Origin of the sequence: Rhodococcus ruber NBRC 15591 (assembly GCF_001894945.1) — a bacterium.
Lineage (GTDB): Bacteria > Actinomycetota > Actinomycetes > Mycobacteriales > Mycobacteriaceae > Rhodococcus > Rhodococcus ruber.
In genome coordinates this window covers 113,660-171,330 of sequence record NZ_BCXE01000001.1, presented here as the reverse complement: position 1 = coordinate 171,330, position 57,671 = coordinate 113,660, and the positions used below count along the sequence as shown (strand labels likewise).

Genomic DNA, 57,671 nt, shown 5'->3' with positions numbered 1-57,671 from the left:
GGCGAGCGGCACCACCCCCACGGCGTCGGCCCACGCCTGCCCGCCGCCGAGGTCGGCGACGAGGTCGGCGGCGGCCGCGGCCGAGCGGGTGTCGTTCCACAGCAGCGCCGGGCGCACCACCGTCCCGGTCTCGTCGAGGGTCACCAGCCCGTGCTGCTGACCGCCGACCGACACCGCGGCGACGTCGTCGAGCCCGCCCGCGGCGGCGACGGCGCGGTCGAGGGCGTCCGCCCAGGCGCGCGGGTCGACCTCGGTGCCGTCGGGATGCGGGGCACGGCCCTCCCGCACGACGTGACCGGTGCGCGCGTCGCAGACGAGCACCTTGCAGGACTGGGTGGACGAGTCGATCCCGGCGACGAGCGTCACCTCTGCTCCTTCGGGTCGGCGTCCCGCTCCCCGCGGGTCGGCAGGTCCGCACCCAGGCGCGCGACGGTGAGCGCCGCGGTGCGCGCGGCGACGTCGAGGGCCGCGCGCAGCGCGTCCGGTTCGATTCCGTGCAGGCCCTCGCGGTCGCCGAGCAGTTCCTGCGTCCACAGGGCGTCGAGCAGACCGGCCATGAATGCGTCGCCGGCGCCGACGGTGTCGACGACCTCGACGGGGTGCGCGGCGACGTCGACGGCGCCGGACCGCGCGACGGCGACGGCACCGCCCGCGCCGAGGGTCACCGCGACGAGCGCCGGGCCGAGGGCGAGCCACTCCTGCGCGACGTCGCGGGGGTCGCGGTCGGGGGCGAACCAGCGCAGGTCCTCGTCGCTGGCCTTGACGACGTCGGCGCCCGCGACGAAGCGGGTGATGCGGTCGCGGGTGCGCGGGTCGTCGCCGACGAGGGCGGGCCGGACATTGGGGTCGTAGCTGATGGTCGCGGTGGGCACGTACCGGTCGAGCAGCGCGGCGACGGCCTCGCAGCCGGGTTCGAGCAGGGCCGCGATCGACCCGGTGTGCACGTGCCCCGCGCCGGGCTCCGGGCGTGGATCGGGCAGTTGCCACTCGAGGTCGAACTCGTAGGTGGCGGCGCCGTTCTCGTCCAGGGTGGCGGTCGCCGTGGGGGTGCGCGGCGCGGTACTGCTGCCGGCGGCGAGCCGCACCGAGGAGTCGGCGAGGTGGCGAACGATGCGGCGGCCCCGGTCGTCGTCGCCGATGTGGGTGACGAATTCGACGTCGCGGCCCAGGCGGCCGAGGCCGACGGCGACGTTGAGCGGGCTGCCGCCGACGTGTTCGACGAGCCGGGCCGGGCCGCGCCGGACGATGTCGACGAGGGCCTCGCCGAGGACGAGGACGTGCCCGTTCACGATCCGACCCTGCTGCGGAGGGCCTCGAGCGTGGCGCGGGCGCCGTTGCGGTGCAGGGAGTCGAGCGCCCACCGGTAGGCGTCCACGAACCGCGGCTCGTCGGCGAGATCACCGAAGACGGAGCGGTTCTCGAGGAAGGCGGTCGGATTCCCGCGCTGGCTGCGGGCGAGGGGTCCGAGGGTGCCGGCGAGCCGGTCGACGACCTCGATGCGTTCGCCGGCCTCGTCGGTGCCCTCGGCGTAGCGGGCCCAGCTGGCCACGACGGCGGCGGCCAGGCGCACCGACCCGCCCGTCGCGAGGTTCTCCCGCACGACGGGCAGCAGCCATTTCGGGATGCGGTCGGAGGATTCGGCGCACAGCCGGGCGACGGTGTCGCGGATCTCGGGGTTGGCGAAGCGCTCGATCAAGGTGCGCTTGTACTGCGCGAGATCGATGCCGGGCACCGGACGCAAGGTGGGGGTGGCCTCGGCGTCCATGTACTCGAGCAGGAACTCCGCGAACAACGGGTCCTGCGCGGCCTCGTGCACGTAGCGGTAGCCGCACAGGTGCGCGAAGTAGGCCAGTGCCTGGTGACTCGCGTTGAGCAGGCGCAGTTTCATCAGTTCGTACGGGGCGACGTCGTCGACGAGTTGCACCCCCGCCTCGTCGAATGCCGGCCGGCCGCAGGAGAAGTCGTCCTCGAGCACCCAGGAGGTGAACGGCTCGGCGACGACGGGCCAGCGATCGCGGACGCCGAAGCGGGCGTCGAGTTCGGGGGCGATGTCGTCGGTCGTGACCGGGGTGATGCGGTCGACCATCGAGTTGGGGAACCGGGTGTGCTCGCGCATCCAGTCGGCGAGACCGGGGTCGACGAGCGCGGCGAAGGACGTGAAGGCCCGCCGCGCGACGGTGCCGTTGCCCTCGATGTTGTCGCAGGACATGATCGTCGGCGACGGCAGCCCGCGTTCGCGCCGGCGCGCGAGGGCGGCGGTGACGAGCCCGAAGACGGTGGCGGGCACGTCGGGGTGCTCGACGTCGCGGCGGACGGCGGGGTCGTCGACGTCGAACTCGCCGGTGTCGTGGCGGATGTTGTAGCCGCCCTCGGTGACGGTGAGCGAGACGATGCGCGTGGTGGGCGCCGCGATCAGCTCGATCACCGCCTCGGGATCCTCGGGTGCGTAACGGTAGTCGACGATCGAACCGATCACCCGCGGTTCCCATGTGCCGTCGGGGTGGCGCAGGATCAGGGTGTAGAGGCCGTCCTGGGCGGCGAGGGCGTGGCGCATGCGGCGGTCGCCGGGCATGACGCCGACACCGCAGATGCCCCAGTTGCGGGCGCCCGCGCCTTCGAGCAACCGGTCGACGTACATCGCCTGATGGGCACGATGGAATCCGCCGACCCCGAAATGCACGATGCCGACGCCGATGTCGCGGCGCGGGTACGTCGGGCCGGGGACGGGCAGGGCGGTCAGGGCGTTCTCCCCCAGGTCCATGTCGGGGCTCCTTACGTGTCGTCGCCGGGGTGGACCCGCACGACGGTCTTGATGTTGCCGGGTGTCCGGTCGGATTCGAGTGCTTCGGCCGCCCGCTCGAGCGGGAACCGGGCGGTGACCATCGCGTCGAGGTCGACGCGGCCGGTGGCGGCGAGGGCGACGGCCGTCGGCCAGGTGTGGGCGTACCGGAAGACGCCGGTGAGGACCAGCTCGCGGTTCTGGATCAGCTGGACCGGCAGGTTCATCGTCTCGGCGCCGGAGCCGACGAGGACGACGGCGCCGGCGGGCCGCACGGCCCGCATCGCGGTGGCGACCGCGGCGGGGGCGCCGGAGGCGTCGATGTAGGCGTCGACGTGCAGGTCGGTGACGTCGTCGGTGCGCGGGTCGAGGGCGGTGGTCGCCCCGAACTTCCGGGCCAGCGCGCGACGGTCCGCGTCGAGGTCGGTGACGACGATGTCGGTGGCGCCGAAGGCGCGGGCGACCTGCGCGGTGACGATGCCGATGGGGCCGGCGCCGGTGACGAGCACCCGGGATCCGGCGGTGACGCCCGCCTTGCGGACGGCGGCGATGCCCACGGACAGCGGTTCGCAGAGGGCGGCCGCGTCGTCGGAGACGGCGTCGGGGACGGGATGGGCGAATTCCGCCCCGATGGTGACGTAGTCGCAGAAGGCGCCGTCGACGGGTGGGGTGGCGTAGAACCGCATGTGCGGGCAGAGGTTGTAGCGACCGCGCCGGGTTTCCTCGGTGGTCGGGTCGGGTCGCTGCGGCTCGATCGACACGCGCTGCCCGATCCGTTCGGCGGGGACGCCGGCACCGACCGCGGCGATCGTGCCGGAGGCCTCGTGGCCGAGGACGAGCGGGGCCTCGACGACGAATTCACCGATGCGGCCCTCGCGGTAGTAGTGCGTGTCCGATCCGCACACGCCGACCGTGGTGACCCGGACGAGCACGTCGCCGGGTGCGGGTTCGGGGACCGGGCGCTCGCGCATCTCGATCCGTCCGGGTTCGACCAGGACGGCGGCGCGCATGCGCTCCGGGATCGACGGGGGTGTTGTGTGGGTCACAGTGCCGATGCTAGCGTACTGAGCAGATGAACGCACCCATGAGCATTTGCTCACGCTCCACCGACTTCGCCGGTTCCCCGGCCCGAGTCCCTCCGACCCAGGAGATGACGTGACCGTCCCCCACGCGACGAACCCGCCCGCGGCCACCGCGGCACCGGAGGATCTGCGCCTGGCGTTGCGCGCCGCGACGCTGTACTACCTCGACGGCCTCACCCAGGCCGAGGTCGCGACGCGCCTGGGCGTCTCCCGCCCGACGGCGGGACGGCTCGTCGCCCGGGCCCGGGCCCAGGGCCTGGTGCGCATCGAGGTGAATGTGCCGGCCAACCTGCGCGACGACCTGCACGCCGACGAGGAACGCGCGCTCGAGGAGCGTTTCGGCCTGCTCGAGGCCGTCGTCGTCGGCGACGGGGTGGACGCAGCCGGCCCGCTCGACGAGGCCGCCAGCTTCGCGGGCGTCGGACGGGCCGCCGCCGCCCTGATCAGCCGGCGGATCCGCGCGACCGACACCCTCGGGTTCACGTGGGGGCCGGAGACCGTGGCCGTCGCGCAGGCCCTCCCGCCGGGCGGGGCCGCATGCGCGACGATCGTCCAGCTCGACGGCGCCGTCACCACCTCCGACTACCAGACCGGCGCCGAGTACGTGCTCGGGCGCTGCGCGGAACAGTTGCAGGCCAAGATGGTCCGGCTCCCGGTCCCCCTGTACGCCGACCCCGCGACGGTCGCGTCCCTGCGGGCCGACTCCATGATCTCCCGCGCCCTGGACGTCGGCCGCCGCGCCGACATGATGATGTTCGGTGTGGGGGCGGTGTCCACGTCGACCACCTTGTTCGAGGGCAGCTATCTCGACACCGCCATGCTCGACACCCTCACCGACCTCGGCGCGGTCGGGGAGATCGCGGGACGGTTCTTCCACGCCGACGGCACGGCCGTGGGCGGGGATCTCGACCGTCGCGCCGTGTCGGTCTCGCTCGACGACATCCGCGCCTGCCCGGCCGCGGTCCTCGTCACCGGCGGGGCCGCCAAACACCAGGCCGCGCTGGGAGCGCTGCGCGGCGGCCTGGTCACCATGCTCGTATGCGACATTGAGTGCGCACGTTGGCTACTCGACCGATGACACCACCGGAGAGACCGGAGAAGAGGCGACGATCGGTGAACAGATCCAGAAGAACCACCCGCATGCTGGCGGCCGGGGCCGGGGCGCTCAGCCTCACGCTCAGCGGCTGCGCCGGCGCCGGCTCGCTCGGCGCCTCCGACCAGACCGTCACCATCGCGATGGTGTCGAACTCCCAGATGCAGGACGCCCAGCAACTCGCCGCCCAGTTCGAGGCCGAGAACCCGGACATCGACCTGCGGTTCGTCACCCTCTCGGAGAACCAGGCCCGCGCGAAGATCACGGCCTCCACCGCGATGGGCGGCGGCGAGTTCGACGTGGTGATGATCAGCAACTACGAGACACCGCAGTGGGCGGCGAACGGGTGGCTGACCAACCTCTCCGAGTACGCCCGGCAGACGGAGGGCTACGACGAGGACGACTTCATTCCCACCCTGCGCGACTCGCTGTCCTACGAGGGCGACATGTACTCGGTGCCGTTCTACGGCGAGTCGTCGTTCCTGATGTACCGCAAGGACCTGTTCGAGCAGGCCGGGATCGTCCTGTCCCCCACCCCCACCTGGGACGAGGTTGCCGCCGCCGCCCGGCTCGACACCCCCGACACCGCCGGGATCTGCCTGCGCGGCAAGCCCGGCTGGGGTGAGGTGCTCGCCCCGCTGAACACCGTGATCAACACCTTCGGCGGCCGCTGGTACGACGAGGACTGGAACGCGCAGCTCACCAGCCCCGAGGTCGTCGAGGCGGTGCAGTTCTACGTCGACCTGGTCCGCGAGCACGGCCAGCCCGGCGCCGCCACGAGCGGTTTCAGCGAATGCGCCACGCAGCTTGCGCAGGGCCGGGTCGCGATGTGGTACGACTCCACCTCGGCGGTCTCCACCCTCGAGGACCCGGCGTCGAGCAACGTCGTCGGAAAGATCGGGTACGCCCCGGCACCGATCCGGGTCAAGGACGATGCGGGCTGGCTCTACAGCTGGTCGCTCGGCATCCCCGTCGACAGCGACAACGCGGACTCCGCGTGGCGGTTCGTCTCGTGGATGACGAGCAAGGAGTACCTGCGCACCGTCGGGGAGACCCTCGGCTGGGAGCGGGTACCGCCGGGCAGCCGGCTGTCGACCTACGAGATCCCCGAATACCGCGAGGCCGCAGCCGCATACGGGCCGCTCACCCTCGAGTCCATCGAGAGCGCGACGCCGGACGCCCCGACGGTCGAGCCGGTGCCCTACACCGGTGTCCAGTTCCTGGCCATCCCCGAGTTCCAGGACCTCGGAACCCGGGTGAGCCAGCAGATCAGCGCCGCGATCGCGGGCCAGAAGACCGTCACCGAGGCACTGGAACAGGCGCAGGAGTACGCCGACGTGGTCGGCGCCACCTACCGAGAGGATCAGCGATGACAACCCTGGCGGTCGGCGCCTCCACCGCCGACGACTCGGAGCGCATCCGCCGGGTGCGCGACGCCAAGAGCGACGCGGTCTCCCGCGCGGAGGGCTGGCGCCGACGCGGGCCCCTGCTGCCTGCCCTGATCTTCATGATCGTGGTGACCCAGATCCCGTTCGTGTTCACCCTCTACTACTCGACGCAGTCGTGGAACCTGGTGCGCCCGGGCTCACGCAGCTTCGTCGGCCTGCAGAACTACGCGGACGTCTTCCGCGACAGTCAGTTCCGCGAGGTGGCGGTCAACACCGTGGTCCTCATCGTCGGCACGGTGCTGATCTCCGTCGTGCTGGGCCTGCTCCTCGCGCTGCTGCTCGACCGGGTCTTCCTCGGCCGCGGCATCGTTCGCACCCTGCTCATCACCCCGTTTCTCGTCACCCCCGTCGCCGGCGCACTGATCTGGAAGACCGCGATGTTCGACCCGGTGTTCGGCATCGTCAACTTCGTGCTCTCCCCGTTCGGCGTGGGGCAGATCGACTGGGTCAGCCGCTACCCGCTCGCCGCGGTGATGGCGAACCTGGTGTGGCAGTGGACCCCGTTCATGATGCTGCTCATCCTGGCCGGTCTGCAGTCGATGCCGCGGGACATCCTCGAGGCCGGGCGGGTCGACGGGGCGGGCGCCTTCGCCCTGTTCCGCGAGCTGACGCTGCCGCACCTGCGGCGGTTCATCGAACTCGGCGCCGTGCTCGGCGCGATCCACCTGGTCAACACGTTCGACGCCATCTACATGATGACCCAGGGCGGACCGGGCACCGCGAGTTCCAACCTGCCCTTCTACATCTATCAGCGCGCGTTCCTCGGCTTCGACATCGGCCAGGCCGCCGCCATGGGCGTGGTGGTCGTCGTCGCCACCATCGTCGTGGCCACCGTCGCGCTGCGGCTGATCTTCACATCGTTCACCGGCAAGGAGGAGGCCGCCTGATGAGCACCACCGCCCCCACCGCACAACAGGTTCCCACACCGGAGACCGTCCCGGTTGGAACCCGGAAACGCAAGCACCGCAAGGCCAATCCGTGGGGCGTCGTCGCCTGGATCGCCGCCCTGGGGTTCTTCTTCCCCGTGTTCTGGATGGTGCTCACCGCCTTCAAGCAGGAGGCCGACGCCTATTCCGATCCGCCGAAGTTCTCCTTCACGCCCACCCTCGACCAGTTCCGCGCCGTGTTCGACACCGGAGTCGGTGTCAGCCTGCTCAACTCGGCGTTCGCCACGGGCGTGTCGACGATCCTCGTCCTGCTGCTCGGCGTGCCCGCCGCGTTCGCCCTGTCGCTGCGGCCGGTGCGCAAGACCAAGGACGCCCTGTTCTTCTTCATCAGCACGAAGATGCTGCCGATCGTCGCCGCGATCATCCCGCTGTACGTGATCGTCGCGAACATCGGTCTGCTCGACAACATCTGGGCACTGATCATCCTCTACACCGCGATGAACCTGCCGATCGCGGTGTGGATGATGCGCTCGTTCTTCCTCGAGGTGCCGGGCGAGCTGCTCGAGGCCGCGAGCATGGACGGCGCGAACCTGTGGACGTCGGTGCGGGAGGTGATCCTGCCGCTCGTCTCGCCCGGCATCGCCGCCACCGCCCTGATCTGCGTCATCTTCTCCTGGAACGAGTTCTTCTTCGCCGTGAACCTCACGGCGGTGCAGGCGCAGACCATTCCCGTGTTCCTCGTCGGCTTCATCACCGGCGAGGGCCTGTACTGGGCCCGCCTGTCCGCGGCCGCCACGATGGCGGCGCTGCCCGTCGTCCTGGCCGGCTGGCTCGCCCAGAACAAGCTCGTGCGCGGCCTGTCGTTCGGCGCGATCAAGTAACTCCCCCACTCACTTTCCGAAGGAACCGTCATGGCCGAGATCACCTACCGCAACGCGTCGTGCCTCTACGAGAACTCCGACACCCTCGCCGTCGACTCCCTGAACCTGGACATCCAGGACGGAGAATTCGTCGTCCTGGTCGGGCCGTCCGGCTCCGGCAAGAGCACCGCCCTGCGGATGCTCGCCGGGCTCGAGGACATCGACGAGGGCTCGATCAGCATCGGCGGCCGCGACATGGTCGGCGTGCCGTCGAAGGATCGTGACATCGCGATGGTCTTCCAGAACTACGCCCTCTACCCGAACAAGACCGTCGCCGAGAACATGGGCTTCGCGCTGAAGATGCGCGGCGTCGGCGCCGACGAGCGGCGCCGCAAGGTCGAACAGGCGGCGAAGCTGCTCGACCTCACCGACTACCTGGACCGCAAACCCGCCAAGCTCTCCGGCGGGCAGCGGCAGCGCGTCGCGATGGGCCGCGCGATCGTCCGCGAACCGCAGGTGTTCTGCATGGACGAACCGCTGTCCAACCTCGACGCCAAGCTGCGCGTGCAGACCCGCACCCAGATCGCCGCGCTGCAGCGGCGTCTCGGCACCACCACCGTGTACGTCACGCACGATCAGGTCGAGGCGATGACCATGGGCGACCGGGTGGCGGTGCTGCGCGGCGGCAAGCTCCAGCAGTTCTCCTCCCCCACCGAGCTGTACGACCGGCCCGCCAACGCATTCGTCGCCGGGTTCATCGGCTCGCCCGCAATGAACCTGCTCGACGCCCGGATCGTCGACGGCGGCGTGCAGATCGGCAGCACCGTCGTCGATGTCGAACGCGACCGCATCGCCTCGCTGCACCGCGCCGGACTCGAGACCGTCACCGTCGGGATCCGGCCCGAACAGCTCGAGATCACGGACGGCGACGGCGTCGAGACCATCGTCGAACTCGTCGAGGAACTCGGCAGCGAGTCGTACGTGTACACCCGCGTCGCGCGCAGCGACACCCCCCTCGTCGCACGCTCGCTCACCCGCACCCCGGCCCGGCTGGCGGACACGATCCGGCTGCGCAAGCGGGAGGGCACGGTGCACCTGTTCCATCCGGCGACCGGTGAACGCGTCGGCGACTGACCCTCCGGCTGTACACCCGCGCCGGAACCGGCGGTACACCCGCGCCGGAACCGGCGATGGTCGGTACGGTCGGGGCGTGCTCTTCTCGACGATCGTTGCCACCTCGCAGGCCGTCGGTGCCACCCGGTCGCGGCGGGCCAAGGTGGAGGAACTGCGCGCCCTCCTCGCCGTCCTCGACCCCGGGGAGGTCGAGCCCGTGGTGTCGTGGCTGGCGGGTGAACCACGTCAGGGCCGGATCGGCGTGGGATGGCGCACCCTCGCCGGATCCCGCATCGACCCGTCCGACGAGCCGTCGCTGACCGTCGCCGACGTCGACCGGGCCTTCACCGAGCTCGCCGGCCTGTCCGGGACCGGCTCGACGGGGCGGCGGCGCGAACTGCTCGCCGGTCTGCTCGGCGCGGCCACCGCCGAGGAGCAGGATTTCCTGGTGCGGCTGCTGACCGGGGACCTGCGGCAGGGCGCGCTCGACGGAATGATGACCGACGCGGTGGCCGCCGCGGCCGGGCTGCCGGCCGAGACGGTGCGCCGGGCGTTCATGCTCTCCGGCCGGTTGCCCGCAACCGCGGCGGCCGGGCTCGGCGGCGGCGCGGACGCGCTCGCCGCCTTCCGGCTGGAGGTGGGCCGGCCGATCCGGCCCATGCTCGCCGCCCCGGCCCAGTCCCTCGCCGGTGCCCACAGCGAGTTCGGCGGCGAGGTCAGCGTCGAGTACAAGCTCGACGGCGCCCGCATCCAGGTGCACCGCCGGGGCGGGACGGTGCGGGTGTTCACCCGCACGCTGCGGGAGATCACCCGCAGCGTCCCCGAACTCGTGGAGCTGGTCGCGACGCTGCCCTGCACGTCGGTCGTGCTCGACGGCGAGACCCTGGCACTCGACCCTGCGGGCCGGCCCCGGCCGTTCCAGGAGACGATGAGCCGGTTCGGTGCCGAGTCCGCGCACGAGCTGATGCTGCACCCGTACTTCTTCGACTGCCTGCACCTCGACGGCACCGACCTGCTCGACGCGCCGCTCACCGAGCGTCTCGACGCTCTGCGGCGGGTCGCGCCGAACCATCGGATCCCGGGCGTGCTGCGGCCGGACGCGGCCACCGCGGACGCCCAGTTCGACGCCGCCCTCGCCGCCGGGCACGAGGGCGTCGTCGTCAAGGACCTCACCGCGCCCTACGCGGCGGGCCGGCGCGGCCGCGCCTGGCAGAAGGTCAAACCGGAGCACACCCTGGACCTGGTGGTACTCGGCGCCGAGTGGGGTTACGGCCGTCGCACCGGCTACCTGTCCAATCTCCATCTGGGCGCGCGGGATCCGGACGGCGGCGAGCCGATCATGGTCGGCAAGACGTTCAAGGGACTGACCGACGCCCTGCTGCAATGGCAGACCGAGGAGTTCCCTCGACACGAACGCAGCCGCGACGCGCACACCGTGTACCTGCGTCCGGAGCTGGTCGTGGAGATCGAACTCGACGGCGTACAGGTCAGCCCCCGCTACCCCGGCGGGGTGGCGCTGCGCTTCGCCCGTGTGCTGCGCTACCGCCCCGACAAGACCGCCGCCGAGGCGGATACCGTCGACGCGGTGCGCGCACTGTTACCGGTGACGGATTCCTTTCCGCAGCAACCACTTCCGTCCCATCACGAACGTTCGTGACCGGTCACGCCCGACCCTGGGCGAGTGCGTCGACCGCGGCCGCGTACATGGTGGACTTGATGGCACCGAGGGTGCCGGGGTCCTTCCCCGCGAGCAGGGTGACGAGTTCGACGGCGGCGTCGAGGACGCCGTCCGCGCCCGCCGTGCGGTCGACCAGACCGGCGGCCTCGGCCTCGAGACCGCCGTAGCGGCGACCGGTGGTCATCGCCGTGACCGCGGTCTGCGGGGTCAGCTTGGCCTGGATCAGCGCGGCCATGCCCGGCGTGAACGGGATGTGGATGTCGACCTCGGGGAAGCAGTAGTAGCCCCGGTCCGCGCGCATCACCCGGTAGTCGTGCGCGATCGCGAGCATGGCACCCGCCCCGAACGCGTGCCCGACCACGGCGGCGACCGTCGGCAGCGGGAAGGTGAGGATGCGGCCGAAGAGCGCCTGCACCCGGCCGACGTACCACTGCGCCCGATCACCGTGAGCTGTCAGCCATTCCAAGTCCAGGCCGTTGGAGTAGAACTTCCCCGTCGCCGTGGTGACGAGTGCGTGCGCGTTCTGCTGCACTTCGTCGAGGAGCCGGTCGACGGTGTCGAGCCAGTCGGGAGAGAACCGGTTCTCGTCGTCGCCGAGGTCGAGGACGGCGATCTTGTCCCGGTAGGTCAGAGTGACGGTCATCGCGAGCCTTTCGTGCGGCCGCCGCGCCCGGATGGCGCGGGCGGAGGATCGAGGGCGAGCACCGCGCGGACCGCGGCCTCGAGACGGTGGCGCATGGCCGCGTCGGGGACACGCCCGCGCCGGAGCAACAGACCTGTCGGCAGACCGACGACACAGTCCTCGACGACCGCGACCGCGCGCGCGTCGCCGCGGCCCCACAACGCCCGGGACAGGCGGACGAGCAGCGCAACCACAATCGAATCGAGCCGCCCCAGCTCCGCGGCGACGTCCGCCGGCGGGTCGGACCCGAGCAACTCCTCGCGCCGGACGGCGAGCAGGAGGCGCGAGGACTCGGGGAACAGGGCGGCGAACGCCGCGGGGGCATCGGCGGCGGCGACGACGGCGTCGATCCCCCGGTCCGGCGTCGACGCGGAGCCGAGAACCTCGTCGACCGCCGCGCGCTGCAGGTCGAGGAAGCGGTGGGCCGCGCGCAACCAGGCCCGGCCGACCAGCCCACCGCGGGAGCCGAAGGCGTGATACAGAGCCCCGTTCGACATCCCCGTGGCCGCGGCGACCGCACGCAGCGTCACCGCGCTCGCACCACCGGCCACCACCAGATTCTCGGTGGCGTCGAGAACCTCGTCGAGGTCGTGGATGCGGGGCCGGGGCACAGCGGGACCATAACAGAACGCATGCTCTATTACCAGCGGGTAACCGAACGGGGGCGCCCGGCCGGACACGGGACACCGTGCGCCTTCCGGACCGCGGTCCCGGTGAGCGGAACCCGCGCTGCCGTCCCCGCTTCGGACCGGGAGAATCCGCGTCCGACACCACCGAGGAGGCAAGCATGGAGACCGCCGGCCGTTTCGAGAACAAGGTCGCCTTCGTCACCGGCGCGGCGCGCGGTCAGGGCCGCGCCGAGGCCGTGCAGTTCGCCCGCGAGGGCGCCGACATCATCGCGGTCGACGCGTGCACCGACTTCGCCTCGACCGCCTACCCGGGCGCCACGGAGGAGGATCTCGCGGAGACGGTGCGGTTGGTCGAGAAGACGGGCCGTCGCATCGTCGCCACGACCGCGGACGTGCGGGACTTCGACGCGCTGTCGCGGGCGCTGGCCGACGGCGTCGAGCAGCTCGGCCGCCTCGACGTGGTGGTCGCGAACGCCGGCATCTGCTCGGGCGCGCTGTCGTGGGAGATCACCCTCGAGCAGTGGCGGGAGACCGTCGACGTCAACCTCACCGGCGTGTTCCACACCGCGAAGGCCGCCGTGCCCTACCTGATCGAGCAGGGCGAGGGCGGGGCGGTCGTCTTCACCAGCTCCGTCTCGGGGCTCAAGGGCACCCCCTTCACCGGCCACTACGTCGCGACCAAGCACGGCATCACCGGCCTGGCGAAGACGATGGCGAACGAACTGGGCGAGCACCGGATCCGGGTCAACACCGTCCACCCGGCCGGCGTGGAGACCGGCATGAAGGTCAGCGACCTGCACCCGCTCATCGCGAAGTACGCGACCACCCTGGGCCCGATCTACATGAACTCGCTGCCCTACGAGATCCTGCAGCCCGAGGACGTCGCGGCCGTCGTCGCGTGGGTGTGCTCCGACGAGGCGAAGTACATCACCGGCGCGCAGATCCCCGTCGACCTGGGGAACCTGATCCGCTGAGCGCCCCCACCCTGTGTGGCCGAATGTCACACCGCTTCGATCTGATCGAACGCATGTCACATTCGGCCACCCCCGTCCCCCGGCGGATACCCTCCGGAGGGTGACCTGGTCCCTGGAGTTGGTTCCCACCGCCGTCGGGGTGACCCTGCTCGTCGGGACGACGACCGCGGTGCTGTGGGGCTACCGCGCCCCGCATCACTTCGCGCCGGCGGTCGCGGTGCTGCGGGGCGCCGTGCAACTCGCCCTGATCAGTGTGGTGCTGTCCGGGGTGATCACGAGTCCCGTCTGGGTGGGGGCCGCGCTGCTGGTCATGTTCACCGTCGCCGCTGCCACCGCATCCCGCCGGATCGGCTGGAGCCCGGGGCACGTGGCCCTCGTATCCGGTGCGATGGCGCTCGGGATCGCCGTGACGCTCACGATCGTCTTCGTCACCGGCGCCATCGAGTTCTCCCCGCGGTACGTCCTGGCCATCGGCGGCATCGTCGTCGGCAACGCGATGACCATCGCGACCCTCGCGGGGCGGCGCTTCACGGAACTGACCGGGGACAACTGGGACACGGTCGAGGGCTGGCTCGCGCTCGGTGCGACGCCGCGGCAGTCCACCCGCGAGCTCACGCGACTGGCCGTCCACTCGGCGCTGATCCCGTCGACCGACCAGACCAAGACCACCGGGCTGGTGACGCTGCCGGGTGCCTTCGTCGGCGCGATCTTCGGAGGTGTGTCCCCGCTCGAGGCCGGACGCTTCCAGATCGTGGTGCTCGCCGCGATCATGGCCGCCGGAACGATCACCGCCGTCGTCCTCGTCTCCGGTCTGGCACCGGTCCGTACCCGGCCCGGCCTGCCGGACTGACCTCCCACTGCGCACCCCGGAACCGGAGGCCGGTGGGCGTAGGATCGCAGGCAACCACTCGGTGCACGTTCGGTCGCCGCAGGGAGCGAGGATGGGCACGTCGACGGTGCTCGACCACGCGCGGGCAGCGTTCCACGCGCGGGACTGGACGCGGGCGTTCGACGCGTTCCGCACCGCCGACGCGCACGAGCCCCTCACCGCCGACGACCTCGACCTGTTCGCACGGTCGGCGTATCTGGTCGGCCGGGACGACGACTGCGCGACGCTGTGCGAGCGTGCGTTCTCGGCGCATCTCGACGCCGACGACCCCGAGCGGGCCGGACTCAGTGCGTTCTGGCTCTGCTTCCTGCTGATGAACCGTGGGGAGGTGGCGCGCGCCGGCGGCTGGCTCGCCCGGGCCCAGCACCTGACCGAGCCCGGGCGCCCGGACTGCGCGACACGCGGCCTCCTGATGCTGCCGGCGGCGGTGCAGGACATGCATGCGAACCGGCCGGCCGACGCCCTGCCCTCGTTCACCGCCGCCCAGGCGATCGGCCGAGCCTGCGGCGACGCCGACCTCGTCGCGCTGAGCACCCTCGGCATCGGGCAGTGCCGCATCCTGCTCGGCGACGTCGCCGGCGGTCTCGGCACCCTGGACGAGGTGATGGTCGGCGTGAGCCTCGACGAGGTCTCGCCGGTCGTGGCCGGACTGGTGTACTGCGCGGTCATCGAGGCCTGCCAGGGCACGTTCGAGCTGCAGCGGGCCAGGGAATGGACGCGGGCACTCGGCCGCTGGTGCGACGCCCAGCCCGGCCTCGTTCCCTTCCGGGGACAGTGCCTCGTACACCGCGCGGAGATCCTGCAACTCGAGGGCGCCTGGACGGAGGCCATGGACCTGGCCCGGCTCGCGTTCCGGCGGCTGTCGGACCCACCGGGTCAACCGGCCGTCGGCATGGCCCTGTACGAACAGGGCGAACTGCACCGGTTGCGCGGCGAGTTCGACGAGGCCGAGGACGCCTACCGCCGCGCCGGGCGGCTCGGCCGCGAGATCCAGCCGGGCATGGCGCTGCTGCGTCTGCGCCAGGGCGACACCGACGCGGCGCTCGCCGGGATCCGGCGGGCGCTCGGCGAATCGCTTCCGCTCTATCGTCCGCGGCTGCTGGCGGGCCACGCGGAGATCGCGCTCGCCGTCGGCGACGTCGCGGCCGCGCGCCGCAGCGCCGACGAACTCGCGGCGCTGGCCGGAGAACAGGACGCTCCGGCGTTGAGCGCGATCGCCGAGCAGGTCACCGGCGCCGTCCTGCTCGCCGAGGGCGCACCGCGCGCTGCCCTCGACCGGCTGCGCCGCTCGTGCGGGCTCTGGCGCGGCTTCGAGGCGCCCTACGAGTGCGCGCGGGTGCGGGTGCTGCAGGGCCGGTGCTGTGACGCGCTCGGCGACGCCGAGACGGCGCGGCTCGAGTACGAGGCCGCGGCGGCGACGTTCCGGGACCTGCACGCCGAGCCGGACCTGCGGGACCTCGCGCGGAGGCCGGGGCGCCCGGCCGCGCGGGGCCGGCTGACCACCCGCGAGATCGAGGTGCTGCGGGCCGTCGCCACGGGGAAGACCAACCGCGCCGTGGCCCGTGAACTCGTGTTGAGCGAGAAGACCGTGGCGCGGCACCTGAGCAACATCTTCACCAAGCTCGACGTGTCGTCCCGGGCGGCCGCGACGGCATACGCGTACGAGCACCACCTGCTCTGAGCTGCACAGAACTACCCATCCGGGTCCGCGGACGGCTGCGTACTTCGCCCGACGCGGCCGATGCCGGCGGCGCCTAACGTCATCCGTCCAGTCCCCTCGAGCCCGGGAGTTCCGATGACCACCGACAGTGCACCCCGACGGATCGACACCGTCGTGATCGGCGCAGGCCAGGCGGGGCTGTCCGCCGGCTACCACCTCGCCCGGCACGGGCGCCCCTTCCTGATCGTCGACGCGAACCGGCGGATCGGCGACAACTGGCGCAGCCACTGGGATTCGCTGCGCCTGTACAGCCCCGCCGGATACGACGGCCTGCCCGGCATGCCGTTCCCCGGCGATCCGCACCGGTTCCCGACGAAGGACGACGTCGCCGACTACCTCGAGGCGTACGCCGCGCGGTTCGAGCTGCCCGTTCGCGGCGGCACCCGCGTGCGACGGCTGTCGCGCGACGGCGATCGCTTCGTCCTCGACTGCGGCGAGATGCGGATCGAGGCCGGCAACGTCGTCGTCGCCACCGGCACGTTCGGCCGCACCCCCAGCATCCCGGACTTCGCGGCCGAGCTGGACCCGCGGATCGTGCAGCTGCACTCGAGCGAGTACCGCAATCCGGCGCAGCTGACCGACGGCCCGGTGCTCGTGGTGGGCGCGTCCCACTCCGGCGGCGACCTCGCCTACGAGGTGGCGACGTCCCATCCGACGATCCTGTGCGGCCGCGACACCGGACAGCTCCCGGTGCGGCTCGAGAGCCGCCGGATGCGGGTGCTCTTCCCGATCGTGTGGTTCGCGTGGGGCCACGTGCTCTCCGTACGCACCCCGCTCGGCCGGAAGGTACGTGAACTCGAACGCCGCCACGGCGCACCGCTGTTGCGGGTCAAGCGGGAGGACCTCGCCGCGCTCGGCGTCGAACGGATCACCGAACGGGTCACCGGGGTCGTCGACGGCCGCCCGGTCCTCGCCGGCGGTCGCGTCCTCGACGTGACGAACGTGTTGTGGTGCACCGGCTTCCGTCAGGCCTACGACTGGATCGAGCTGCCGGTGCTCGGCCCGGACGGCTGGCCGCTCGAGGAGCACGGGGTGGTGACCACCATTCCCGGCCTGTACTTCACCGGCCTGTGCTTCCAGTCGTCGTTCCGCTCGATGCTCGTCGGCGGGGCCGGCGCGGACGCCGGGCACGTCGTCCGGCACCTCGTCGAGCACCGCGCGCCGGTCGGCCCGATGTCACATCGCGTCGATCCGATCGACGCGATGTGACATTCGGCCACCCGCGCGGGAGTCAGGCGCGCGGCTGCCGGCGCAGTCCGCTGGCTCGCAACACCCGCCGCCCGACCCCGGCGCGGACCGCCTCCTCGGTGCCGATCAGGCGCACGTGACCGCGCGCCCGGGTGATCGCGGTGTACAGCAATTCGCGGGTCAGCAACGAGGATTCGGGAGGGGGCAGGATCACCGAGACCGTGCCGTACTGGCTGCCCTGGCTGCGGTGGATCGTCATGGCGTACACCGTCTGCACGGCCGAGAGCCGACTGGGGTGGAGCCGGAACGGCTCCTTGCCGCGCGCGAACGCCGCGACGGGTTCGCCGTCCGCATCGACGACCACGACGCCGGTGTCACCGTTGTAGATGCGGGTCTCGTGGTCGTTGGCGGTGACCAGCAGCGGCTGCCCCGGGTACCAGCGCTCGGTGTCGAGCCGCCGGCCGGTGTCGGCGGCGATCCACTCCATCGCCCGCCGCGCCCACCACTGCACACCGTAGGGCCCCTCGCGGTGTGCGCACAGCAGGCGGTGCGTCTCGAACTTCTCGAGGGCGGTCACGTCGTCGCCCGCGACGGCGGCGGCGGTGACGGTCGCGGCGGTGGAGACGACGTCGCGGCGCAGGGCCCCGAGGTCGTCCGGCGCGTGGAAGGACACCTCGGGGCCACCGCCGTCGAGGATCCGCATCACCGCGTCGGCGTCGCCCTCCCGCACGGCGACGGCGAGGTGCGCGATGTCGCCGCCGAACCGCCGGCCGCGGCTGAGCCGGATCACGCCGCCGCGCAACCGGTTCCGCTCACCCACGGAGAGCGACGCCTCGGCGGGGTCGTCGCCGGCATCGAGGTCGGCTGCGACGACGCGCCCGAGGACGGGGTTGCCCGCCGCGGTCACGGGACGGGCGACGAGGTCGGCCAGGACGGCGCCGGCGTCGACCGACGTCAGCTGGTCCGGGTCGCCCACCAGGATCAGCCGGGTGCCGGAGCGGACGGCCTCGAGCAGCCGGCACATCATGGTCAGCGACACCATCGACGTCTCGTCGACGACCACGACGTCGTAGGGCAGGTGGTTGCCGGCGTGGTAGCGGTACCGGGTGCGGCCGCGCTGCCAGCCGAGCATGCGGTGCAGGGTCATCGCGGTCAGGTCGGCGCGCAGGCCCAACGGCCCGGCCTGCTCGCGGACGGATTCCTGCAGCCGGGCCGCGGCCTTGCCGGTGGGCGCGGCCAGTCCGATCCGCAGGGCGGGACCGTGCAGCGCGGTCAGCAGCGCGAGTATCCGGGCGACGGTGTGGGTCTTGCCGGTGCCCGGCCCGCCCGCGATCACCGTGGTCCACCCGGTGGCGGCCAGCGCCGCGGCGATGCGCTGCCGGTCCGGTGCGGCGGACGGACGACCGGGGTCGTGCTGGTCGCGGAACAACTCGCGCAGTCCCCGCTCGAGCGCCGGCTCGTCGACGACGGGATGACCGAGCCCGCGGGCGTCGAGGATCCGCCGGACCGCCTCCTCCTGACGGAAGTAGCGGTCGAGGTACAGCAGCGGACCGTCGGCAGTCTCGACCAGGCGCAGCGGACGCAGCGGGCCGCGGTCGCCGCCGACGACGAGCGGGCTGCGCCGCAAGCCGGCGACGACGGCGTCGTCCTCCGGCCACGGCAGCGCCGCGAGATCCACCTCGGCGGACTCGTCGACGGTGATCTCGCGCAGCCGGGTCAGGTCCAGGCACACCGAACCGGCGCGCACGGCGCGCACGGCCAGCGCAGTGGCGAGGTGCACCTCCTCGGCGGTCTCCCCCGCCAGCTGGGCGAGCCGCAGCGCGACGTGCACGTCGGCGGCCGCGAGCACCCCGGCCTCGTTGAAGACCCGCAGGGCACCCTTGCCGCGCTGGGCCACCTGGGCGTTGGTCACGGAATCTCCTTGCCTGCCAACAGATCGGACAGTGCGGCGACGAGGGCGGGCGGCGGCGTCCAGTCGAACACACCGCAGCCCGCCGGGGTCTCCGGACCGACCATGCCGCGCACGAACAGGTACTGCACGCCGCCGAGATGCACCGCCGGGTCGTAGCCGGGCAGCCGCCACCGCAGGTACCGGTGCAGGGCGGCGGCGTACAGCAGCGCCTGCATCGGATAGTGGGCGCGCAGCATCTCCTGCGCCATCCGGTCCCGGGTGTAGTGGGCGGTGGTGAGCTCCTCCGGCCCGAGGCGGTTCGTCTTGTAGTCGACGATCACGAACCGCGGCTCGGTGCCGCGGATCCGCAGCACCGAATCGATGCTGCCGGTGAGATAGCCGCGCAGCGGGGTGGGCTCGAGGGTGCCGACGAGATCGGCGTACGAGGCGAACGGGTCGTCGGCGGGCAGGTGCGCACGCAGCAACCGGGCGACACCGTCGAGGGTGACGGTGGTGGCGACTGGATCGTCCCCGCCGGCGAGGGGCAGCTCGAAGTCGAGTTCGGCGAGGCGGTCGGCCGGGGCGATGTCGGCGAGTGTGCCCGCGTCCCCACCGAGCGGGGTCCGCAGGACCGGCAGCAGTGCCGTCGCCAGCTCCTCGGGGTCGACGTCGGAGAACTGTTCGGCGACGGTGTCGCGGCAACAGCGCAGCAGTTCCGCGCCGAGGTCGGCGGCGGCGGTGTCGACGACCTCGAGCACCGCGTGCACGAGGGTGCCGAACACCGCCCCACCGGGCAGGGCGTTCATCGGGGACTCGATGCCCTCGCCCGCGTCGGCCGGCAGCAGCGGCGGCTCCTCCGGTTCGTCGATGTTCACCGGCTGCTCGGTCTCCGCCCGCACCTGGTGGGGTTCGTCGTGGGCGGCGGCGGTGAGGGCGGTGTACGAGGTGCGCCGCCAGGCGTCGTCGAGCTCGCGGTCGAAACGCGCCGCCTCGAGGTCCACGACGGCCTCACGCGGGCGCACCCACGTCACGGTGGGGATCGGCGCCGAGCCGACGGCCTCGACGGACACCGAGCCGGCGGCTCGGTCGGCCCACGCGGCGAGCTGCTGCGCCACGATCGGATCCTCGGGCACGCGGGCCTTGGGGGCGACGTCGGACGTGCCGGGTGCCCGGCCGAACAACAGACGGTGCAGCGGGGCGCCGGGGGTGCTGTATCCGGGAGCCCACCACAGCACCAGGTGACAGCGGGCGCGGGTCAGCGCGACGTACAGCAGCCGCAGTTCCTCACCGGCAACCTCGTCGTCGTGGCGCCGGCGACGTTCCCCGTATCCGGGGCTGCCCTCGCCGCCGACGTCGAGGATCCGGCGTCCGGAGTCGTCGTGGAGCAGGAGCCGGTCCGGTTTCGACCGCACGCCCGACTCCCACGCGAACGGCACGTAGACCACGGGGAATTCGAGGCCCTTGCTGGCGTGGACGGTCAGCACCTGCACCGCGGCGGCGTCGCTGTCGAGCCGGCGGCTGCGGTCGGCGCGGGCCGTGCCCGCCTCGGCGATCCGTTCGGTCAGCCAGCGGGTCAGCGCCGTGACACCGAGCGCGCCGGCCGCCGCGGTCTCGTCGAGCAGTTGCGCGAGGTGGCGCAGATCGGTCAGTTCCCGTTCGCCGCCCGGCCAGCCCAGCAGTCGCGGCTCGAGGGCGCAGGACGCGGCGAGGCGCTCGAAGAGCGCGGCGAAGCCGGACCGCTCGAACACGAGGTCCAGCTCGCGCAGCAGGGTGCCGACCGCGGCCACGAGCTCGTCGCCGCGGGTGTCGACGTCCCCGGCGGTGTGCCCCATCAGGGAGGTCAGGGCGGCCAGACGCACCCGGTCGGGGCGGTGCGGCTGCTCGAGTGCCTGCAGCACCCGCAGCCATTCCCGCGCGGCGGGGGTCGCGAAGACGCTGGTTCCGCCCGCGAGCACGGCCGGGATCCCGGCGCGGGTGAGGGCTCCGTGCACGAGGGCGACCTGCGCGTTGGTCCGGACCAGAACCGCGACGTCGCCGGGTTCGACGGGTCGCCGGCCGGCGCCGAGGTCGACGGTGACCTCGCCGCCGAGCAGTGCCGCGATGTCCGCCGCGACGTCGCGTGCCACCCGGGCCTGCAACGCCGGTGCCTTCGGGAAACCGGAGGCCCCGCACGGACCGGCCCCGGCACGCGGCAGGTGCCGCAGCCGCAGCGGCACCGCCCCGGCGATCCGGGACGGCGGCTGCGCGGCCTCGACCCGATGCGCCACGATTCGCGGATCCCCCAGGGCCGCACCGCCGTACAGGTGGTCGAGGGCCGCGAGCAGGTTCCCGTCGCTGCGCCAGTTGCGGACGAGTTCCTGGTGCTCGTCGGCGAACTCCATCGCGCCGAGATAGCTGAGCACCTCGGCGCCGCGGAACGCGTAGATGGCCTGTTTCGGGTCGCCGACGAGGACGAGGGTCGTGCGCCGGTGGAACGCGCTGCGCAGGATCTCCCACTGCAGCGGGTCCGTGTCCTGGAACTCGTCGACGAGCACGACCCGGAATCGGGAGCCGATGCGGCGGCACGCGGCCTCGCCGTGCCCGGGATCGGTCAGCACCGCGTGCAGCAGCGAGAGCTGGTCGTCGTAGTCCCGCAGACCCGCGAGGCGTTTGCGGCGGTCGACCTCGGCCCGCACGGCCCGGGCGAACTCGACGCGTTCACCCGCGGGCGTGCCGTCCGCGCCCTCGGGGGCGAGCGTGGCCTGCGGGTCGAAGATCGCGGCACGCGCGGCCTCCGCCGCCTCCGCGTGTGAGATCGGTGCCGCATCCGCGCGGCCGTACCGACGCAGGTACAGGTCCGCGACGACCTCGGCGGTCAGGTCGTCGACGTCCTCGACGAGCACCGCGGCGGAGTCGCATTCCCCGGCGGTGCCGAGTTCGTCGAGCATGCGCTGGCAGAACCCGTGCGTGGTGGCGATGGTGGCGGCATCGAAGTCGGACAGCGCCCGCAGCAGCCGGCGCCGGTGCGTGGCCACGTCGCCGTCGGCGAGGTGCCGGATCAGCTCGTCGGGATGGCGGCGGGCGGCGTCCGGATCGGCCAGCGCCCGCGCGGCGGCGGCGAACCGGTCCCGGGTGCGTTCGCGCAGCTCCTGCGTCGCGGCGCGGCTGAACGTCACCAGCAGCAGCTCCGACAACTCCGCTGTGCCCTCGGCGACGAACCGGGTGGCCAGGCCGACGAGGGCGTAGGTCTTGCCGGTTCCCGCGCTGGCCTCGAGCACGGTGGTGCCCGTGGGGAGCGTCCCCAGCAGGTCGAACTCGGACACGGTTCGGGTCACGGCCGCCCCTGGATCTCGTTGGACAGCAACGGCTCCCACAGGCGGCGCGCGAGGGCGCCGAATCGGGTGGGCTCGCCGTGCCACGTCTGCTCGTCGTCGCGGGCGGCGACGGAGGTCAGGTCCCGCAGCGTCACGTCGGGGCCGTACAGGTAGGTGAGGTGACGGTCGGTGCGTTCGCCGTAGGTGGATCCGAACTCCTGGGCGGCGGCGTCGAGTCCCATCTCGACGGAGTCGCCGCGGTGGCGGCGCTCGGCGTACTCCGCGGCGGCGGCGGTGGCGGTCGGCAGCGGCTCGTGCAACCCGCGGTCGCGCAGGTCCACGAGGCGGGCGAGTTGCTCCACGGGGTCGGCCGGGGCGTTGATCGTGGACCGCCAGGCCGGGGTGCTGCGGAACCGCCCCCGGCCGGTGGTGACGGCCTGCCACTGCCCCGGCCGGTCCGACGCGGCGACGGCGAGCAGGTGCACCCAGGCGGTGAGGCGGTGTTTCGGCGCCAGCCGGGAGAAGGTGCTGCGGGCGACGACGGCGCCGTGGACCCCGCCGACCGTCCCGGTCAGGCGCCGGCCGTCCCCGAGGTCGACGTTCACGTCGACGGTGTCGGCCGGTCCCGTGTAGATCGGCCGGCACACCGCCACCAAGGTGCCCACGGTGGCGGCGACGTCGTCGAGCGCGAGTTCACCGAGCCGGTACGGCGGCAGGGTACCGCGCCGCCATTCGGCGGCCCGGAAGTCCGCGGGGTCCGTGCCGGCGAGCAGCGCCTCGAGCATGCGGTCGCCGAGGTCCCACCGGGCGAGCGGGTCGAGGCCGACATCGAGGGCGTCGGCGATGTCCTCGTCGCGATCGGGCACCCGCACCCCGAGGCGCTGCCGCAGGAACGCCTGGGTGGGGTGGGTGACGAACGCGACGAGGTCGGCCAGGTCGACGTCGGTGCGCGCGGCAGGCGCGAGCGGCCGCTGCAGCAGTCCGGGACGCTGTTTCGCCGGGTGCTGCGCGGCGCGCGCCCCCGCGAGTGCGGCCCGGTCGAAGCTCAGCGGGCGGTCGGGCCGGAAGTTGCGCGGATCGAACGGCTGCAACGGATGCCGGGTGAGGAGCTCGGCCATGCCGTCGGGACCGACCATCGTCTCGACCACGTCGCGCAGTTCGCTCAGCGGGATCGCCGGGGGGCGGCGGGCACCGGTGACCGGGTCCGCACCGGTGTAGAACAGCAGCAGCGTCTCCCCCGCCGACATGACGGCGTCGAGCAGCAACTGCCGGTCCTCGCTGCGCGGATCACGTTCCCCCAGGCAGGGATTCACTGCCAGCACGTCGTCGCCGTCGATGTGGGCGGAGCGGGGGAAGCTCTCGTCGTCGAGGCCGAGCAGGACCACGACGCGGTGCGGCACCGACCGCATCGGCACCATCGTGCACACGGTCAGCTCGCCGGTCCGGAAGTTCGCGCGCGTCGGGCGTGCCGCGAGCCGGGCTGTCAGCATGGCCCGCACGTCGGCCAGCCGCAGCGGCGCCGGCCCGGCGTGCTCGACGGCGGCGGCGAGTTCCCGGTGAGCCTGGGTGAGCTGCCAGGCGTCGGCGGGATCGACATCGGTCAGCAGATCCAGTGCGCGGGTGAGGGCGTCGGCCCACTGCGCGGCCGGCTGGGGACCGCGCAGGCCGTGCAGTGCCACCGTGAGCCGGTCGATGTACTCGGCGAACCGTCCCGTCAGGTCGATGTCGTTGCTCTCGACGTCGTCGAGCGGGAGCGTGAGTCCGAGCCACTCGCTCTGCGACTCGTCGGCGGCCGTGCCGAGGAGGATCCGGTCCAGGGCCGTGCCGAACGTGTTCTGCGGGAAGTCCCCGAGGCCGAAGGCGTTCCGCTGCCCTTTGCCGATGCCCCAGCGGGCCCCGGCAGCGGCGGTCCATTCCTGCAGCCGTTCGAGGTCGTCGTCGACGAAGCCGAACCGCCGGCGCACCGGCGCGGCCCCGGCGAGGTCGAGGACCTCGCTGGCGGTCACCCGTGCGTCGGCGAGCCCCACGAGCGTCGCGACGACCGCCAGCACCGGGTTGGTGCGGCGCAGGCCGCGGTCGGCGAGACGCACCCGTAGCCGGTGTCCCGGGTGCCCGGAGGTGTCGTGCCGGGCGGCACCCTGGCCGAATGCGGCCTGCACGAGCGGCGCGTAAGTCTCCACATCCGGGCACATGACGACCACGTCGCGGGGTTCGAGACTCGGATCGTCCGCGAACAGGTGCAGCAGGCACTCGCGCAGCACCTCCACCTGCCGCGCCGGACCGTGACAGGCGTGGATGCGGATCGTGCCGTCGGCGGCGGCGGAGCGGGCCGGGGGCCGGTCGGCCCGGAGGTCGTCCTGCAGGCGCCCCAGGAGCGTGTCGGGGCCGGTCCCGCCGGGGTGGTGCACGTCGGCGACTCCGGGACCGGCGAGGTGCGCGCGTAGTTCGCGCACGTCCCGGGCCAGGCTCGCCAGGAGGGGGTGCTGCACCGCGAGGGCACTGCGGTCGTCGGCGCGACGACGAACCGGCGCCGCGGCCGCCTGCCCTTCCCACATCGCCGGACTCGGATGCGGAATCCACAGGTGCACATCACGGTTCGCGGCAACCGCGGACAGCACCGCGCACTGGGCGACGGTGAGCCGGGTGGGGCCGAACAGCGACAGCCGAGCCGGCCAGTCCACGAGCTCCGGGTCGGTGCGCAACCGCGTGCAGGCGGCGGTGAGCCGCTCGGCGGGACTGTCGTCGCCGAGGCGCTCGCGCAGCCGCCGCCACAGCCGGGCCTGCCACACGAGGTGTTCGGCGAGGTCGTGGCCGGTGCCGTCGGTGTCGCGCCCGGCGGCCCAGTCGACGAGCATCTCCGGGCGCTGCGACGCGTAGCTGCGGAACAGGTCGGCCAGGTGGGCGGCGGTGGCGTAGCGTCGACCGGCGCGGTGATCGACGCCGTCGCGGCCGAGGTGCCGGGCGAGGACGGTGCACCACGGTTCGTCGAGGCAGTCGTCGACGACGTCGAGCAGCGTCCACCGCATCCGGTCGGGGTGCCAGGGGTCGTCCGCCGCCGTCCGGCCGGTGGCAGCGGCCAGCGCCTCGTCCACCAGCCGTGCCGGCGACGGGTGGTCGATGTTGGCGGCGACACCGTCACCGCAGGTGCCGCCGAGCACCGTCGACAGCCGCTGCGTCAGCCACCGCTCGACCCCCTTGGCGGGGACGGCGACGATCTCGCGGGCGAACGGGTCGGCGAGGGGCACGACGAGCAACTCGGCGAGAGCGGCGGCCAGGGTGTCGGCGCGCTCGGCGCGGTGCAGCGTCAGCACGCGGGTCCCCTCGTCGCTCGGTGTGTTCCGGTCCTGCACCGGCTTATCACATCCCGGCGACAGCGCTCGCCGCGGCGGCCGCGCGACGCGCGCTGCCGGACCGGTCGGGGCAGGTCAGCGCGACAGCCACGCCGCGATCGCGATCCGATCGTGCTCGACGATCTGCTGGACCATCCCGTGCACCATCGACTCGATCCGGCCGCCGAGGAGCGGGACCCGGACGACGACCTGCCCCTGCACGTCGACGTACGTCCCACCGGTGCGGCTCGTCCGCAGCCGGGATCGTCCTTCGAGGGCGACCGGCAGGCCGGTGGCGCCTCCGGACAGCAGCCCGTCGGCGACGTCGTCGACCAGCGGACCCCATTCGTCGGTGCGCTCGACGATCAGCGGCCCGCGCAGCACGCCGCGCACGATCGACGGCAGATCCGAGGGTTCGGACCGGTCCGTGACGGTCACCCGCACACTGCCCGGACCGTGCGGTTCCTCGACGATCGCGGTGGCACTCGCCCGGTCCGCCACCCGGTCGAGCCAGTACCGCTCGTCGAGCAGCACCGCGTGCACGTCGCGGACGTGGTGGTCCAGCTCGGTGGTGAAGGCGAAGGACTTCGGCATGAACTGCACAGTATCGGCCGGTCGGGACCGTTGACAGGGCTCCGCAGCCCTGCAACACTGAACCTGATGGTTCAGTATTCGAGTCTCGATGCCACGTTCGCGGCGCTGTCGGACCCGACCCGGCGCGGGATCCTCCAGGATCTGCGCGCCGGACCGGCCTCGATCAGCGACCTGGCCGCCCGGTACCGGATGACACCGACCGGGATCACGAAACACGTCCGGCTCCTCGAGGAGGCAGGTCTCGTCGTCACCGAGAAGAAGGGCCGCGTGCGCCACTGCCGGCTCGGCATCAACCGACTCGAGCACGAAGCGGACTGGATCCGCGACCACCAGCAGATGATCGAGGGCCGCATGGACCGCCTTGCGGAGTTCCTCGACCGAACGAAAGGAACGCCATGACAACCACGAATCCCTCTGCCCCGCTTACGGTCACGACTCCCCACGAGCGGGAGATCCGGGTCGAGCGCGTCTTCGACGCCGACCGCGACCGCGTCTGGGCCGCCTACACCGACCCCGAGCTGCTCGCCCGGTGGTGGGGCCGGGGCAACCGCCTCGACGTCGAACGCTTCGAGTTCGAACGGGGTGGACACTGGCGGTTCGTCGAGCACAGCGACGGTGAAGCCCACGGATTCGAAGGGCGATTCCGGGAGATCACCCCCAAGGACCGCATCGTCCAGTCCTTCGAATGGGACGGCATGCCGGCGTACGTCGCCATCGACACCGCGACGTTCGAAGACCTCGGCGACGGCCGCACCCGCGTGGTCACCGTCTCGCAGTTCCACACCTCCGAGGAACGCGACGGCATGCTGAACTCCGGCATGGCCGAGGGTCTCGGCCAGAGCTACGCGGCACTGGACGCACTGCTCGCCCGGACGTGACCGCGCCCGGCACCCGCAGTGCGGGTGCCACGGCCTGCGGGCATCACCGGCCGGGGGCGGTGTCGCCCTCCTCGTCGACCTCGTCGCTCCCCGTCTCGACGATGTCGGCGAACGCCGTGCCCGACACCGTCCCCCCGGTTCCGGGCAGCGTCACCGTGGGGCGCGCCCCCGGCTCGTACCGGCGCTGCATCTCCTCCGCCTGCTCCGATGCCCGGCGCTTCGTGTCCTCGTCGATGTTCTCCAGTGGGTCCTCGGACCTGGGCTGAGTACTCAACTGCTCCGCTCCGTTCCCCTCGCAGTGCGCATCTGTCCGCCGGTCACCCGGCACCCCTCACCATCCTCCGCATCGGCACCCGGCACCACCCCCGACGACGAATCGGCCGAGCCGGACCGCGCAGACCCCGCGCGCCAGTAGGCTCGTGCGCATGGCTGTAACGCCGAGCCGAACTCCGATGTAGGTGGCGCCATGGCAGAACTCGTCCTGGGTCCGGTCCTGCGGCACGTCGGTCGCCGCGACGCCACCGTGTGGGTGGAGACGTCGGACCCGTGCACCGTCGAGATCCTCGGCCACCGGGAACACACCTGGACCGTTGCCGGTCACCACTACGCACTGGTGGTGATCGACGACCTCGAGTCCGGCTCGACCACTCCGTACGAGGTCCGCCTCGACGGACATCCGGTCTGGCCGCCCCCCGACTTCCCGGCGTCCGTCGTCCGCACCCTCGGCACCGGCCGCCCCCTCGAACTGATCTTCGGTTCGTGCCGGTTCGCCACCACGGCCGCCACCGAGAACGACGACAAGCTCGGCGCCGACGCGCTCGACGCGTACGCGCAGCGCATGACGACCCGGGCACCGGACCGCTGGCCCGACGCGCTGCTGCTCCTCGGCGACCAGGTCTACGCCGACGAACTGTCCGCCCAGACCCTCGAGCGGGTCCGCGAGCGCCACGACCTCGACGAGCCTCCCGGCCCGCAGGTCCGCAACTACGAGGAGTACACCTGGCTCTACGCCGAGTCGTGGTCCGACCCCCACGTGCGCTGGCTGCTGTCCACCGTCCCCACCTCGATGATCTTCGACGACCACGACGTGCACGACGACTGGAACACCTCGCAGTCCTGGCGCGACGAGGTCGAAGCCACCTCGTGGTGGGAGGAACGCATCGTCGGCGCCCTCGCGTCGTACTGGGTGTACCAGCACCTCGGCAACCTCGATCCCGCCGAGCTCGCGGGCAACGAGCTGTACCAGCGCGTCCGCAAGTGCGACGGGGATGCTGAGCCGCTGCTGCGGGAATTCGCGTCGGCCGCGGACGAGGAGGCCGACGGCGCGAAGGGCACCCTGTGGTCCTTCCGGCGCGACCTCGGGAACGTCCGGTTGCTGGTGATCGACTCGCGCTGCGGCCGGATCCTGGCCGGCGGGCGTCGCGAGATGGTCTCGGACCCGGAGTTCTCCTGGATCGAGCGGCAGACGGAGGGCGACTACGACCACCTGCTCGTCGGGACGTCGCTGCCCTGGCTGCTGCCGCGGGCGCTGCACGACCTCGAGTCCTGGGACGAGCGGCTCGCCGCCGGGGTGCGCGGAAAACGGGTCGCCGGCTGGGCGGAGATCGTCCGCCGCGGCGCGGACCTCGAGCACTGGGCGGCGTTCCGCGACTCGTTCGACCGGCTCGCCCGGCTCTTCGCGGAGATCGGCCGGGGCCGCTGCACCGGACCGTCCGGCCGTCCGCCGGCCACGATCTGCGTGCTCTCGGGCGACGTGCACCACGCCTACGTCGCGCAGGCACGGTTCCCGGATCCGATGTCGACCCGGGTGTTCCAGCTGACCTGCTCGCCGTTGCACAACTATGTGCCCGCCGCGGTCCGGGCGGTGTTCCGCGTCTCCTGGAGCCGGGCGATGGAACGGGCCGTGCGTTTCGTGCTCGGACGGGTGTCGGAGGTGCCCCCGGTACCGATCGAGTGGACCCGCGCGACCGGGCCGTTCTTCGGCAACCAGATCGCGACGCTGCGCCTGGCCGGCCGCGCCGCCCATCTGCTGCTGGAACGTTCCGAACGGGTCCCGCGCGGGCCCGTCGGCTTCACCACCACCGCCGACCTGGTGCTGTCGGCACCGGAGGGCGCCCCGTGAGACCGCGCACGCCGGTGCGGGCGTCGTGACCCGAACGCGTTCGTGGTGGGGCTGGGGCACCGTCGAGGACGCCGTACGCGGCGGGGAACTGCGGGAGCTGATCGCACGCGCCTCGGCTCTGCTGCCCGGCGCCGACCTGACCGACAACCCGCCACCGGACATCGCGTCGCTCGGACTACCGCCCGCACGCATCGCGGCGCCCGATTCCCTTGCGCCGCTGTGTTCCTCCGACCCGGTGGATCGGGCAGCCCACACCCACGGTCGCGCGTTCCGGGATGTGGTGCGGAACCTGCTCGGCGACCTGCGCCATCCGCCCGATCTCGTCGTGCGGCCGACCACCGAAACCGAGATCGTGGACGTGCTGGACTGGTGCGCCGGGGCGCGCGTCGCCGTGATCCCGTTCGGCGGCGGCAGTTCCGTCGTCGGTGGTGTCGAGCCACGGCTCGACGGCGACTTCACCGGTGTGGTGAGCATGGATCTCACCGGCCTCGCCGGGGTCCGGGAGATCGACGCCACGAGCCGGGCGGCCCGCATCGGGGCGGGCACCCTGGGCCCGGCACTCGAGGACGGCCTGCGCCCGTCCGGTCTGACGCTGCGGCACTTCCCCCAGTCCTTCGAGTTCTCCACACTGGGCGGCTGGCTGGCCACGCGGTCGGGAGGCCACTTCGCGACCGGGTACACCCACATCGACGATCTCGTCGAGTCGATGCGGGTCGTCACCCCCGCCGGCACGTGCGAGTCGAGACGACTGCCCGGCTCGGGGGCGGGCCCCTCACCGGATCGCCTGTTCCTCGGCTCCGAGGGGACGCTCGGAATCGTGACCGAGGCCTGGATGCGGCTGCAGCCTCGCCCCCGTCGGCGAGCCGACGCCTCGGTGCACTTCGCCGACTACGGCGCGGCGGTGGCCGCGACGCGCGCCGTCGCCCAGTCGGGGCTGCGTCCCGCCAACTGCCGGCTGCTGGACCCCGTCGAGGCGTTCGTCAACGCGGCCACGTCGTCCCCCGGCGGCGTCCTCCTGCTCGCCTTCGAGTCCGCCGATCACCCGGTGGACGCGTGGTTGGACCGGGCTGTCGACCTGTGCCGCGGGCACGGCGGCACCCTGCCGGAGCCGCCGCGGCACACGGCCGGGGACGGGACCGACACGGGCGCCGCGGGACGGTGGCGGTCGTCGTTCCTGCGCATGCCGTACCTGCGCGATGCCCTGGCCGCCCGATCGATGATCGTCGAGACCTTCGAAACCGCGTGCACCTGGGACGTTTTCGACACCCTGCGGGAGGCGGTGCACGACGCCGCGAACGAGGCGCTGCGCCGGGCGGGCGCGACGGGGGTGGTCGCATGCCGGTTCAGCCACGTGTACCCGGACGGCCCCGCCCCCTACTTCGGCATCTACGCCGCGGGTCGGTGGGGCAGCACGGTGGCGCAGTGGGACGACATCAAGGCCGCCGTGTCGGAGGCACTCCTGAGCGCCGGCGGCACGATCACCCACCACCACGCGATCGGCCGCGATCACCGGCCCTGGTACGACCGCCAACGTCCCGGCCCGTTCGCCGCGGTCCTGCAGGCGGCCAAGGCGGCGCTCGATCCGGCGGGCATCCTGAATCCGGGGGTGCTGATCGGTCCCGTGCCGGACCGTCCTACGCCGTCGTGAACCGGTCCAGGATCGAACGGGCACACCGCACCACGGTGCCGCGGTCGTACGAGACGACGTAGTCGAACTCGCGATCGAGGTCGCCGGTGCCCCGATGCCGGTCCACGGCCGACAGGACACACGCGAAGTACGGGCCGAGGACGACGACGTTCCACTCCTCGACGAGCGGGTCGTCCGGGTCCAGCGACGCGTGGTGAATGCGTGCCTCCGCACAGGGTCCGAGGCCCACGCCGTACACCCCGGCGTACGCGACCCGATCCGCCAGGTACTGCCAGCGCGCTCGGGTGCGCTCCCCGAAGTTGCGGGCGTACTGGAAGGTGCCGAGCACGATGGTCTCCGGGCCCGCGGCGCCGGCCTGATTCTCGAGACTCGTGCTCATCGCGACGAGCAGACGCTTGACGCTGTGCACGGGCCGGCGCCCGTCCGAGGCGATCGCGAACGGTGTGCTCGTCTCCGCGGAGGGTGCGCCGCGGACGGGGATGGGCGGGAAGGGGTCGACCCTGTCCCCCGCGAGCTGTTCCGGGGTGTCGACTGCGGGATAGAGCGCCCCGAGCCCGTAGGTGGCCCCGAGGGCCAGGGCCCGTCGCCGGCACAGTTCCGTATCGACGCCGTCCGCGATCACCAGCGCACCGGTCCGTTCGACCTGTGCGGCCACGGCGTGCGCGGTACGGGCCGTGGCATCGTCCGCGCGGTGGGCCGACAGCCGCGGCGCCAGGACGATCACGTCCGGCTCGACGAGCGGCAGCAGGGCCAGGGACTGCGGCCGCGACCCGACGTCGTCGACGGCGACGACCTTGCCGCGGCGACGGGCGTCGGCCACCGCGCGCAACGTCCGCGACGGGTCGGCGATCAGGGACTCCTCGGTGATCACCACGACATCGTGCCGCAACCCTTCCGCGTCGGGGACGTCCAGGGTCTCGACCGATTCGATGTCCATCGCCACCAGCGCGGGAACGGTCCGGACCGGCCGCGACTGCGCGACCGACCATTTGAGGCGGTCGAGGTGCCGCTTCTCGCTCATCGTCCGTGCCGCGGCCCGCAGCGCCTCCGCGGTGGCGAGCGGCCCGTCTGCGGGTCCGCGCAGCTGGACCTCCACCGCGGCGAGCGCACCCGAGTCGAGGCGGCGCACCGGCGCGTAGAACGGCGTCACCTGCAGACCCGCGGCCCCGGGAACCGCGGGCCGGGAGGGATCGGCGAGGACGAACACCATGTGCCCAGCGTCGCACGGGCGACCTGCCCGGCAAAGGCCGGACGACGGACCGGTCCCGACCTTCCCCAGCCGGGACCGGGGTCAGACGGCGGCGACGAGCACCGCGGCGAGGCCGCCGACGAGCACCACCACCGACACCCCGATCAGGAGCGACCCGGCGATCGACGCCGCCACCAGGCCACCGCCGAGACCGAAGAGCGCGAGCAGGATCCACCCGACTCTCGGACTCTCGACGAGCGATGCAGCCCGTTCGCCGGAGATCTCGGGGATTGCCGGTGTGGTCGCCATGGTCACGTCCCAACCTCGTGCGCACCGCACGGCCGCGCTCGACCGTTGCTGCTGATACTCGTGAGCCTGCCGTGCACGAGCATTCCTCCCTCCGGTGACGTTCCCACCCTCACTCACATCACCGAACGGCAACATTCGATCACGAACGAATAACAGGGCCGGTAGTGGCGCTTCGGCGACCGCATCTCCGCGCGGGCGCAGTCCCTCTTCGAGAACTGCGGGCACCTCCCCGTCGGGAATCGGGGCCGACGCAGCCGAGCGCGTCCGTCGTCCGCCACCGTTCAGTTCTCGGGCCGGCGGTCCGGGGTGAGTTCGAATACCGGGTGGCGGTCGGCCTCCGCCTCGAATTCCTCCGTCGAGGCGTCGCGGCCGGCCCGGAAGTAGTCCCGGGTGGCGGACGCGACGCCGACGTACGTCCGCAGGACCGGGCCGGCCTCGTGCGCCGGCACCTCTCGGATCGTGTAGTGGCGGGTGCGGAAGCGGCGGGTCAGGCCCACGCGGCCGGAGGCGCGCGCGTTGAGCACCCACGGCACCGCACCGTAGGGCGCCACCAGCCAGCGCCGGCCCGCATGCTCGACGACGGTGACGGGGTTGGCGCGGGTGCGGCCGGTGCGACGCCCTCGCGTGGTCAGCAGGTACGAATGCGGGACGACGCCGGCCCGCACCAACGCGCTCATCACGACGTTCTCCAGGCGGTGGGTGCGGCCCCTGCGATACCGGCGGGGCTCGCCGGGCCGGGAGTCGGACTTCACATCGCACTCCTCTGTACGGAGGACAGGTGAGCCGGACTCGCGCACCCGCGCAGCGTCTGCCGGACTCGTCCACTGCACGTTCGCGGTCGGGCACACGGATGTCAACCGGTCCCGGCAGGTGACCGGTCATCGAACGGGTCTGCGCAGCCGGAGCGCCGGCGGGTGCGCTCGACAGAGCTCCACCCCGGGTGCCTAAGGTGACCGCATACGGTGACTGCGGCCCGCCGCGCCGGCTCTACGGCCGCCCCGCGGGGTCCACGGCCGCCGCACGGGGGACCGCAGCCCCGCCGAATCGAGGAGGAACGACGATGAGCGATCGCACCCCGAGCCAGTGGGAAGAGATCACCGCGGCCGACCCCGCACATTCCACCTGGTACGTCGAGCGGTTCCGGACGATGGCGTCGGAAGGCAAGGACATCGTCGGCGAAGCCCGGCTGGTCGACGCCATGCTCGACCGCGGCGGACGAGTCCTCGACGCGGGCTGCGGCCCGGGACGGATCGGTGGCTATCTGCACGATGCCGGTCACGTGGTGGTCGGCGTCGACGTGGATCCGGTCCTGATCGCTGCTGCGGAACAGGACCATCCCGGCCCGACCTGGCTCGTCGGCGATCTCGCCGAACTGGATCTGCCGGCCCGCGGTGTCGCGGCCGATTTCGATGTCATCGTCTGCGCGGGCAACGTGATGACCTTCCTGGCGCCCTCCACTCGCGGTGCGGTCCTGGCGGGCTTCGCCCGCCATCTCGCCCCGACGGGTCGGGCGGTCGTGGGGTTCGGCGCGGACCGGGGCTACGAGTTCCCGCAGTTCCTCGCCGACGCCGCGGCCGGCGGTCTCGCGGTGGACCTGAAGCTCTCGACCTGGGATCTGCGCCCGTTCACCGACGGGTCCGGGTTCCTGGTCGCGGTGCTGTCGCGCGCGGACTGATCCCCGTCCCTTCTGCCGGTGCCGGACCCGGACGCAGGTCACGCGCCCCTCGGATGTGTTCTCCCTCACACAGTGTTACCCGCCAGTAGGCGCCGGGTAGCCGAACGATGTCACGTCGGTGAGCCCCATCGATGACATCGACCGAAGGAGCGAACGCACGATGACCAAGACCGACACCGCCACGCTGCTCACCCAGCTGCGAGCACTGCTCGACCTGACCAACACCGAGATCCAGGTCGCCGAGACCCGGATCGCCCAGGCCCGCACCGAGGCGGTCCGCCGCGAACTGACCGAGAACGCAGCCAACGGCCGCGACCGCGCCGAGGCCATCGAACGCACCATCCGCGAACTGGGCGGCCTGCCCGACGTCATCGGCCCGTTCGTCGGCCGCGCCGCCGCCGCGGTGAAGGCCATGGCCGAACAGGCCCAGCCGTTCGACGAGGCGCTCCTGGGCGACCTCGCGCTCGAGCACCAGCTTCTCGACCGCGCCCGCTACCTCAAGGCCCTCGCCACGGCCGCCCAGACCCCCGCGGTCGTCGGCCTGGCCGATCGTCTGATCACCGCCCACAGCGCGACCGTGGAGTGGTTGACCACCGTCCTGGCCGAGGACGCCCTCGGCGGGCCCGCCGCGCTGCGACGGACCCCGCTGCAGGCCGCCGCCGGCGCGGCCGTGCGCATCGTCAACGTCCCGCTGATGTGGTCCACGCGCGGCATCGACCGCGCGATCGACGCCGCCCGCTCGACCCGGCCCGCCCTGGGGTCGCTGCTGGCCCGTGGCGCACATGCCGGCGACGTCGCCACCAAGACCCTCACGGCCAGCCGGGACGCGGCGCTCGAGACCGCCGAACGGATCACCCGCCGCGAAGGCGCGGACGGGACCGCCCGGGCCATCCACACGGCGCGCAGCGCCACCGGCATCCTCTCCGCCGAGGAACTTCCGATCGCCGACTACGACAGCCTCAACGTCTCCCAGGCGGTCGCCGAGGTCAAGGAACTGACCGAACCGGCCGACGTGCGCGCGATCGTCGCATACGAGGAGGCCCACAAGAACCGGCACGGGGTCGTGTCGGCCGCCCAGACCCGCCTGGCCGCCATCGCCCAGGAGGTCGTCGGGCTCCACTGATCGACCGTCGCAGCAGATCGCCGGGTTCCGCGCCGCGGGGCCCGGCGATCGCTTGTGGGCCGGACCGTCCCACCCACGTCTCGGCCCGACCCGCGGCGCGGACGAGCCGGCAGGCGGTGGGATGATGACGGGCGTGCCGATGCCCTCACCGCTTCCCGTCAAGGACGGGATCGGACCGACGCGCCTGCGCGTCCCGGCGTCGGGTCCGTGGGCAACGATCGCCGCGTACGTCGTCGCGAGGTTCGACCACCTGGACGCCGACGACCTGTACCGGCGGTTCGACGCCGGCGAGATCGTGGGTTCCGACGGCAGTCCGATCGGTCGTGGCACCGCGCTGGGCGCGCACCGGTTCATCTGGTACTACCGCGATCTGCCGGTGGAGGAACCGATGCCGTTCCAGGAGGAGATCCTGCATGTCGACGACGATCTCGTCGTGATCGACAAACCGCACTTCCTCCCGACCACCCCGGGCGGACGATACCTGCGCGAGTCCGCGCTCGTCCGGTTGCGGACCCGCCTCGACAACCCGTACCTGACGCCGATCCATCGACTCGACCGAGCGACCGCCGGCCTGGTGATGTTCTCGGCCCGCCCCGCGACGCGCGGCGCCTACCAGTCGCTGTTCGAAAAGCGGCGGGTCGTCAAGGTTTACGAGGCGGTGTCGGCGCGACCGCCCGGGTGGGACCCGGACGCACCGGCGCTTGCCGGTCGCGCCCTGCCCACCGTCTACCGCAACCACATCGAGGCGCGGCGCGGCGAACTACGGGTGGTCGTCGACAACCTCCGTGAGCCCAATGCCGAGACGGTGGTGGAGGTGTGCGGGACCGGCGTGAGCGCCTCCGGACGCGCTGTGCTGCACACGGTTCTGCGTCCACACACCGGACGGATGCACCAGTTGCGGGTGCATCTGGCGGCGCTCGGCGCCGGGATCCTGGGCGACCGTTGGTATCCCGACCTGCTGCCCGAGGCCCCGGACGATCATTCCCTCCCACTCCAATTGCTCGCGCGGGAACTGGAATTCAGAGATCCGCTGTCGGGGACGCCGCGGAGGTTCGTCACCCGCCGGACGCTGGGCGAGGCACCCGTGCCGGGGTGCTGAGCGCAGCGTGCGCGGTGGCGTCGCGCTCGGCAACCTGGGGGAGGCGACGGCAGACACCGAGCCGGTCTCCCCGACGTCGGGGCCCCACTACACGTTGAAGCGGAACTCCACGACGTCTCCGTCCGCCATGACGTAGTCCTTGCCCTCCATGCGGACCTTGCCGCGGGCCTTCGCCTCGGCCATCGATCCGGCCGAGTCGAGGTCCTCGAAGGAGACGACCTCGGCTTTGATGAAGCCCCGCTCGAAGTCGGAGTGGATGACACCGGCGGCCTGCGGGGCGGTCGCGCCCTGCGGGATGGTCCAGGCCCGGGCCTCTTTCGGTCCGGCGGTGAGGTAGGTCTGCAGGCCGAGAGTGTGGAAGCCGACGCGGGCGAGCGAGTGCAGTCCCGGCTCGGTCTGTCCGATGGACTCGAGCAGTTCCTGGGCCTCGTCGGCCTCGAGCTCGATCAGCTCGGATTCGACCTTCGCGTCGAGGAACACGCAGTCGGCCGGCGCGACGGCCGCGCGGAGCTCCTGCTGCTTCGCCTCGTCGGTGAGCACCGATTCGTCCGCGTTGAACACGTAGAGGAACGGCTTGGTCGTCATCATGTTCAGCTCGCGCAGCAGGCCGAAGTCGAGCGAGTCCTTCGCCGCGAACAGGGTCTTGCCCTCGTTGAGCACGCCCTGGGCCTTGACGGCCTCGTCGAACTGCGGCTTGAGTTCCTTGTTCTTCTTCGCCTCCTTCTCGAGGCGCGGCAGGGCCTTCTCCAGGGTCTGCAGGTCGGCGAGGATCAGCTCCGTCTCGATGATCTCGATGTCCGCGAGCGGGTCGACGCGGCCGTCGACGTGGACGACGTCGTCGTCGGCGAACACCCGCACGACCTGGCAGATGGCGTCGGCCTCGCGGATGTTGGCGAGGAACTTGTTGCCGAGCCCGGCGCCCTCGGAGGCGCCCTTGACGATGCCGGCGATGTCGACGAACGACACGGTCGCGGGCAGGATGCGCTGCGACCCGAAGATCTCGGCGAGCCGCTCCAGCCGCGGATCGGGCAGCTCGACGACGCCGACGTTCGGCTCGATGGTGGCGAACGGGTAGTTCGCGGCAAGCACTTCGTTCTTGGTCAGCGCGTTGAACAGCGTCGACTTTCCGACGTTGGGAAGACCGACGATTCCGAGGGTTAGGCTCACGGAATCGATATTCTACGGGGTCGCGGTCACGCCCCCGTCATCCGCACGGCGCGCGACGGCCACCAGCCAGTCGGCGTCGTCGTGCCACGGCCGCAGGTCCCAGGTGGCGAAACGCTGCTCGAGTACCAGGCCGGCGGCCGCGAGGTCGGCGGCGAACTGCGACGGACGGTATGCCGCGCCGGTGGTGAACCCGGCGACGAACACCCCGCCCGGGCGCAGGTGCGCGGCGATCCGCCCGAGCACGGACCGCTCGGAGCCGGGCGCGAGGAACACCATCACGTTGCCGGCCGAAACCACCGCATCGAACCTCGGGCCCGGCAGATCCAGCTGCGCCAGGTCGGCGAGATGCACGGTCAGCTCCGGGTGCGACCGGGCCGCCTCCACGAGCACCGGGTCGAGATCGACCGCGGTCACCCGATGGCCCCGCCGGGCCAGCTCGAGCCCGACGCGGCCGGTGCCGCAGCCGGCGTCGAGGATCCGCGCGCCACGCGGGACGAGCACGTCGACGAACCGGGCCTCGCCGTGCAGATCCGTCCCCGCGTGCGCGAGTTCGGCGAACCGCTCGATGTAGGCGCGGGAGTCGTCGGCGCTACGCTCGGACTGCCATCGCGTCGCGGAGCTCGACCCGATGCCCCGGTCGTCAGCAGGCGACACGGACGAGTTGCGAGATCCGGCCGGCCTGCTCCTCGGTGGGCGCGGTGTCCCCGTTCTGCGCCAGCTCGCCGACCTTGGCGATCACCTCCTGATCGCTCGCGCCGGAGTCGATCAGCGGGCACGTCTCGATGACGATCGCCTCGATGGAGGCGTCGTCGCGGTCGGCGGCGAGGTTGGGGTAGCCGGTGCGGAACGCGGCCACGAACGTCGCGAGCTTCGCCTCGTCGAAGGCGCCGCGCGCCCGCTCGGCGACGCTCGACGCGGCCGAGGCGAGGCTCGAGGCGGCCCCGCCGATCGTTGTGCGCGCCGCATCGGACTCGTTCGACGCGTCGTCACCGGAACTGCAGGACACGAGCACGACAGCCGCGGCACTCGCGGCCAGCACGGCGGTGAACTTCTTCATGGCCGAAAGCCTGCCACGATCCGTGGGTTTCGCGCCGGTGAACCGCCCCCCGAGCCGCCGTTCCCGTAGATTGCAGACGGAGCCCGATCCGCGGCGTCGAGAGCATCGGAAGGACCGTCCGTTGAGCGATGTGCAGAGCACCGAGCGCAAGCCACCGGCACCGAAACCGGACCGCACCACGCTGATCGCCTCCGGCGGGCTGGCGCTGGCGAAGTGGTCGGCGGCGCTGGTCGTGATCGCGGCGGGCGCGCTGGTCATCGGCTGGATCATCGAGAAGATGTGGGTGATCGTCCTGCCCGTGGCACTGGCGATCGTCGTCGCCACCATGCTGTGGCCGCCCACCCGCGGCATGATGAAGCGCGGCGTGCCGCCCGCGGCCTCCGCCGGCCTGACGCTGTTCCTGTTCTTCGCGATCGTCGGCGGCATCATCGCGGGCATCGTCCCGTCGGTGGTGGCGCAGGCACCGGAACTCGCGAACAAGACCACCGACGGCATCAACAAGGTGCTGGACTGGGTGCAGGGCCCCCCGTTCAACCTGAAGGACGAGCAGCTCGAGAACGCGACCCAGGTCGTGATCGACAAGGTCCAGGAGAGCGGCGCCACCATCGCCAGCGGCGTGTTCACCGGCGTCAGCACGGCCGGTTCCCTGCTGGTGACGATCGGCCTGGTCCTCGTCCTGGTGTTCTTCTTCATCAAGGACGGGCCGCGATTCATCCCGTGGGTGCACGCCGTCGGTGGCGGTCGTGCCGGGCGGCACCTGGAAGAGGTGCTGATCCGGATGTGGAACACCCTCGGCGGGTTCATCCGCACGCAGGCGCTCGTCAGCTTCATCGACGCGTTCTTCATCGGTCTGGGCCTGGTCATCCTCGGGGTGCCGCTGGCGCCGGTGCTGGCGATCCTCACCTTCATCGGTGGGTTCATCCCGATCGTCGGTGCCTTCGTCGCCGGAGCGCTCGCCGTCCTCGTGGCGCTCGTCGCGAACGGGCTGACCACCGCGATCATCGTTCTCGTCATCATCATCGCGGTGCAGCAGCTCGAGGGGAACGTGCTCCAGCCCGTGCTGCAGTCGCGCAGCATGCATCTGCATGCGGTGGTCGTGCTGCTCGCCGTCACCGCAGGATCGTCGCTGTTCGGCATCATCGGCGCGTTCCTCGCCGTCCCCGTCGCGGCCGTCGCCGCGGTGGTGCTGCGTTACGTCGGCGAGCAGATCGACGAGCGCAGCGCTGCGACGGACGAACTCGAGACGACCGAGGAGACCCCGGCACTGCCACCGGCACCGGCCGAGCCCGGCCCGGCCTGATCGGCCGGGCTCAGCCGGCGATCTCCACCGTGGACCCGGCGCGGCCGCGCACGACGTGCAGGCGGCTGGGGATACGCTGACGCATTTCGTCGACGTGGCTGACCACGCCGACCACCCGGCCGCCGGCGCGCAGTTCGTCGAGCACGCCCATCACCGCGTCGAGCGCGTCGGCGTCGAGCGTGCCGAACCCCTCGTCGATGAACATCGTGTCGAGCACCAGTCCCCCGGATTCGGCGGCGACGACATCTGCGAGCCCGAGCGCCAGCGCCAGCGACGCCTGGAACGACTCGCCGCCCGAGAGGGTCTTCGTGGACCGCACCACACCGGTGTATTCGTCGTGGATGTCGAGCCCGAGGCCACCGCGCTTGCCGTGCGTGCCTGCCGCATCGGAGTGCACGAACTCGTAGCGGCCACCGGACATGCGCCGCAGCCGCACCGAGGCCGATTCGGCGACCTCCTCGAGGCGGGCCGCGAGGACGTACGAGCGCAGCGACATCTTGCGCGCATTCTGCCCGGTGCCCGCGACGACTTCGGCGAGGGCTGCGAGTTCGGCCTGCTCGTCCCGCAGCGGCACCAGCTTCGCGTACTCGTCTTCGAGGCGCGTCGCGAACTTCTCGATGTCGGCGTGGCGTCGCTCGGCCTCGGAGGCTGCGGAGACGGCCGCGGCCAGTGCGGCCGCACTGCGCGCGACCGCGCCCTCCGGTTCGGCCAGGTCCACCGGGTCGTCGCCGACCCGTGCCGTATCCGGGTCGTCGAGCACGCCCTGCGCCGCCGCGCGCCGGTCGGCCGCCGCGCGCAGCACCTGGTCGATCTCGCGCAGACGCGCCTCGGGACGGACGGCCGCCAGGGCCTGCTCGACGCTCGCGAATCCCGCCCGTTCTGCGGCTGCGGCCGCCTCCCGGGCACGTTCGCGCGCGCTCGTCGCCTCGTTCGCGGCCCGAACCCGGGCGTCGAGCAGGTTCGCCGCGGCGGCGGCGAGCGTCGCGATCCGACGCCGGCGGGTGGCGAGGGAGTCTGCGTCCCCGGCTGCCGCGGTGATGCGGGCACGGATCTCGTCGGCCTCCGCGGCGGCGCTCTCCTCGCGGTGCGCAGCCTGGGCGGCCTCGACATCCACCGCGTGCGCCTGCTCGCGCAGGTCGGCGTCGAGTTGGCGCAGCCGCGCGATCTCACCGCGGCGGCGCTCGCATTCGGCCGCGGTGGCCGCCGCCGCGGCGTGCGCGGCGGCGGCCCCGGCCCGCGCCTCGGTGAGTTCTTCGAGACCGGCGTCGCCGCAGCGCTGCCGCAGCACCGCGACGGTGTTGGCGAGGTCCGCGACGGCCGCCTGCGCCCGCGTCAGTTCCGCGCCGGCTCGCTGCTCGGCGTCCCGGGCCGCGTCCTCGTCCGCCTTGGTGGCGGTGTCCGGCGCCGGCCGGGCCGGGGACGGATGAGCGGTGGCTCCGCACACCACGCACGGATGCCCGTCGACCAGCGCGGTGGCCAGTTCGGCGGCCATCCCGGCGATGCGGCGCTCACGCACGTCGAGCAGGGCGGTGCGCGCGTCGAGGTGTGCGTCGCGACGGGCGACGACCTCGTCCTCGAGCCGGTGCAGCTGCGGGGCCAGGTTCTGCAGTTCGGTGGCGGCGGCGAGGGCGTCGCTGGTTCGCGTGAGGTCGGCCTCGAGCCGGGGCAGCGTGGCGGCGGCCTGCTCGGACTCGCGCGCGGCCTTCTCCGCAGCGTCGCGGCGACCGGGGAGTTCGTCCAGTTCCTCGGCGATCCGTTCGGCGCGCACCGCCAGATCGCGGCGCTGCTGCTGCAGGGCGGCGCGGTCGGTCTCGAGCAGGATCAGCCGCTGCTCCTGCTCGAGCAGGCCGTCGAGGCGGACCACCTCCGCCGACCAACGCTGTTCGTGGGGCCGGATCAGTCCGCGGTCGGCGTCGGCGGGGGAACCGTCGAGCTGCGCGACGAGGGCCCGACCCTCCCGGTCGGCGGCGAGGGGCGCGGCCGCGTCCACCGCGGCGGCATGGGCGGTGGCGGCGGCTTCGGCGGCGCGGTGCGCGTCCCGGGCGATCTCGACGACCGGCGCCGCCCGCCGGGCCGTGTCGAGTTCGGCGGTCAAAGTCTGCAGCTCGGCGGCCGCGGCATCCAGCTCGGCGAGCTCGGCGACCGCGCGGGCGCGGCGTTCCTGGCACCGTCGCAGCTCGGTCGCCTCCGCGAGGGCCGCCCGATCGCGGATGTCGTCGGCGCGCGCACGGTCGAGTGCCGCCAGCGCGAGGTCCCGGTTCTCGGCGGCGTCGTCGCGCAGTCGATGCGCCCACACGACCGGTTCGGAGTCGGCGCCCGCCTCGAGGCCGGCGGCCGCGCTGACCTTGGCGAGGAGCAGGTCGACGGCACGCTGCTGTTCCTCGAGGCGGGTGGCTGCGGCACTGCGCCGGTCCTTGAACCAGCGTTCGACGGAGCCGAATCGGGTGGTGTCGAACAGCCGCTCGAGCAGCTTGCCGCGGTCCTCGCTGTCGGCGCGCAGGAACTTCGCGAACTCGCCCTGCGGCAGCAGCACGACCTGGAAGAACTGCTCGGCGCTCATCCCGAGCAGCCGCCGGACGGCCTCCCCGATGTCGGGCAGCCGGGAGAGGTGCTCACCCGAGCCGTCGAGCCAGGTCAGGCTCGCTTTGGCGTTCTGCTTGACGGTCCCGGTTCCGCGCAGCTTCGGACGCTCGTAGTCGGGGCTGCGCACGATCCGCAGCCGCCGGCCGGCGACGGTCGCCTCGAGGCTCACCTGGGGTGCGGTGCCGGCGGGTGCGTGATCGGACAGCAGCCGGCGCCCGTCGGCGCGGGCCCCGGGCACCGTGCCGTACAGGGCGAACGCCACCGCATCGAGGATGGAGGTCTTGCCGGCGCCGGTGCGGCCGTGCAGCAGGAACAGTCCGTCGGCGCCGAGTTCGTCGAAGTCCACCCGCACGGTGTCGGCGAACGGGCCGAACGCGGTGACCTCCAGCTGGTGCAGCCTCACGCGGACGCCTCCCCCGGTGCGACGGTCTGCTCGGTTCCGACACCCGCGGCGCGGTCGACGTCGCGCAGCGCCTGCTGTACCCAGCGCAGCTCCCGCGCGGACGGCTCGGAGCGCACGTCGGTGAGGAACTCCCGGGCGATGTCGAGGTCGGTCCGGCCGCGCACCTTCTGCCGATAGGTGCCGGTCGAGGTCGCGACGGGCGGGTCCCACTCGACGTGGACGGCCCGGGGGAAACGGGCCTCCAGCCGACGCATCGCGTCGAGGGGGCGCACGGCGTCGGTGAGAACGGCCGAGACGTAGTGCTCCTCCGCCGCGGCGTGCGCGTCGTCGGTGAGCAGCTCGTCGAGGACGCCGGTGAGACGGCTCAGGCCCCGCACGACTGGCAGGTCGACACGCTCGACGCCCGCCCGCCCGGCCGCATCCAGCTCGACGAGCCACACGGCTTTGCGATGGGTGCGCTCCCCGAACGAGTACGGCAGCGGCGAACCCGAGTAACGGACGTGCTCGGCGACGGTCTGCGGGGAGTGCAGATGACCGAGCGCGACGTAGTCGACGCCGTCGAACGCCGACGCCGGGACGGTTTCGACGCCGCCGACCGAGATGGACCGCTCGGAACCGGAGGCTTCGGCGCCGACGACGAAGGCGTGCGCGAGAACCACGGCGCGGACGCCGCGGGCGCGGGCGTCGGCGCGGACCCGGTTCATCGCCGCGCCGAGGATCTCCGCGTGTGAGCGCGCCTCGGGCACGCCCAGGTCGGCGCGGGTGATCTCCGGCTCCAGGTAGGGGATGCCGTAGAAGGCGACGGTGCCGTGGGCATCGTCGAGCAGGACGGGCCGGTCGATCTGGGAGACCCGGGTGATCAGATGCAGCCCGCCCTCGGCGGCGAACGCCGCGCCCGCGCCCAGGCGGACGGGCGAGTCGTGGTTGCCGGACGTCGCGACGATGACGGCACCGGCCGCGCGGATCGCTTCGAGCCCCGCGTTGCACACCGCGACGGCATCGGCACTCGGGATGGAGCGGTCGTAGACGTCCCCGGCCACCACGACCACGTCGACGTGCCGCTCGGCGACGAGGTCGGCGAGGGCGGCGAGGGCCTGGGCCTGGTCGGACAGCAGATCCACACCGTGGAAGGTGCGGCCGATGTGCCAGTCCGAGGTGTGCAGGATCCGCATGCCGTCAGACCGTAGAGCAGCGCACCGACACGCCGTCGCCCGGTCCGGGTGAGCCTGTCGGTCCACTCGGGCATCATGCGCACCATGACGGCACTCACGGCACTGGCGTTGCTCGCGGCCCTCGCGCTCGGCGTGGTTGTCGGCTGGTTGCTGCACGCCGCCCGCAGCGGCGACCGCGCCGCGCGGGCGGAGGCCCAGCTCGCGGCCCTGCGCGAGAACGAGGGGCAGCTGCGGCAAGCGCTCGGCGCCGTGAGCGAGGACTCCGCCCGCCGCCATTCGGGCGCGATCGGTGAACAGGTCTCACGTCTCGTCGGACCCTTGCAGGAGGCAGTGGGGGCGCTCGCCCGGCAGGTGGAGCACGTCGAGCGCAACCGGGTGCACGCGTACGCCGGTCTCACCGAGCAGGTCGAAGGCATGCACCGCGCCTCGCAGCTGCTCTCGACGCAGACGCAGCAGCTGGTGACGGCCCTGCGCGCCCCGCAGGTGCGCGGACGGTGGGGCGAGATCCAGCTCGAACGCGTCGTCGAGCTCGCCGGCATGGTGCGGCACTGCGACTTCGACACCCAGGTCACCCGGGACGGGGTCCGCCCGGATCTGCTGGTGTATCTCGCCGGTGGCAAGCAGATCGTCGTGGATGCGAAGGTGCCGTTCGCCGCCTATCTCGACGCCGCCCAGGAGGAGGACGTCGCTCGGCGTGACCAGCACCTGGTGCGGCACGCCCGTCAGGTACGCACGCATGTCGACCAGCTCTCGGCGAAGGCCTATTGGGAATCGTTCGATCCGACGCCCGAGTTCGTGGTGCTGTTCGTTCCCGGCGACCCGTTCCTCGATGCGGCGCTGGCCGCGGATTCGGACCTGCTCGAGTACGCGTTCGCGCGGAACGTGATCCTGGCCACCCCCACCACCCTCGTGGCGCTGCTGCGCACCATCGCGCACACCTGGCGCCAGGAGGCCCTGTCGAAGGAGGCCGCGACGATCCACCAGCTCGGCCGGGAGCTGTATCAGCGGATCGGGGTCGTCGGCGGACACCTCGATCGGCTCGGGTCCCAGCTGGGCAAGGCCGTCGACTCGTTCAACCTGACCGTCGCGTCGATGGAGTCCCGGGTCGGGGTGACGGCCCGGAAGCTGAGCGAACTGGAGATCTTCGACGGCGAACACCCGGAGGTGCGACCGGTCGATGCGTGGCCGCGCCGCGTGACGCCGACGGATACTTCCGAGTCCGACGGTCCTGTCGACGAAGCAAGTTGACCCGAGGGGTCTAGTGTCGACATGTGTCTGCAACGCAACGTGCTCGCTCGGCGGTGCCGCTCGACATGCGGTCGGTGGCGCCCACTGTGCCTGGCGTCCCGTGGTGGGGCGCGGTCCTCGTCGCGGCGGGCTCGACCCTGCTCGGCTTCCTCATCGATGCGGCACGCGGTAACGAACTGGGTTCGGCGTTCTCCGCGTTCTACGTGCTCGGTTGCGTCGCGGCGGTAGCGGCCGTGCAGCATCGGGCGCTGTTCACCGCGATGGCCCAGCCGCCGCTGCTGCTGCTCGTCGCCGTTCCGATCGCGCAGGAGTTCCTCGTCGAATCCGGTGGTGGGGGCCTGAAGGACCTAGCGCTCAACGTGGCGTATCCGCTGGTGAACCGGTTCCCGGTGATGCTCACCGCCACGGTGGCGGTCCTGGTCGTCGGCGGGCTGCGGATCTTCCTGAGCCGGTCGCAGGTACCGGCCCCGGCCCGTCCGCGCCGGCGGGGCGCACGCGCCGCCGGGGCCCCGTCACGCGACTCGCAGCTGGACCGCGACGGTGGTGGGGCTGCGAAGCCGGCGCGGGGACGTCGCGCCCGTGCGGCCGCCCGACCCCCGGCCTCCACAAAGGCAAGCGTGCGACAGGTTGCAGACACGCGCGACAACCCGGTGGTGCGGCGCCGCACCACCGCCCCGGCTCCGGACGCGGCGCGCCGCGGCGCCGGCGAGCCGCCCGCGGCACCCGATGTCGCCTACCGGACCCGGCGAGCCGAGCCGGCCCCACGGCGAGCCGAACCCGCCCCACGACGGGCCGAACCGGCCCCACGGCGAGCCGAACCGGCCCCACGGCGGGCCGCCGAGACCCGCCGGGACTACGACCGGCGCGGCGATCACCGCTCCCGCCCCGACCGTCCCTACGAGCGGGGAGAGGTGCCCCCGCCGTCCCGTCGGCGGGCGCCGGGACCGGAGACCCCGGACTACCGGCAGCCCCGGGTGCGCTATCGGGACCGGTACGAGGACTGACCGAGTCCGCGCCGGATCACGCGCGCCGGATTACGCGCGACGCGCGGAGCGCAGTTCGCGCGGCAGCGCGAACACCAAGGTCTCGTTGGCTGTGGTGACCGACTGCACGTCGGCGAAACCGTGCTCGGCGAGCAGGTCGATCACGCCGCGTACGAGGACCTCCGGCACCGAGGCGCCGGAGGTGATGCCCACGGTCCGGACGCCGTCGAGCCATGCCGGGTCGACCTCGCGGGCGTAGTCGACGAGATGCGCGGCCCGGGCACCGGCCCCCAGAGCCACCTCCACGAGCCGGACCGAGTTCGACGAATTGCGGGACCCCACGACGATGACCAGGTCGCATTCGGGCGCCATCGCCTTGACCGCCACCTGCCGATTCTGGGTGGCGTAGCAGATGTCGTCGCTCGGGGGATCCTGCAGCAGCGGGAACTTCGCGCGCAGCCGCTGGACCGTCTCCATGGTCTCGTCGACGCTGAGGGTGGTCTGCGAGAGCCAGATGACCTTCGCCTCGTCGCGCACGGTGACCTGGTCGACCGCGTCCGGACCGTCGACGAGCTGGACGTGGTCGGGGGCCTCGCCGGCAGTGCCCTCCACCTCCTCGTGGCCTTCGTGACCGATGAGCAGGATGTCGTAGTCGTCGCGGGCGAAGCGCTTCGCCTCCTGATGCACCTTCGTCACCAGGGGGCACGTGGCATCGATGGTGCGCAGGCTGCGTTCGGCGGCGGAGGCGTGCACCGCAGGGGAGACACCGTGCGCCGAGAACACGAGCACCGCGCCCTCGGGTACCTCGTCGGTCTCCTCGACGAAGACGACACCTCGCTCGGCGAGGGTCTCGACCACGTGCCGGTTGTGGACGATCTCCTTGCGGACGTAGATCGGGGCACCATGCTTCTCGAGTGCCTTCTCCACCGTTTCGACGGCCCGGTCGACACCGGCGCAGTACCCGCGCGGCTCGGCGAGCAGGACGCGCTTGCCGGCAGCCGGTGAACCGGCCGACCGAGTGATTCCGACTTCGAGGGGAACAGGCGCAGACATGCCTCCAGGGTACGGGCCGTCCGCGGGGCCGGCCGTCCTCGGCTACCAATCGGGCGGCACGTGAGGCAGTCTGTTTCCCATGATCCGTCCACCGTTCATGGCGCGGGTGGCGGCCGGGCTGGCCGTCACCGCGTACGAAGAGACCCTCAAGCTGCCGTCCACCGCGGTCGCCCTGCCGATGACCACGGTCAGCCAGATCCTTCAGACGACGATGCGGATCCAGCAGACGATGACGTCGCTCGCGATCAAGGGCGACCAGTTGTTCGAGCTGCTCGGCGCTGCCCCCGCCGAGGCGCCGTCGTGGGCCACCTTCGACGACGACGCCGAACCGGTGGGCATTGCCGAGCCGTCGACCGCGGGGGCACCGGGACGCTTCGCCCTCTACTCGATGCCGCCCGCGACGGAGGCGGCGGTGCCGGTCCCCACCGATTCGAGGGCCGGGAAGTCCGCCGGCGCCGGGACGGAGGGGTCCGGGCCCCGCGCCGGAGCCGAGTCGACCGCCGAGTCCACCGCCGCCAAGATCAGTGCCGGCACGACCGCAGCCGGCGGCGACGCCGACACGACCGCGACGAAGCCGGCGAAGAAGGCAGCGAAGGCACCGGCGAAGAAGACCGCGAAGAAGGCTGCCGCCGGGAGCGCGGCCGGGGCCGAGCTTCCCGAGATCGTCGAACTGCTCGACTACCCGTCGCTGACCCTGGCGCAACTGCGGGCGCGGATGCGCACCCTGTCGGTCGAGGACCTGCGGGCGCTGCTCGAGTACGAAAGCGCCACCCGCGCGCGGGACCCGTTCGAGACCATGCTGTCCAACCGGATCGCGAACGCAAGCACCAAGTGACCTCCGCGCCCACGGCCACCCCGTCCAACTCCGCGGAACATCCGTGGCCCGTCCGGACCGTCTCGCAGAAGGTCGCGAGCTGGATCGACCGGCTCGGCTCGGTCTGGGTGGAGGGACAGATCACCCAGCTCAACGTGCGTCCCGGCACCCGCACCGCCTTCCTCACGCTGCGGGACCCGTCGGCGGACATGTCGCTGTCGGTGACGTGCTCGCCGCAGCTGGTGCAGAACTCCCCTGTGCCGCTCACCGAGGGCAGCCGGGTGGTGATGTTCGGGAAGCTGTCGTTCTGGACCGGCCGCGGCACCCTGGCCCTGCGGGTCACCGAGATCCGGGCCGTCGGAATCGGCGAACTCCTCGCTCGGATCGAGCGGCTACGGGCGCTGCTCGCGGCCGAGGGGCTGTTCGACCCGCGGCTCAAACGGCCCCTGCCGTTCCTGCCGCACCGGATCGGTCTGATCACCGGCCGGGCGAGCGCCGCCGAACGGGACGTGCTCAGCGTCGCGCAGCGCCGGTGGCCGGCGGTCCGTTTCGAGATCCGCAACACCGCCGTCCAGGGGCCCACCGCGGTCCCGCAGATCCTCGAGGCGCTCGAGGAACTCGACGCGGACCCGTCCGTCGACGTGATCGTGCTCGCGCGCGGCGGCGGCAGCGTGGAGGACCTGCTGCCGTTCTCCGACGAGGCGCTGTGCCGCGCGATCGTCCGGTGCACGACGCCCGTGGTCAGCGCGATCGGGCACGAACCGGACAGCCCGCTGTCCGACTACGTCGCCGATCTGCGGGCGGCTACCCCCACGGACGCGGCGAAACGGATCGTGCCGGACGCGGTGGCCGAGCAGGACCTGGTGGACGAGCTGCGAGAGCGAGCGGCGGCGGCGCTGCGCAACTGGGTGCGCAGGGAGGAGCACGTGATCGAACAGCTGCGCAGCCGGCCGGTGCTCGCAGACCCGCTGCGCACCGTCGACCAGCGGCGCGAGGAGATCGAGCGGCTGCGGCAGTGCGCCCGACGCGACGTGGCCCGGGCGATCGCCGCCGAGGCCACCCGGATCGAACATCTCGGGGCGCGGCTAGGGACGCTCGGTCCCGCCGCCACCCTGGCCCGCGGCTACGCGGTGGTGCAGCGGATGATCCCGGACGGGGACGCGGAGGTGCTGCGGTCCGTCGACGACGCACCGCCCGGCACCCAGCTGCGGGTGCGGGTCGCCGACGGTGCGGTGCGCGCGGCCGTCATCGGACGAGAGAAGTGACGAGGAACGGATGAGCGAGACGAAGGACACGCCCGTGAGCGGCCCGAACGACGACGTTGCGGAGTTCGGCTACGAGCGGGCGCGCGACGAGCTGGTCAACGTGGTCAAGATGCTCGAACAGGGTGGCCTGGACCTGGACGAGTCGCTGACGCTGTGGGAGCGGGGCGAGGCGCTTGCGCGCCGCTGCGAGGAGCATCTCGCCGGCGCCCGGCAGCGCGTGGAGGCCGCGCTGGCGCACAGCGACGACGAGGTGGACGAAGACGACGAGTGAGCGGCGCGCCCGTCAGGGCTGTAGCGGCTCAGCCGCCCCCGCTGCGGCCGCGAGTTCGCGGAACTCGGCCTCGTCGCCGGAACCACCGACGAGGATCCGGACGTCGCCGAAGTCGGACACCCACAGCGGTTCGACACCCTGCCCGCCGTAGACCACCCAGTCGCGGCCGGCGATGTCCTGCGCCCCCGTCGCGGTACGCGGCTCCCCGGCGACGAACCGCACCAGCTCGTCCTCCCCCGCATTCGACTGGGTGAACCGCACGTACCGGCCGGCGGGGGTGATGTACCCGACGGTGCTCGAGTCGCCGCCCTGTTCGCCGGTGATGATGCTGCGGCTGCCGGAGTTCGCCTGCCAGTCCTCGGGCACCTTCGGCTGCCGGATCGGGAAGTCCAGCTCACGCGCGTCGTACTTCAGGCCCGCGTCGACGTCGAAGCTGGGCGCGGGTCCCGCGGTGGGGCCGCCGGGGCTGAAGGAGCACTGGCTGGCGATGGCGGCCACGACGACCATGATCAGCAGCAGCGGAATCAGCGACCACGCCATGTCGCGCGTGTCGTGGAGAATGCGGGGTTTCTGGGGGGCCACGCCTCCAGTCTGACAGCCGTCGGCACCGATACCCGCACGTGGCCGGGTCCGAGCCCCGCTCACGGGGCGGTGATGAGAGAATTACCACTCGAAACCATCGGAACCCGACGGTCGTCCCTTCGACGTCCGTCTCGCGTCGGCAACCACGTCGACCGACCGCACCAGGAGGCAGTAGCCCATGACGGCCAGCACCCCGACCCGCCGCCAGGCCCCGGACCGCAATCTCGCCCTCGAGCTGGTGCGTGTCACCGAGGCCGCGGCGATGGCTGCGGGCCGTTGGGTCGGCCGTGGCGACAAGGAAGGTGGCGACGGCGCCGCCGTCGACGCCATGCGTCACATGGTCAGTTCGGTGTCCATGCGCGGCGTCGTCGTGATCGGCGAGGGCGAGAAGGACGAGGCGCCCATGCTCTACAACGGCGAGGAGGTCGGCAACGGCGACGGACCGCTGTGCGACGTGGCGGTCGACCCGATCGACGGCACCACTTTGATGGCGAAGGGCGCACCCGGCTCCATCGCGGTGCTCGCCGTCGCCGAGCGCGGCGCCATGTTCGACCCGTCCGCCGTGTTCTACATGGACAAGATCGCTGTCGGCCCGGAGGCCGCGGACGTCATCGACATCACCGCGCCGGTCGCCGAGAACATCAGCCGCGTGGCGAAGGCGAAGCACTCGGAGATCTCCGACATCACCGTCACGATCCTGGACCGCCCCCGGCACGCGCAGCTCATCAGCGATGTGCGCGCGACCGGCGCCCGTATCCGGCTGATCTCCGACGGTGACGTCGCCGGTGCGATCGCCGCGGCGCGCCCGGGTTCGGGTGTCGACATGCTGCTGGGCATCGGCGGCACCCCGGAGGGCATCATCGCCGCGGCCGCGATGCGGTGCATGGGCGGCGCGCTGCAGGGTCGCCTGGCGCCGAAGGACGACGAGGAGCGGCAGAAGGCGATCGACGCGGGTCACGAGCCGGGCCGCGTGCTGACCACCACCGACCTGGTCAAGGGTGAGAACATCTTCTTCTGCGCGACCGGCGTCACCGACGGTGAGCTGGTGAAGGGTGTCCGCTACTACGGCGGCGGCGCGACGACGCAGTCGATCGTGATGCGCAGCAAGTCCGGCACCGTCCGGATGGTCGAGGCGTACCACCGGCTGAAGAAGCTCAGCGAGTTCACCTCGATCGATTTCCACGGCGTCGCGGGGGCCGTTCCTCCCATGCCGTGACCCGGTTCGCGGTCGTGGCGCCCTTTCGGATCTCCGCCGGTCCGAAGGGGCGCCGCTGCGGCTCGAGCGGCCTACTGTGAAGCCATGGCCGACAATTCCGAGCAGCAGTTCCGAATCGAACACGACACCATGGGCGAGGTCCGGGTCCCGGCCGACGCCCTGTGGCGCGCTCAGACCCAGCGGGCCGTGGAGAACTTCCCGATCTCCGGCCGCGGTCTCGAGCGCACCCAGATCCGCGCGATGGGCCTGCTCAAGGCGGCGTGCGCCCAGGTGAACAAGGATCTGGATCTGCTCGACGCGGAGAAGGCCGACGCGATCGTCGCCGCCGCTACCGAGATCGCCGAGGGTCTGCACGACGACCAGTTCCCCATCGACGTGTTCCAGACCGGTTCGGGCACGAGCTCGAACATGAATGCCAACGAGGTCATCGCGAGCATCGCCGCGCAGCGCGGGGTGACCGTACATCCCAACGATCACGTCAACATGTCGCAGTCGTCGAACGACACCTTCCCGACCGCGACGCATGTCGCCGCCACCGAGGCGGCGGTGAAGGATCTCGTCCCTGCCCTCGACCAGCTGCGGGCCTCGCTCGCGGCGAAGGCGGAGGAGTGGAGACGCGTCGTCAAGTCCGGGCGGACGCACTTGATGGATGCCGTGCCGGTCACCCTCGGCCAGGAGTTCGGGGGCTACGCCCGGCAGATCGAGGCCGGCATCGAGCGGGTGCAGGCGACCCTGCCACGGCTGGGTGAGCTGGCCATCGGGGGCACGGCGGTCGGCACGGGCCTGAACGCCCCCGAGGGATTCGGTCCCCGCGTCGTCGCCGAACTGGTGCGGGTGACCGGGGTGGAGGCGCTGACGCCGGCGAAGAACAGCTTCGAGGCGCAAGCCGCGCGGGACGGTCTCGTCGAGGCGTCCGGGGCGCTGCGGACCGTCGCGGTGTCGTTGACGAAGATCGCCAACGACATCCGGTGGATGGGGTCCGGCCCGCTGACGGGTCTCGCCGAGATCCAGCTGCCGGATCTGCAGCCCGGCAGCTCGATCATGCCGGGGAAGGTGAATCCCGTGCTGCCGGAGGCGGTGACCCAGGTGGCGGCGCAGGTCGTGGGCAACGACGCGGCCGTGGCGTGGGGTGGTGCCGCGGGCGCGTTCGAGCTCAACGTCTACATCCCGATGATGGCCCGCAACCTGCTCGAGTCGCTGCGCCTGCTGGCCAACGTCTCGCGCCTGTTCGCCGAGCGGTGCGTCGACGGGCTCGTGGCGAACACCGAACATCTGCGTACCCTCGCCGAATCGTCTCCCTCGATCGTGACGCCGCTGAACTCGGCGATCGGGTACGAGGAGGCCGCTGCGGTCGCGAAAGAGGCGCTGCGGGAGAAGAAGACCATCCGGCAGACGGTCGTCGACCGGGGGCTGATCGGTGACGGCCTGAGCGAGGAGGAGCTGGATCGGCGGCTCGACGTGCTCGCGATGACACGGGTGGAGCCGCGAGACTGACGACACCCTGGGTCTTGTGATGAGCGTCTCATCATGATCTGATACGAAGCTGAATTCTAATTCAGGTCGTAGGAAGCGAGACGTCATGACCACCGTCCCCACCGTCACCGGCACCGTCGACAGCGGCAGCCTCGGCCGGACACTGATGCACGAGCACCTGTTCGTCCTCTCCCCCGAACTGCACGGCAACTGGGACATCGGCGTCGACCTGGACGCGGCGGTCGCCGAGGCGATCACGCGCGTCCGGGAGGTGCACGCGGCCGGTTTCGACACGTTCGTCGACCTCACCGTGGTCGGCACCGGCCGCAACATCGACCTCATCCGACGGGTCGCCGAGGCCACCGACATGAACATCGTCGTGGCGACCGGTCTCTACACCTACATGGACCTGCCGCACTACTTCCACTACCGCGGCCCCGACACCCTGTTCGGCGGCCCGGAACCGATGGTGGACTTCTTCGTCCGCGACATCGAGGAAGGCATCCTCGACTCCGGAGTGCGGGCGGGAATGCTCAAGTGCGCCATCGACGCCCCGGGCCTGACCGCGGGAGTCGAGCGGACGGCCCGGGCCGTGGCGGTCGCCCACCGACGCACCGGCGTACCGATCACGGTGCACACCCACGCCCACTCCGAGTCGGGACGGGTGATGCAGCGCCTGTTCACCGAGGAGGGCGTCGACCTCTCGCGCGTGATCGTCGGCCACAGCGGCGATTCCGACGACATCGGCTATCTCACGGCGCTGATGGACGCCGGCTCGTACATCGGTATGGATCGCTGCGGCGTGGACGTCTATCTCGGCTTCGAGCAGCGGGTGAAGACCATCGCCGCCCTCGTCGAGCGCGGCTATGCCGGCCGGATGCTGCTCTCGCAGGACTACGCCACCCTCAACGACTGGCTCGACCCGCAGATGCTCGCCGTCGCGACGCCGCGATGGAGCTACATGCACCTGCACAACGACGTGCTGCCCGCGCTGCGGGAGGCCGGGGTCGGCGACACGGACATCGACCGGATGCTGATCGACAACCCGCGCGAGATCTTCGAACGTCGCGACACGTACTGAGCCCGGCGGGCCGTCCGCGGCCGGGCACGCCACCCGGCCGCGGACGGCACCGGTCACACCGCCGACTCGGAACGGCGAACGACGAACCGGGACAACTCGTCCCGGTCGATGGCCCGCTTGAGGATCTTCCCGGACGCCCCCTTCGGCAGGGCGTCCACGAAGCGGACGATGCGGGGCGCCTTGTAGGCGGACAACCGTTCCCGGCACCAGCGCACGACGTCCTCGGCACCGGCGCCGGCGTCGTCGCGCAGCACGACCACCGCGGCGATCTCCTCGCCGTAGTGGCGGTCCGGCACGCCCACCACGGCGGCCTCGACCACGTCGGGATGCTCGTAGAGCACCTCCTCCACCTCGCTGGGATACACGTTGTAGCCGCCCCGGATGACGAGGTCCTTGACCCGGTCGACGATGCGCAACCGGCCCTGCTCGTCGAACTCCCCGAGATCGCCGGTGCGGAACCAGCCCTCGTCGTCGAGCACGGCCGCGGTGTCGGCCGGTCGCTGCCAGTAGCCGGCCATGACGACGGGTCCGCGGACGAACACCTCGCCCACCTCCCCCGGGCCGCACGCGACGCCGTCCGGCCCGTAGACCTCGACCTCGATGTCCGGGGCCGCGGTGCCGCTGTACCCGATGCGCGCCGGGACGTCCCCCCACGAGAAGGTCGCCATGGCCGTGGTCTCGGTCAGGCCGTATCCCTCCCGGATGGTGCAGCCGAAGCGGTGCTCGAAGTCACGAGCCACCTCCCCCGGCAGCGACGCACCCCCCGATACCGCCAGCCGGAGTCCCGCGAAGTCCGCTGGTCCGTAGGGAGATTCGGCATGCAGCATCGCGTTCCACATGGTCGGCACCCCGCACACCACCGTCAGCCGGTCCCGGACGACGAGGTCGAGCATCGCCGCCGGATCGAACGGGGACAGCAGGGACAGGGAGGCCCCCGCGGTGAAGGCCGACATCATCACCGACGCCTGGCCGAAGATGTGGAACAGCGGCAGCCCGGTCCCGACTCGATCCTCGGGTCCCGATTCGGACAATCGGCACGAAATGCGTCCTGCAGACAGCAGATTCGAGACGGTGAGCTGAGCCCCCTTCGGGCGGCCGGTGGTGCCCGAGGTGTACAGCACCGCCGCGGTGTCACCGTCGGCACGGTCGACGGGATCGACGGGCTCCTGTTCGACCGCGGCGCCGGGCTCCAGCGACAGCCACGGCACACCGAGCCCCTCCGCGGCCTCGGCCACCGAGCCGGAGGCGGCATGCCAGGCGATCGCGAGCACGGCCCGCGAATCCCCGAGGGTGTAGCGCAGTTCGGCCGCGGTGGACATGGTGTTCACCGGCACCACCACGGCACCGAGCGCCTGGATGCCGAGGTAGGCCACCACGAACTCGGGCACGGAGGGAGCGAGCAGGAGCACCCGGTCGCCGGCGGCGACGCCGCGGCTGCGGAGCAGCGCGCCGTAGCGCAGCGCGTCGTCGCGCAGCTCGCGGTAGCTCCGCTGCCCGTCCCGCGTGCGCAGGGCGATGCGTTCCGGCGCCGCGTCCGCGTGGGCGAGGACGGGGTCGAGAACACTGGCCATGAGTGGTTTCCCTTCGTCGAGAGACATAGTGGGGGAGAGCGGCTCGTGATTGACATCACATGACCGATGCCCCAGACTAGCACCACAGCCTGAACCCGAATTCATGTTTGAGTGCTGTTTCTCGGCCCGTCCGACCGGAGGAATTGATCTGTGACATCGCCATCCGTGAGTCCGACCGGCATCACGACCGCCGGCACGTCGCACCACACGCGCGCTCATCGTAAACTGCTCGCCGCCGGGCTCATCGGCAGCTCGATCGAGTGGTACGACTTCTTTCTGTACGGCACCGCCGCGGCGCTGGTGTTCCCGCACGTGTTCTTCCCCGACAGCTCCCCCCTGATGGGAACGCTGTTGTCCTTCAGCACCTTCTGGGCCGGGTTCGTCGCCCGGCCCCTCGGCGGGCTCGTGGCCGGCCACTTCGGTGACCGCTACGGCCGCAAACCCGTCGTCGTGGTCTGCCTGCTGCTCATGGGTCTGGCGACGTTCCTGATCGGCTGCCTGCCCTCCGCCGCCGCCATCGGGGTCCTCGCCCCCATCCTGCTGGTGACGCTCCGCTTCCTGCAGGGCCTCGCCTGCGGCGGGCAGTGGGGTGGAATCGTCCTGCTGCTCACCGAGTCCGCCGATCCCAAACGTCGAGGCTTCGCCGGCACGTTCGGGCAGATGGGCGTGCCGTGCGGCGTCATCCTGGGCAACGTCGCGTTCCTCACGGCGACGGCCGCGATGTCGAACGAGGTGTTCCTCGACTGGGGCTGGCGGATTCCGTTCCTCGCCAGTGCCGCGCTGTTCCCCGTCGTCCTCTACATCCAGACCAAGGTGGAGGACACCCCCGAATTCCGGGAACTGCAGGCCGAAGTCGCGGCCAAGCGGCCCGAGCAGCAGGTCGTCCAGGCCCCGCTCGCCGAGGCGATCCGCACCCACTGGCGCAAGATCCTGCTGGGCTGCGGTCTGCTCGCCGCAACCAACTCGCTGTTCTACATCAGCATCGCCGGCGTCCTGAGCTACGGCACAACCGAACTCGGCATGGACCGCAATTCGATCCTGGCCATCTCGCTGGCGAGCTCGCTGGTGGGCCTCGGGTTCATCCTGTGGTCGGGGTGGATCTCCGACCGCATCGGCCGCCGGCCGATGATCATGATCGGGGCCGCGGCACTCGTGCTGTGGGCATTCCCCTACTTCTGGCTCGTCAATACCGCGAACCTCGCGTTGTTCGCGGTGGCCGTCACGGTCGGGTCGATCTTCCAGTCCATGACCTACGGCCCGCTGGCGGCGTACCTGGGCGAGCTCTTCGAGCCCAACGTCCGGCTCTCCGGCGCGTCGCTCGCCTACCAGCTCGCCGCCGTCACCGTCAGCGGCGGCACGCCGTTCATCATGACCGCCCTGATCGCCAACACCGGCACGACCACCCTGGTCTCGGTGTTCGTGGCCCTCATGGGCGCCCTCACGCTGTTCTCGGCGTGGGTGCTCAAGGAGACCAACCCCGCGGAGGTGCGCCGCGACCCGAAGGCCGTCCCGGGCATCGCCCACGCACGGTAACCGAACGGGTGCTGCCGGCCTCCACGATCGCTCGTGGAGGCCGGCAGCATCTGTGCCGTACGCCGCTCAGGCGACGACGCGGGCGAGCGACTCGGCCACCGCGACCGGCTTCTCCTGCCCCTCGCGCTCGAACGTCTGCAGCGTCCGGATCTGGATGCCGCCACCGGCGGCCTCGGCCCCGAGCACCTGCATGCGCATCCGGATGCGGGAACCGACCGGCAGCGGCGAGACGAAGCGCACCTTGTCGTAGCCGTAGTTGAGGCCGTGGGCGAACCCGTCGAAGCTCATGAGCTTGTAGGACAGGCCCGGCCCCAGCGAGAGCACGAGCAGACCGTGCGCGATCGTCGTCCCCAGCGGACTCGTCGCGGCGCGCTCGGGGTCGACATGGATCCACTGGTGGTCGTCGGTGACCTCGGCGAAGGCGTTCACGAGTTCCTGGGTCACGGTCACCCAGTCCGTCGGTCCGATGTCCCGTCCCACCAGGTCCCGGAGGTCGTCGAGGCCCGTGGGTCGCACGGGCAGGGTGCTGATGTCGTCGGTCATGGATGCTTCCTCTCCGCGCGGCCGGAGCGACTCGCGCCGAATCAAAACTTGAAGTTGAAACCGCGTTCAACTATACAGGGAAGGAGACGTCCGTCACCATCCTGTTCGCGACGTACCTCGACGACGGGCGATCCCCAGCCCTGCCCCTCCCCTTCCGCCAGGAGTGACCATGTCGGTCTACGAA

The 57,671-nt window shown here is 72.0% G+C and carries 51 protein-coding genes (2 of these 51 running past the window's edge); 28 read left to right on the top strand and 23 right to left on the bottom strand.

The features are described 5' to 3' along the window. The 4 genes in view from xylB to RR3_RS00755 are tightly spaced (at most 11 nt apart) and all read right to left on the bottom strand, a layout consistent with a single transcriptional unit that may run on beyond the window. On the bottom strand, positions 1–366 hold the beginning of the coding sequence (xylB, locus tag RR3_RS00770; RefSeq protein WP_064065822.1) for a xylulokinase. Its footprint begins 1,056 nt before the window's first position; only the first 366 of its 1,422 coding nucleotides appear in the window; its start codon is at positions 364–366; its stop codon lies off the left edge, out of view. Further along, positions 363–1,289 (bottom strand): carbohydrate kinase family protein, encoded by a 927-nt coding sequence (locus RR3_RS00765; RefSeq protein ID WP_064065821.1) that lies wholly within the window; start codon positions 1,287–1,289, stop codon positions 363–365. The genes xylB and RR3_RS00765 overlap by 4 nt, the downstream gene beginning before the upstream one ends. Beyond that, the gene (locus RR3_RS00760; protein ID WP_064065820.1) at positions 1,286–2,761 is read right to left on the bottom strand and encodes a mannitol dehydrogenase family protein; all 1,476 of its coding nucleotides are present in this window, start codon (positions 2,759–2,761) and stop codon (positions 1,286–1,288) included. Before RR3_RS00760 ends, RR3_RS00765 begins: the two co-directional genes overlap by 4 nt. An 11-nt stretch (positions 2,762–2,772) precedes the next feature. Continuing rightward, on the bottom strand, positions 2,773–3,789 hold the full coding sequence (locus RR3_RS00755) for an NAD(P)-dependent alcohol dehydrogenase (RefSeq protein WP_040275341.1): 1,017 nt from the start codon (positions 3,787–3,789) through the stop codon (positions 2,773–2,775). Positions 3,790–3,934: 145 nt separating this feature from the next. Between RR3_RS00755 and RR3_RS00750 the strand changes: the two genes are divergently transcribed. The 6 genes from RR3_RS00750 to RR3_RS00725 all read left to right on the top strand — a co-directional run bounded on the left by RR3_RS00750 (position 3,935) and on the right by RR3_RS00725 (position 10,919). Next, positions 3,935–4,939: a sugar-binding transcriptional regulator gene (locus RR3_RS00750; protein WP_010592527.1), complete on the top strand. Its 1,005-nt coding sequence runs from the start codon at positions 3,935–3,937 to the stop codon at positions 4,937–4,939. Between the two features lie 62 nt (positions 4,940–5,001). Then, positions 5,002–6,327: an ABC transporter substrate-binding protein gene (locus RR3_RS00745; RefSeq protein ID WP_064065819.1), complete on the top strand. Its 1,326-nt coding sequence runs from the start codon at positions 5,002–5,004 to the stop codon at positions 6,325–6,327. Next, a complete protein-coding gene (locus tag RR3_RS00740) occupies positions 6,324–7,289 on the top strand; it encodes a carbohydrate ABC transporter permease (RefSeq protein ID WP_010592529.1) in 966 nt (321 codons plus the stop codon). The genes RR3_RS00745 and RR3_RS00740 overlap by 4 nt, the downstream gene beginning before the upstream one ends. Beyond that, positions 7,289–8,170, top strand: coding sequence for a carbohydrate ABC transporter permease (locus RR3_RS00735; RefSeq protein WP_010592530.1), 882 nt, complete (start codon positions 7,289–7,291; stop codon positions 8,168–8,170). Before RR3_RS00740 ends, RR3_RS00735 begins: the two co-directional genes overlap by 1 nt. Positions 8,171–8,200: 30 nt before the next feature. After that, positions 8,201–9,283: an ABC transporter ATP-binding protein gene (locus tag RR3_RS00730; protein ID WP_010592531.1), complete on the top strand. Its 1,083-nt coding sequence runs from the start codon at positions 8,201–8,203 to the stop codon at positions 9,281–9,283. 76 nt (positions 9,284–9,359) lie between these two features. Continuing rightward, entirely contained in the window at positions 9,360–10,919 is a 1,560-nt protein-coding gene (locus tag RR3_RS00725) for an ATP-dependent DNA ligase (protein ID WP_064065818.1), read from the top strand. A 4-nt stretch (positions 10,920–10,923) separates the two neighbouring features. Here RR3_RS00725 and RR3_RS00720 read toward each other — a convergent pair whose 3' ends face one another. Together RR3_RS00720 and RR3_RS00715 are read right to left on the bottom strand one after the other, a co-directional pair. Then, entirely contained in the window at positions 10,924–11,583 is a 660-nt protein-coding gene (locus RR3_RS00720; protein WP_064065817.1) for an enoyl-CoA hydratase-related protein, read from the bottom strand. Beyond that, complete coding sequence (locus tag RR3_RS00715) at positions 11,580–12,233, bottom strand: TetR family transcriptional regulator (RefSeq protein ID WP_064065816.1); 654 nt, start codon at positions 12,231–12,233, stop codon at positions 11,580–11,582. The genes RR3_RS00720 and RR3_RS00715 overlap by 4 nt, the downstream gene beginning before the upstream one ends. A gap of 176 nt (positions 12,234–12,409) precedes the next feature. Here RR3_RS00715 and RR3_RS00710 point away from each other — a divergent pair, with 176 nt between their 5' ends. The 4 genes from RR3_RS00710 (at position 12,410) to RR3_RS00695 (ending at position 17,043) form a co-directional block, all read left to right on the top strand. After that, positions 12,410–13,225 (top strand): mycofactocin-coupled SDR family oxidoreductase, encoded by an 816-nt coding sequence (locus RR3_RS00710; protein ID WP_017680253.1) that lies wholly within the window; start codon positions 12,410–12,412, stop codon positions 13,223–13,225. Between the two features lie 100 nt (positions 13,226–13,325). Next, positions 13,326–14,075, top strand: a complete 750-nt coding sequence (locus RR3_RS00705; protein ID WP_010592536.1) for an ABC transporter permease — start codon at positions 13,326–13,328, stop codon at positions 14,073–14,075. A gap of 91 nt (positions 14,076–14,166) precedes the next feature. Beyond that, entirely contained in the window at positions 14,167–15,795 is a 1,629-nt protein-coding gene (locus RR3_RS00700) for a LuxR C-terminal-related transcriptional regulator (protein ID WP_017680254.1), read from the top strand. A gap of 114 nt (positions 15,796–15,909) precedes the next feature. Further along, entirely contained in the window at positions 15,910–17,043 is a 1,134-nt protein-coding gene (locus RR3_RS00695) for a flavin-containing monooxygenase (RefSeq protein ID WP_072786281.1), read from the top strand. 22 nt (positions 17,044–17,065) lie between these two features. Here RR3_RS00695 and recD read toward each other — a convergent pair whose 3' ends face one another. The 4 genes from recD to RR3_RS00675 all read right to left on the bottom strand — a co-directional run bounded on the left by recD (position 17,066) and on the right by RR3_RS00675 (position 26,129). After that, positions 17,066–18,934 carry an exodeoxyribonuclease V subunit alpha gene (gene recD, locus RR3_RS00690; protein WP_064065815.1) on the bottom strand — a complete coding sequence of 623 codons (1,869 nt, stop codon included), beginning with the start codon at positions 18,932–18,934 and terminating at the stop codon, positions 17,066–17,068. Beyond that, entirely contained in the window at positions 18,931–22,227 is a 3,297-nt protein-coding gene (locus RR3_RS00685) for a UvrD-helicase domain-containing protein (RefSeq protein ID WP_010592541.1), read from the bottom strand. The genes recD and RR3_RS00685 overlap by 4 nt, the downstream gene beginning before the upstream one ends. Then, a complete protein-coding gene (gene recC, locus RR3_RS00680; protein WP_064065814.1) occupies positions 22,224–25,517 on the bottom strand; it encodes an exodeoxyribonuclease V subunit gamma in 3,294 nt (1,097 codons plus the stop codon). The genes RR3_RS00685 and recC overlap by 4 nt, the downstream gene beginning before the upstream one ends. A 114-nt stretch (positions 25,518–25,631) precedes the next feature. After that, the gene (locus RR3_RS00675; protein ID WP_026137636.1) at positions 25,632–26,129 is read right to left on the bottom strand and encodes a DUF2505 domain-containing protein; all 498 of its coding nucleotides are present in this window, start codon (positions 26,127–26,129) and stop codon (positions 25,632–25,634) included. 66 nt (positions 26,130–26,195) lie between these two features. Between RR3_RS00675 and RR3_RS00670 the strand changes: the two genes are divergently transcribed. Then, positions 26,196–26,528, top strand: a complete 333-nt coding sequence (locus RR3_RS00670) for an ArsR/SmtB family transcription factor (protein ID WP_010592545.1) — start codon at positions 26,196–26,198, stop codon at positions 26,526–26,528. Further along, positions 26,525–27,007 carry an SRPBCC family protein gene (locus tag RR3_RS00665; RefSeq protein WP_010592546.1) on the top strand — a complete coding sequence of 161 codons (483 nt, stop codon included), beginning with the start codon at positions 26,525–26,527 and terminating at the stop codon, positions 27,005–27,007. Before RR3_RS00670 ends, RR3_RS00665 begins: the two co-directional genes overlap by 4 nt. Positions 27,008–27,050: 43 nt before the next feature. Here RR3_RS00665 and RR3_RS00660 read toward each other — a convergent pair whose 3' ends face one another. Further along, positions 27,051–27,281, bottom strand: a complete 231-nt coding sequence (locus RR3_RS00660) for a hypothetical protein (protein ID WP_026137637.1) — start codon at positions 27,279–27,281, stop codon at positions 27,051–27,053. Between the two features lie 192 nt (positions 27,282–27,473). Here RR3_RS00660 and RR3_RS00655 point away from each other — a divergent pair, with 192 nt between their 5' ends. Continuing rightward, positions 27,474–29,129 (top strand): alkaline phosphatase D family protein, encoded by a 1,656-nt coding sequence (locus RR3_RS00655; protein ID WP_010592548.1) that lies wholly within the window; start codon positions 27,474–27,476, stop codon positions 29,127–29,129. Between the two features lie 25 nt (positions 29,130–29,154). Next, positions 29,155–30,777 carry an FAD-binding oxidoreductase gene (locus RR3_RS00650; RefSeq protein WP_064065813.1) on the top strand — a complete coding sequence of 541 codons (1,623 nt, stop codon included), beginning with the start codon at positions 29,155–29,157 and terminating at the stop codon, positions 30,775–30,777. On the opposite strand, the gene RR3_RS00645 is transcribed toward RR3_RS00650, so the two are convergent. The 3 genes from RR3_RS00645 to RR3_RS00635 form a co-directional block, all read right to left on the bottom strand. After that, a complete protein-coding gene (locus RR3_RS00645; RefSeq protein ID WP_064065812.1) occupies positions 30,764–31,987 on the bottom strand; it encodes an EAL domain-containing protein in 1,224 nt (407 codons plus the stop codon). The two genes, RR3_RS00650 and RR3_RS00645, sit on opposite strands and share 14 nt — an antisense overlap. 81 nt (positions 31,988–32,068) lie before the next feature. Next, positions 32,069–32,275 carry a hypothetical protein gene (locus RR3_RS00640; RefSeq protein ID WP_029539881.1) on the bottom strand — a complete coding sequence of 69 codons (207 nt, stop codon included), beginning with the start codon at positions 32,273–32,275 and terminating at the stop codon, positions 32,069–32,071. Between the two features lie 281 nt (positions 32,276–32,556). Beyond that, entirely contained in the window at positions 32,557–33,027 is a 471-nt protein-coding gene (locus tag RR3_RS00635) for a nitroreductase family deazaflavin-dependent oxidoreductase (RefSeq protein WP_010592551.1), read from the bottom strand. A gap of 308 nt (positions 33,028–33,335) precedes the next feature. Here RR3_RS00635 and RR3_RS00630 point away from each other — a divergent pair, with 308 nt between their 5' ends. From RR3_RS00630 to RR3_RS00620, 3 genes are all read left to right on the top strand, one after another. Further along, a complete protein-coding gene (locus RR3_RS00630; RefSeq protein ID WP_010592552.1) occupies positions 33,336–33,950 on the top strand; it encodes a class I SAM-dependent methyltransferase in 615 nt (204 codons plus the stop codon). A gap of 160 nt (positions 33,951–34,110) precedes the next feature. Continuing rightward, on the top strand, positions 34,111–35,073 hold the full coding sequence (locus tag RR3_RS00625; RefSeq protein ID WP_048772021.1) for a hypothetical protein: 963 nt from the start codon (positions 34,111–34,113) through the stop codon (positions 35,071–35,073). Positions 35,074–35,194: 121 nt separating this feature from the next. Beyond that, a complete protein-coding gene (locus RR3_RS00620; RefSeq protein ID WP_048771852.1) occupies positions 35,195–36,172 on the top strand; it encodes a pseudouridine synthase in 978 nt (325 codons plus the stop codon). Positions 36,173–36,259: 87 nt separating this feature from the next. Here RR3_RS00620 and ychF read toward each other — a convergent pair whose 3' ends face one another. Genes ychF through RR3_RS00605 form a run of 3 tightly spaced genes read right to left on the bottom strand, consistent with a single transcriptional unit; the run spans position 36,260 to position 38,396 of the window. Further along, positions 36,260–37,339 carry a redox-regulated ATPase YchF gene (gene ychF, locus RR3_RS00615; RefSeq protein ID WP_010592850.1) on the bottom strand — a complete coding sequence of 360 codons (1,080 nt, stop codon included), beginning with the start codon at positions 37,337–37,339 and terminating at the stop codon, positions 36,260–36,262. 12 nt (positions 37,340–37,351) lie between these two features. Continuing rightward, a complete protein-coding gene (locus RR3_RS00610; RefSeq protein WP_017680265.1) occupies positions 37,352–37,993 on the bottom strand; it encodes a class I SAM-dependent methyltransferase in 642 nt (213 codons plus the stop codon). After that, positions 37,980–38,396, bottom strand: coding sequence for a hypothetical protein (locus RR3_RS00605; protein ID WP_010592852.1), 417 nt, complete (start codon positions 38,394–38,396; stop codon positions 37,980–37,982). Before RR3_RS00605 ends, RR3_RS00610 begins: the two co-directional genes overlap by 14 nt. Before the next feature lie 130 nt (positions 38,397–38,526). On the opposite strand from RR3_RS00605, the gene RR3_RS00600 reads away from it, so the two are divergent. Beyond that, complete coding sequence (locus RR3_RS00600; protein ID WP_010592853.1) at positions 38,527–39,696, top strand: AI-2E family transporter; 1,170 nt, start codon at positions 38,527–38,529, stop codon at positions 39,694–39,696. A gap of 10 nt (positions 39,697–39,706) precedes the next feature. Here the strand turns inward: RR3_RS00600 and RR3_RS00595 are convergent, their stop codons facing one another. Continuing rightward, a complete protein-coding gene (locus RR3_RS00595; RefSeq protein ID WP_064065811.1) occupies positions 39,707–42,682 on the bottom strand; it encodes an AAA family ATPase in 2,976 nt (991 codons plus the stop codon). Then, positions 42,679–43,854 carry an exonuclease SbcCD subunit D gene (locus RR3_RS00590; RefSeq protein ID WP_072786279.1) on the bottom strand — a complete coding sequence of 392 codons (1,176 nt, stop codon included), beginning with the start codon at positions 43,852–43,854 and terminating at the stop codon, positions 42,679–42,681. Before RR3_RS00590 ends, RR3_RS00595 begins: the two co-directional genes overlap by 4 nt. 84 nt (positions 43,855–43,938) lie before the next feature. Here RR3_RS00590 and RR3_RS00585 point away from each other — a divergent pair, with 84 nt between their 5' ends. Both RR3_RS00585 and RR3_RS00580 read left to right on the top strand, forming a co-directional pair. Beyond that, complete coding sequence (locus RR3_RS00585; RefSeq protein ID WP_026137639.1) at positions 43,939–45,102, top strand: DNA recombination protein RmuC; 1,164 nt, start codon at positions 43,939–43,941, stop codon at positions 45,100–45,102. A 53-nt stretch (positions 45,103–45,155) separates the two neighbouring features. Further along, entirely contained in the window at positions 45,156–46,106 is a 951-nt protein-coding gene (locus RR3_RS00580) for a DUF6542 domain-containing protein (protein ID WP_017680267.1), read from the top strand. A gap of 30 nt (positions 46,107–46,136) precedes the next feature. Here the strand turns inward: RR3_RS00580 and RR3_RS00575 are convergent, their stop codons facing one another. Further along, entirely contained in the window at positions 46,137–47,138 is a 1,002-nt protein-coding gene (locus tag RR3_RS00575; protein WP_010592858.1) for a 4-hydroxy-3-methylbut-2-enyl diphosphate reductase, read from the bottom strand. Between the two features lie 79 nt (positions 47,139–47,217). Between RR3_RS00575 and RR3_RS00570 the strand changes: the two genes are divergently transcribed. From RR3_RS00570 to RR3_RS00560, 3 genes are read left to right on the top strand one after another with little or no spacing between them, the layout of a single operon-like run. Then, complete coding sequence (locus RR3_RS00570) at positions 47,218–47,973, top strand: lipid droplet-associated protein (RefSeq protein ID WP_010592859.1); 756 nt, start codon at positions 47,218–47,220, stop codon at positions 47,971–47,973. Further along, on the top strand, positions 47,970–49,217 hold the full coding sequence (xseA, locus tag RR3_RS00565) for an exodeoxyribonuclease VII large subunit (RefSeq protein ID WP_040275280.1): 1,248 nt from the start codon (positions 47,970–47,972) through the stop codon (positions 49,215–49,217). The genes RR3_RS00570 and xseA overlap by 4 nt, the downstream gene beginning before the upstream one ends. Before the next feature lie 10 nt (positions 49,218–49,227). Continuing rightward, positions 49,228–49,488, top strand: coding sequence for an exodeoxyribonuclease VII small subunit (locus RR3_RS00560; protein ID WP_010592861.1), 261 nt, complete (start codon positions 49,228–49,230; stop codon positions 49,486–49,488). A 12-nt stretch (positions 49,489–49,500) separates the two neighbouring features. Here RR3_RS00560 and RR3_RS00555 read toward each other — a convergent pair whose 3' ends face one another. Beyond that, a complete protein-coding gene (locus RR3_RS00555; RefSeq protein ID WP_072786276.1) occupies positions 49,501–50,070 on the bottom strand; it encodes a DUF4245 domain-containing protein in 570 nt (189 codons plus the stop codon). Between the two features lie 178 nt (positions 50,071–50,248). Between RR3_RS00555 and glpX the strand changes: the two genes are divergently transcribed. The 3 genes from glpX to RR3_RS00540 all read left to right on the top strand — a co-directional run bounded on the left by glpX (position 50,249) and on the right by RR3_RS00540 (position 53,840). Beyond that, positions 50,249–51,286 carry a class II fructose-bisphosphatase gene (gene glpX, locus RR3_RS00550; RefSeq protein ID WP_010592864.1) on the top strand — a complete coding sequence of 346 codons (1,038 nt, stop codon included), beginning with the start codon at positions 50,249–50,251 and terminating at the stop codon, positions 51,284–51,286. A gap of 84 nt (positions 51,287–51,370) precedes the next feature. Further along, on the top strand, positions 51,371–52,780 hold the full coding sequence (locus RR3_RS00545; protein WP_017680271.1) for a class II fumarate hydratase: 1,410 nt from the start codon (positions 51,371–51,373) through the stop codon (positions 52,778–52,780). Between the two features lie 85 nt (positions 52,781–52,865). After that, positions 52,866–53,840, top strand: a complete 975-nt coding sequence (locus RR3_RS00540) for a phosphotriesterase family protein (protein ID WP_010592866.1) — start codon at positions 52,866–52,868, stop codon at positions 53,838–53,840. Between the two features lie 53 nt (positions 53,841–53,893). Here RR3_RS00540 and RR3_RS00535 read toward each other — a convergent pair whose 3' ends face one another. Continuing rightward, positions 53,894–55,411, bottom strand: coding sequence for an AMP-binding protein (locus RR3_RS00535; RefSeq protein ID WP_017680273.1), 1,518 nt, complete (start codon positions 55,409–55,411; stop codon positions 53,894–53,896). A gap of 165 nt (positions 55,412–55,576) precedes the next feature. Here RR3_RS00535 and RR3_RS00530 point away from each other — a divergent pair, with 165 nt between their 5' ends. Next, positions 55,577–56,944 (top strand): MFS transporter, encoded by a 1,368-nt coding sequence (locus RR3_RS00530; RefSeq protein ID WP_010592868.1) that lies wholly within the window; start codon positions 55,577–55,579, stop codon positions 56,942–56,944. A gap of 66 nt (positions 56,945–57,010) precedes the next feature. Here RR3_RS00530 and RR3_RS00525 read toward each other — a convergent pair whose 3' ends face one another. Further along, entirely contained in the window at positions 57,011–57,487 is a 477-nt protein-coding gene (locus RR3_RS00525; RefSeq protein WP_010592869.1) for a MaoC family dehydratase, read from the bottom strand. 169 nt (positions 57,488–57,656) lie between these two features. Between RR3_RS00525 and RR3_RS00520 the strand changes: the two genes are divergently transcribed. After that, positions 57,657–57,671: the beginning of an acyl-CoA dehydrogenase family protein gene (locus tag RR3_RS00520; RefSeq protein ID WP_010592870.1), read on the top strand. It continues 1,236 nt past the right edge of the window; the window shows 15 of its 1,251 coding nt (coding positions 1–15); it begins with the start codon at positions 57,657–57,659; its stop codon lies off the right edge, out of view.

Coding starts and splice junctions, on each gene's coding strand:
- RR3_RS00625 (WP_048772021.1), top strand. CDS start 34,111: ATGACCAAGACCGACACCGCCACGCTGCTCACCCAGCTGCGAGCACTG.
- RR3_RS00710 (WP_017680253.1), top strand. CDS start 12,410: ATGGAGACCGCCGGCCGTTTCGAGAACAAGGTCGCCTTCGTCACCGGC.
- RR3_RS00570 (WP_010592859.1), top strand. CDS start 47,218: ATGATCCGTCCACCGTTCATGGCGCGGGTGGCGGCCGGGCTGGCCGTC.
- RR3_RS00640 (WP_029539881.1), bottom strand. CDS start 32,275: ATGGCGACCACACCGGCAATCCCCGAGATCTCCGGCGAACGGGCTGCA.
- RR3_RS00655 (WP_010592548.1), top strand. CDS start 27,474: ATGGCAGAACTCGTCCTGGGTCCGGTCCTGCGGCACGTCGGTCGCCGC.
- RR3_RS00560 (WP_010592861.1), top strand. CDS start 49,228: ATGAGCGAGACGAAGGACACGCCCGTGAGCGGCCCGAACGACGACGTT.
- RR3_RS00525 (WP_010592869.1), bottom strand. CDS start 57,487: ATGACCGACGACATCAGCACCCTGCCCGTGCGACCCACGGGCCTCGAC.
- RR3_RS00735 (WP_010592530.1), top strand. CDS start 7,289: ATGAGCACCACCGCCCCCACCGCACAACAGGTTCCCACACCGGAGACC.
- RR3_RS00645 (WP_064065812.1), bottom strand. CDS start 31,987: ATGGTGTTCGTCCTCGCCGATCCCTCCCGGCCCGCGGTTCCCGGGGCC.
- RR3_RS00695 (WP_072786281.1), top strand. CDS start 15,910: ATGACCACCGACAGTGCACCCCGACGGATCGACACCGTCGTGATCGGC.
- RR3_RS00670 (WP_010592545.1), top strand. CDS start 26,196: ATGGTTCAGTATTCGAGTCTCGATGCCACGTTCGCGGCGCTGTCGGAC.
- RR3_RS00755 (WP_040275341.1), bottom strand. CDS start 3,789: ATGCGCGCCGCCGTCCTGGTCGAACCCGGACGGATCGAGATGCGCGAG.
- RR3_RS00535 (WP_017680273.1), bottom strand. CDS start 55,411: ATGGCCAGTGTTCTCGACCCCGTCCTCGCCCACGCGGACGCGGCGCCG.
- RR3_RS00740 (WP_010592529.1), top strand. CDS start 6,324: ATGACAACCCTGGCGGTCGGCGCCTCCACCGCCGACGACTCGGAGCGC.
- RR3_RS00620 (WP_048771852.1), top strand. CDS start 35,195: ATGATGACGGGCGTGCCGATGCCCTCACCGCTTCCCGTCAAGGACGGG.
- RR3_RS00540 (WP_010592866.1), top strand. CDS start 52,866: ATGACCACCGTCCCCACCGTCACCGGCACCGTCGACAGCGGCAGCCTC.
- glpX (WP_010592864.1), top strand. CDS start 50,249: ATGACGGCCAGCACCCCGACCCGCCGCCAGGCCCCGGACCGCAATCTC.
- RR3_RS00585 (WP_026137639.1), top strand. CDS start 43,939: ATGACGGCACTCACGGCACTGGCGTTGCTCGCGGCCCTCGCGCTCGGC.
- RR3_RS00720 (WP_064065817.1), bottom strand. CDS start 11,583: ATGACCGTCACTCTGACCTACCGGGACAAGATCGCCGTCCTCGACCTC.
- RR3_RS00730 (WP_010592531.1), top strand. CDS start 8,201: ATGGCCGAGATCACCTACCGCAACGCGTCGTGCCTCTACGAGAACTCC.
- RR3_RS00665 (WP_010592546.1), top strand. CDS start 26,525: ATGACAACCACGAATCCCTCTGCCCCGCTTACGGTCACGACTCCCCAC.
- RR3_RS00675 (WP_026137636.1), bottom strand. CDS start 26,129: ATGCCGAAGTCCTTCGCCTTCACCACCGAGCTGGACCACCACGTCCGC.
- RR3_RS00700 (WP_017680254.1), top strand. CDS start 14,167: ATGGGCACGTCGACGGTGCTCGACCACGCGCGGGCAGCGTTCCACGCG.
- RR3_RS00760 (WP_064065820.1), bottom strand. CDS start 2,761: ATGGACCTGGGGGAGAACGCCCTGACCGCCCTGCCCGTCCCCGGCCCG.
- RR3_RS00630 (WP_010592552.1), top strand. CDS start 33,336: ATGAGCGATCGCACCCCGAGCCAGTGGGAAGAGATCACCGCGGCCGAC.
- RR3_RS00575 (WP_010592858.1), bottom strand. CDS start 47,138: ATGTCTGCGCCTGTTCCCCTCGAAGTCGGAATCACTCGGTCGGCCGGT.
- RR3_RS00605 (WP_010592852.1), bottom strand. CDS start 38,396: ATGAAGAAGTTCACCGCCGTGCTGGCCGCGAGTGCCGCGGCTGTCGTG.
- RR3_RS00745 (WP_064065819.1), top strand. CDS start 5,002: ATGCTGGCGGCCGGGGCCGGGGCGCTCAGCCTCACGCTCAGCGGCTGC.
- RR3_RS00545 (WP_017680271.1), top strand. CDS start 51,371: ATGGCCGACAATTCCGAGCAGCAGTTCCGAATCGAACACGACACCATG.
- RR3_RS00590 (WP_072786279.1), bottom strand. CDS start 43,854: ATGCGGATCCTGCACACCTCGGACTGGCACATCGGCCGCACCTTCCAC.